We start from the raw sequence: 57,242 nt of genomic DNA on the forward strand, positions 1-57,242 counted from the left end.
TCCAGGACGTGGGTCACCAGACGGATCATGACCTCCTTGACCGACTCCCGTTCCCGGGCGTCGCACAGCGTGACCGGGACCGTCGGGTCGAGGTCCAGGGCGACGCGCACGTCCTCGGGCTCGTGCGAGGCGAACCCGTCGAAGCAGTTCACGGCGACGATGAACGGCACCTCACGTTGTTCGAAGAAGTCGATCGAGGTGAAGCTGTCGTCGAGGCGACGCGTGTCGGCGAGGACGACCGCACCGAGCGCCCCCTCGGTGAGCTCCTCCCACATGAAGGAGAACCGTCCCTGTCCGGGGGTGCCGAACATGTAGATCACGGTGCGTTCGTCGAGGGTGACGCGTCCGAAGTCCAGCGCGACGGTCGTCGTGGACTTGTTCTCCACCCCGCTGAGGTCGTCCACCCCGACGCTTTCGGCGGTGATCTCCTCCTCGGTGTGCAGCGACCGCACCTCGCTGAGCGCGGACACGAGGGTCGTCTTGCCCGCGCCGAACCCACCGGCGACGACGATTTTTATGGAGTCGGGGACGATGCCACTGTCGGCCATGGCGGTTTCCTAGAGGTCGCGAATGCCGTCGATGATGGAACGCAGCAGTTCTGAACGGGACCGCCCGCTGCGCACGGTCTCGGTGTGGACCACCAGGAACCCACGGTCCAGCAGGTCCGCGAGCAGGATCCGCAGGACGCCCAGCGGCATCCCGGTCGCCGAGGCCACCTCGGCGACCGCTACCGGGCGGGCGCACTGACCGAGGATCTGGCGACACTCCGGCTCCAGTTCCACGATGGGGGAGCTGATCGAGGGAACCGCGACCACCTGCGAGGTCATCGCGAAGTCCGTCCGTGAGGGGCGGGTGCGACCGCGGGTCAACGAGTAGGGGCGGATGAGCCGCCCGAACGTGGGCTCCTGGTCCTGTGGTGCCACTGGGTCAGCCTCCCGACTCCGCGGACATGGGGGATGGGCGGCCACCGCGCTGCGGACGAGGCGCGGCGGACAGGTGCGGCCCGACCTGGCGGACGAGCCGGTTCATCTCGTAGGCGGCGAGCCCCATGTCGCAGTCGGCGCCGGTGACCACCGCCAGGCAAGCCCCGCTTCCGGCGGCCGTCACGAACAGGAATCCGGTGTCCATCTCCAGGATGGTCTGGCGGACCTGGGTGGCGTCCAACTCCCGGCTCGCCCCGCGGGCCAGGCTCTGAAACCCCGAGGCGATCGCGGCGAGCCGCTCGCCATGGTCACGGTCCACGGCCCGTGAGGACGACAGCAGCAGCCCGTCCGTGGACAACAGCACGGCGCTACGGGCCCCCGGAACGGTCTCCACCAGTTCGGTCAGGAGCCAGTCGAGGTCACGGGGCAGGGGGGAAACGGAGTCGGTCATTACTTCCTCTGCTCGGTGTCGTCAGGACCCTCGGGCGCGCGGCCGCGCCGCGTGCCCTGCTGGTAGGCGCTCATCATCCGCTGGATGTCCTCCAGCGAACGCTCGGGCTGGGCGGGCTCCGCCGGGGCGGGTGGTGGCGGGGGAGTGGCCGGCGTGGGGCCGCCACGTTTGCGCCGGCGCCGTGGCAGTCCCTTGTAGGTGTCGCCTTCGGGGCCGGGCACGGGGGGACCGGACGGTGCGGCCGTGGCCGGGGGGTCCGGAGGTGTCGGGGCCACCGGCGGGGCCGGCTCGGTCGTGACCGTTACCGTCGGAGCGGCGGCGGGCGCGGACGTCTCCGGGGCCGGGGGGAGTTCGACGGAGTGCGCGGGGCGTGGGGAGGGCTCGCGGACCTCGACCTCGTGTGCGGGCACCTCGGGGCTGGCGACGATGAGGTTGGCCGGCACCACCACGATCGCCTGGGTCCCGTTGTAGGGGGAGGGACGCAGTGTGACCTGGACGCCCAGACGGCTGGCGATGGTGGAGACGACGAACAGCCCCAGCCGGGAGTCCTCACGCAGGCGGGCCACGTCGAACTCCGGCGCGGTGGACAGGACCTCGTTGACCTGCTCGTACTCCTGGTGCGTCATGCCCAGGCCCCGGTCCTCCACCTCGATCGCGTACCCGTTGGCCAGCGCGCCTCCCCGGATGGTGACCGGGGCGGTGGGGGGAGAGAACGCCGCGGCGTTGTCCAACAGCTCCGCCAGCAGGTGGATGAGGTCACCGGCCGGACGGCCCTCCACGGCGACGTCGGGCATGGGCAGCACGTGGATCCGGGTGTAGTCCTGGACCTCGCTGGAGGCGGCGCGGACCAGGCTCTGCAGGGGTACCGCGGCGCGCGGGCGGCGGTCGAGCCGCTCCCCGCTGAGCAGGATCAGGTTGTCGGCGTTGCGCCGCAGTTGGGTGCTGAGGTGGTCGATCCGGAACAGCGACTCCAGTGTTCCCGGGTCGGTCTCGGAGTGTTCCAGTTCGTCGAGCAGACTGAGCTGACGGTGCACCAGCCCCTGGGTGCGGCGGGCGATGTTGCGGAAGACGCTGCGCACGCCGTCGCGCAGTCGGGCCTCCTCCACCGAGGACTCCACCGCCGTGCGCTGGGCGAGGTTGAAGGCCTCGACGACCTGCCCGATCTCGTCACGCCGCGGAACCGGCAGGTCGGGCGCGGAGGCGGCGACGTCGACGTCCTCCCCGGCGCGCAGCCGCCGGGTCAGTCGCGGCAGTCGTTCCCGGGCGTGGGACAGGGTGGACTCACGCAGGGTGGTCAGACGGCGGTTGATGTCGCGGGTGGTCCACACCGAGAACAGGATGCAGCCGACGATCACGACCAATGCCGCGGAGCTGCCCAGCACGACCCGGGTCAGCAGTACGTTGGCCGACTGTCGGCTCTCGGTGGTCATCTCCTCGATCCGGGTCTCCTCCAACCATCGGTACATCGTGTCGGCGACCGCGTAGGAGGATGTCCACGGTTCGCTGCCGCCCAGGGCGACGTCGGGGGAGCTGGCGGTGAGGAGTTCGTCCTCCAGGTCCACCAGCCGGGTCATCGCGTCCATGCCGAGCAGCTCTTCGTAGATCTCGCGTTCGGTGTCCTGCAGCTCGGAGTCCAGGCGCTCCTGCAGGAACCGGCGGGAGCCCACGGCCTCGGCGAAGTCGGCCCGCTCCTGGGATCCGTAGATGCCGGCCGCCGTGGCGTAGGTGTGCAGCGCGTGTTCCTGGGAGAGCACCTCCCGTCCGCGCAGCATCGACTCGAGGATGTCGGCCTCGAAGGTGAGGTCCGGGCTGCTCAGTTCGGTGTGCGCCTCCCACACCCGCAGGCCCGCCTCGATGGCGTCGTCGTAGGGCTGCATCGCGGTCCGACGCTCCACGTCGCGTTCCTGGAGCACGGCGCGGCTGTCCACGACGTCGTCGATCGCCGACTCGAAGTCGGAGACCCGGTCGGCGATGTCGACGGAGAACCGGCCGACGTCGACGCCGGACAGTCGGCCGCGGAAGCGTTCGATCGCCTCGTCGGCCTCGCTCTCCGAGGCGGCGAGCTCGGGCAGGGCGCGTGGCGTCGCCGATCCGTGCTGTTCCCCGATCCGCACCGCGGCGTAGCGGCGTTCCCGTTGCAGCGCCGAGACCATGTCCCGCAGGGGTTCGCCGACCTCCTCGACGAAGTCGGCGCTGGCCCTCATGTCCAGCATGTCGTTGACGAACGTGCTCGCCGCCACGGTCCACATGAGGATGAGCGCGGTCGCGGGAACGATGGTGAGGGCGATGAGGCGGTCGCGGATGGAGCGCCGCCGCGAATCTGGGGGCATGGAGGGGTTCCCCGTGTCGTCGCTCGGGGCGGAAGAACGGCGGGACCGTTTCCGCGTCGGTCGCGAGGCGGCCGGCCGGCCGCGTGGTAGAGCAAATATGGCAAGCGGGCCGGCGTGGGGCAAACCATAGTGTCGGATTCGGGGGTATTTGTCCGGAAATCGACGGTTATGGGGTTAGGTCAGGCGCCGGCGAGTTCACGTTCCAGGACGTGGGACACCAGTTCCACCACGGCCCGGTTCACCGACGTGCGGTCCCGAGCGTCGCAGAGGGTGACCGGGACGTCGGGGTCGACCGCCAGCGCGCCCCGTACGTCCGCCGCGGGAAAGGTCTTGGCGTCGGCGAACACGTTCACGGCCACGATGAACGGCACGCCACGACCCTCGAAGTAGTCGATGGTGCTGAAGCACTCCTCCAGCCGGCGTGTGTCGACCAGGACGATCGCGCCCAGGGCGCCACGTGCCAGGTCGTCCCACATGAAGGAGAACCGGTCCTGGCCCGGCGCGCCGAACAGGTAGATGATGGTGCGCTCGTCCAGCGTCACCCGGCCGAAGTCCAGGGCGACCGTGGTCGTCGTCTTGCCGTCGGCCTGGCTGAGCAGGTCCCCGCCGTGCGGACCGATGAGTTCCTCGGTGTGCAGTGACTGGATCTCGCTCAACGCCGCCACCAGCGTGGTCTTGCCCGCGCCGAATCCGCCGGCGACGACGATCTTGACCGCGTCGGGAACGGTGTCGGAAGGCTGGGGCATGGTGTTGTCCTCGACCGGACGTGCGGACTCGGGGGTGAGAGAGGCGGGGTGACCCATCAAATATGGCAAGAAGTCCAGTCGAGCGCAATCGCCGCGAGGCGACGAATCCGACAATGTAGGTGTTTTCGGCTGACCGTGCGGAAAAAGGAGCTGGTGGGGCGCACGGGCGATATCGGTCAGTCGGTGCGCGTGTCCCCGCCCATGTGCGGGATGGCTAGGCTGTGGAGCCGTTCCCGTCCCCACGCAGACAACGCCGGAGGCGTCCGTGCCGACCCCCCTGATCATCGACACCGACACCGCGCAGGACGACTGCGTCGCACTGCTCGTGGGACTGCTCGACCCCACGGCCGACCTGCGGGCGATCACCATGGTGGCCGGGAACATCGGATTCGACCGGCAGGTCCACAACGCCTTCCTGACCCTCAACGCGGCCGACCGGCTGGGGCGGGTCCCGATCCACCTCGGCTGCCGACGCCCCCTCACCCGCCCCTGGGTCAGTGCCGAGGACGTCCACGGGGACGGCTCGGGCGGACTGTCGGTGCCCACCCTCGCCGGAGAGCCCGAGGCGGAACACGCGGTCGACGCCCTCGTCCGCATCGCCGCCGAGCGACCGGGTGAGGTCACCGTCGTGTGCATCGGTCCGCTGACCAACATCGCCGCGGCCTGCCTGAGGGACCCGGACTTCGTCACCAACGTGCGTCAGCTCTACGTCATGGGCGGATCCAACAACGGGCGGGGCAACATCACCGCGGCCGCGGAGTTCAACTTCTACGTCGACCCCGAGGCCGCCAAGGCGGTGTTCGCCGCCGGCTTCGACATCACCGTCGTGCCCTGGACCCCGCTCACCCTCCAACGGGCGGTGTTCGGGGATCCGACGCTGGAGCGGATCGCCGCCCTGGACACGCCCCTGTCCCGTTTCTTCCTGCGCGTCTGCGCGGCGACCCTGGACTTCGACCGTCGCCGAGGTATCGACGGCACCACCCACCCCGACTCGCTCACCACCGCGCTGCTGCTCCACCCCGAGCTCCTGACCAGCACGGGTCGCTACCACGTTGACGTGGAGACGGCGGGCGAGCTCACGCGCGGATACTCGGCGATGTCGTGGGGAATCCACGGCCTCGAGCCCAACGCGCGCGTCGTGGAGGACATCGACGCCGAGGCCTTCCGGGACTACCTGATCTCGGTGCTGGCGACGCCGACCGCGCCGCCTCACGCGATGTACGTGGACGGCGCGGTCGTGGAGCCCGGACCCGAGTGAACCGGTCCGAGGCCTTGGCGTTCTGAGTCGAGCGGAGTCCCACCTCGGTCGGTGTACGCGCGGCGCGGCGGTGGGCCCGGGTGAACCTGGTCCAGAAGCCGGCGTCGCGGACGCACCGGTGTCCCAGCTTCCCCGTGGTCGTGGTCCTAGACCTTGGCGTTGCGAATGGAACGGAGTCCCACCCACAGGCCCACGACCAGGGTGGCGAGTGCCGCGATGGCGCCGTTGAGGACCGCCGCGTCGCCGAGCTCACCTCCGAACAGGGCACGCTGGGCGTCGACGATGTGGGTGAGCGGGTTGAACTGGGCCGCCACACGCAGCCACTCCGGTCCCATGTCCAGGGGAAGCAACATGCCCGACAGGATGAGCAGCGGGAACATGAGTGTCTGCTGCACCAGCCAGAACACCCACTCGCGGTCCTTGAGTGGCAGTGCCAGGGAGTATGACAGGGCGCCGACGCCCATCCCGAACACACACAGGATCACCAGGCCCAGGAGTCCGCCGGGAACGGAGAAGCGGAACCCGAACGCTGAGGACACCGCGATGATGAGGAGCGCCTGGGCGAGTAGGGGCACGATCTCCTTGACGGCGCGGCCGAGGAGGAGCGCGGAGCGGTTGAGCGGGGTCACCAGCATTCGCTCGTGGGAACCGGTGGTGATCTCGTAGAGCAGGTTCGACCCGGTGGCCGACGTGCCGAACAGGACGATCATGGCCAGCACGCCGGGCACGAACCAGTTCAGGGACGACTCCATGCCGGGCAGGCCACCCAGCAGCGGAGCGAACAGCGCGAGGAAGACCAGTGGTTGGACGAGCGTGAACACCAGCGAGAGCGGGTCCCGTACGACGGGGCGCAACTCGCGCGCCAGGACGATCCGGGTGTGGGTCAGGGTGGTCATCGTGGGACCTTTCGGGTCAGCGGGGCGGTCGGGCGTGGTCGTTGGGTGGGAGTCGCGGCGGGTACGTTCAGGACTGGTCGTCCTCGGTCTCGCCCTCGCGCAGACTGCGTCCGGTGAGGTGGAGGAACACGTCGTCGAGCGTGGGACGGCGAACCTCCGCCGTGGCGACCTTCACACCGTCGGTGTCCAGGGCGCGTAGGAGGTCGGGCAGCAGCGCGCTTCCTCCGGAGACGCGGACGCGCACCGTGGTGCCGTCCTGGTCGGTCTCCCGGGGCGAGCCGACGCGTTCGGTGACCCGGAGGACGCTCCGGGCGTCCTCCGGGGTCTGCGTGGTGATGGTGACGAGGTCGCCGGCGAGGTCGTTCTTGAGTGTGTCGGGGGTGTCGTCGGCGATGACCCTGCCCTGGTCGACGACGATGACCCGTTCGGCGAGGAGGTCGGCCTCCTCGAGGTAGTGGGTGGTGAGCACGACCGTCGTTCCGTGGTCGCGGTGGAGCGAGCGCACGTGGTCGGCGAGGTTGACCCGGTTCTGCGGGTCGAGTCCGGTGGAGGGCTCGTCCAGGAACACCAGGCGCGGACGGTGCATCAGCCCGATGGCGATGTCCAGACGGCGGCGCTGCCCGCCGGAGAGCTCGCTGACGGTGCGCCTGGTGAGGTCGGTCAGGTCGAGGCTCTCCAGGACCTCCTGGGACCGCCTGCGCGACTCGCTCGTACTCAGACCGAAGATGAGGCCCTGGGTGACCAGTTCGTCGTTGACCCGGTGCGCGTGTCCGGCGCCGTTGCCCTGGCCGATGTAGCCGATGTTCTGGCGCACCGCGGCCGCGTCGGTGACGACGTCGTATCCGGCCACCCGTGCGGAGCCCGACGTTGGGGTGAGCAGGGTGGTCAGCATGCGCAGGGTGGTGCTCTTCCCCGCGCCGTTGGGGCCGAGAAGGGCGACGAGTTCGCCCGCCTCGATGTCGAGGTCGATCTCGCGCACCGCGTGGACCGGGTCGGGGCTTCCCTTGACCGTGAAGGTCCGGGACAGCCGCTGGGCATGGATCATGACGCTCCCTGGTGTGTGCTGGCGCCGCGTGGGCGTGCGCCCGTGGTGTTCGGCGCGGTGTGGAGTGGTCACCGCGTCGCGGTGACGTCTGGAGACTAGGAACGAACGCGGACAGTTGGAGTCCTCGATCGCGCGTCGCACGATCGAGGACTCAAATTTGAATGCGTCGTCGCGGATGATTGCCCGATGTCGAGGTATTAAAACTTGAATGCCGGAGTCTAGCGCGCGGACGGGAGTTGCTCAAACTTTAATAGCGTGCGCTCTCAGTCGCCGCCCGACGGTGAGGAGTCGGCGAGGTCGGGCATGCCCCAAGCGGTGGGATCCTCACCGGCCATGGTGTGTGCCCCGGACCGAAGCCGGGCCACCAGGCCGCGCGTCCACTCGATCTCGCTGGCGGTGACGTGGCTCCACATCCCGAACAGCTCACCGACGATGCTGGGAGTGCCGGCCGCGCGGAGGTCCGGTGACAGCCGGACCTCCGCGTCGTCCACCGCGTAGTGCGGCTCGAGTTCCTCACGTGTCTCCCGCAGTCGCGCGACGCGCGTCTCCAACAGCGCGATGGCGTCGTCTCGGGTGAGTGCGGGCAGGAACGCGATCGCGGCGGCGCGCAGGTCGACCTGTGGCTCGGGGGTGCGTACGGTGACGCGCAGCAGCCGGAAGAACTCCTCCTCGCCCTCAGGCGTGACCTCGTACTCGGTCCGGCACTGGCCGGAGTCGCCGACCTCGCCGTCGAAGGCCGCGAGCCAGCCCTTCTTCGTGAGCTGCTTCAACGCGTGGTAGATCGAGCCCCACTTCACGTTCGCCCACTCGTCGGCCCCGATGGAGTAGAGCTCGGTGCCGAGCCGGTAGCCGTGGGTACGCCCGTGCGAACGGGCCAGCCCCAGCACCAACAACCGGGTCGCCGACATCCTCGTTGCGTCTCCTGTCCCGAACCGCCGCGTCCCCCCAGGCTATCGGTGTTCAGGGACCGACCACGAGCACGTCCAGGGTTCGGGGGCCGTGCACGCCCTCCACCCGGTCCAGCTCGATGTCGCTCGTGGCCGAGGGGCCACTGATCCAGGTCAGGGGGCGTCGGGGGTCGAGGGCGGCCACGGCCTGGGGAACGCTGGCCACCACCTGCTCCTCCCCGACCACGCACAGGTGGTAGTCAGGAATGAGCGACGCCGACCGTCGCCCCTGGCCCGGGCCGGCGTCCTGCACGATGGTCCCGGTCTCGGCGACACCCAGCGCGCACCCGGTCACCACGCCGTCCACCGTGTCCAGGCCGGCCACGTCCAACCCGGTGTCGGCCACGATCGTGGTGGCGGCGTCGATCCGCTCCAACCACCGCGGCTCGGCGTCGGCCGGCACCAGGAGCCGTTCCACGCCCCTGCCCCGCACCGCCTCGCCGATCGCGTCGGCGAGATCGCCACGGGTCACACGGCGCACCGTCGCCCGGTAGTCGGCGACGTTCTCCACGAACAGGGGCACCACGTCGCCCAGCGCGTGTGCCCGGCGCACGCGCGGCCGCGTCGCCATCCGCGGCGACTCCTCGGCCGGTACGTCCCGCAACGCCGCGCGCACCCGCGCCAACACACGCTCCCTGGACCCGCTCACCGCGCGCCTCCCTTGCCCCGATCGCGGGACCACCAACGTCGAAACGACTCCTCGGGGACCTCGGGAACGTCACGGGTGTCGCTCCATGCGGCTCCCGGGCCCGGCAGGCGGTCCGGGAGGAACCGCCGCGCGGCGGAGGCCACGCGTTGGGCGCCCGACAGCCGCCGGTCCCCGCCCAGGACCCACTCCGCCGCCGCCATGGCGGCCTTCTCGGCACGATGTCCGGCCCCCTCCACCACCTGTTCCCGAAGGTGGACCAGGACCTCGGGAATGTCGATCGCGACCGGACACACCTCGAAGCACGCACCACACAGCGAGGAGGCGTAGGGAAGCGACGCCTCGAGCTCGCCCGCCATACCGCGCAACTGCGGGGTCAGGATCGCCCCGATCGGCCCGGGGTACACCGACCCGTACGCGTGACCGCCGGCACGTTCGTAGACGGGACAGATGTTCAGACACGCCGAGCACCGGATGCAACGCAGCGCCTGACGCCCCACGGTGTCGGCGAGCGTGTCGGTGCGCCCGTTGTCCAACAACACGACATGGAACTCACGCGGTCCGTCCCCGTCGCTCACCCCGGTCCAGGTCGAGGTGTAGGGGTTCATACGTTCCCCGGTCGACGACCGGGGAAGAAGCTGTAGGAACACCTCCAGGTCCCGCCACGTCGGCAGGACCTTCTCGATGCCCACCACCGAGATCAGGGTCTCGGGGAGGGTCAGGCACATGCGACCGTTGCCCTCCGACTCCAGGACCACGAGTGTCCCGGTGTCGGCGATCGCGAAGTTCGCTCCCGAGATCGCGACCTTGGCCGCCAGGAACTTCTCCCGCAGGTGCACCCGCGCGGCCTCGGCCAACGCGGCCGGGTCGTCGCTGAGACCCTCCGGGGCGGGCACGCCCCAACGTCCCATCGCGCGGACGAAGATCTCACGGATCTCGGCGCGGTTGCGGTGGATCGCGGGGACGAGGATGTGCGAGGGCAGGTCGTCGCCGAGCTGGACGATGAGTTCGGCGAGATCGGTCTCATAGGCGGTGATCCCGGCGTCGGCGAGCGCCTGGTTGAGCTCGATCTCCTGGGTGGCCATGGACTTGACCTTCACGACCTCGCGCTCCCCGGTCGCCTGGACCAGTCGGGTCACGATGGCGTTGGCCTCCGCGGCGTCGCTCGCCCAGTGCACCGTCCCCCCGGCGGCCTGGACGGCGCTCTCGAACTGGGGGAGGTAGGTGTCCAGGTGGCGCAGCGTGTGCGCCTTGATCCGCGCGCCGGCGTCGCGCAGCTCGGCCCAGTCGTCGAGCTCGGCGGTGACCGCGCCCCGCTTCGTGCGGATCGTGTGGGTCGCGGTACGCAGGTTGTGCCGCAGTTGCGGGTCCGCGGTCGACTCGTGCGCGGAGACCGGGAACGCGGGGAACCCGAGGAATGTCGCGCTCATGGGTGGGCGGGCTCCTTCTCGGTCGAGGCCAGGATCTCGGCGATGTGCATGACCCGCATGCCCGACCGCTGCCGGGAGAGGGTTCCCCCGATGTGCATGAGGCAGGAGTTGTCGACCGCGCACAGCACCTCGGCGCCGGTGTTCTGGGCGTTGCGCGCCTTGTCGCCGCCCATCGCGGCCGACACGTCCGGGTTCTTCACCGAGAACGTGCCACCGAAGCCGCAGCACTCCTCGGAGGCATCCAGAGGGCGCAGCCGCAGGCCGCGCACGGCACCCAGCAGCCGGTAGGGACGGTCGCCCAGGCCGAGCAGTCGCAGTCCGTGGCACGTGGGGTGGTAGGTCACGGTGTGCGGGAAGTAGGCGCCCACGTCCACTGTGCCCAGCACGTCGACCAGGAACTCACTCAGGTCGTGGACGCGGGGCGTGAGGTCGGCGGTGGCCCGGCCCAGCATCGAGTCCGCCGGGGCCAGGCGCGGGTAGTTGTCGCGCACCATCGCCGCGCACGACGCGGAGGGCACGACCACCGCGTCGGCGTCGGCGAACGTGGTCGCGGTCGCGATCGCGAGCCGTTGGGCGTCGCGACGGTAGCCGGTGTTGTAGTGCATCTGGCCGCAGCAGGTCTGGGTCTCGGGAAAGACGACCTCGTGGCCGAGCCGCTCCAGGAGTCGCACGACCGCCACACCCGTGCGGGGGAAGAGGGTGTCGTTGAGGCAGGTGACGAACAGTGCGATCCGCATGCGGGGTTCCCGATTGGTCAGGGTGGTTTCCGAGGGGGTGGCAGATCCACCGACCCGTTCGGCGTGTTTGTGCCGACTATCGCATAGGATTTCTCCTCGGTGCAAGAATTGGTCTGACGAATCGGCGTGTTGGGGGAGTGACGACATGGGGGAGGACTCCGGCGGGCCGGTGACCCAGCGCGCCGTCGACCACATCATGGCCAAGATCTCCCACGGGGAGCTGCGGCCCGGGGATCGACTCCCCACCGAACGGGTCCTCGCCGCCGAGCTCGGGCTCTCCAGAAGCTCGATGCGGGAAGCGGTCCGGGTTCTCAGCACGATCGGCGTGCTGGAGACCCGGCAGGGCTCCGGCGTCTACGTCACCCCGCTGGGGCCCGAGGAGTTGCTGGAGACCTTCGGGGTGTTGGCCGAGATCTCTCGCGGCCGCACCTTGGTGGAGGTCGTACAGGTACGGCGCATGGTGGAGCCGCCCGCAACCGCGCTGGCGGCCGCCCGTATCGACGACGACGGCCTCGCCCGTGTCCACCAGCACCTACGCACCCTCGCCGTACCCGGAGACCTCCACGACATCGTCGCCGCCGACCTGGCCTTCCACTCCGAGATCGTCGCCGCCGCGGGCAACGCCACCCTCAGTGCCCTGCACCGGGGGCTGTCGTCCCGCACGTTTCGCACCCGCGTGTGGCAGGGCCACACCGACGCCGGCGTCGCCGCGCGGCTGCACCACGACCACGAACGCATCTACCGCACCCTCACCGACCGTGACCCACTCGCCGCGGAGGCCGCGGCCGCCTCTCACGTCCTGGCCGTGGAGACGTGGCTCACCGACCATCTCGACACCTTCGCCTGAATCCGTGGATGGCGTCCTGGAGTGTGGGGCGTGGGTGGTGTCGTGGCTTATCGACGATCTGGACGACTTCGGCCGAACCCCCCGGCGCTAGGGTGACCTCACGGTAGAGGCGTCGGCCAGGGAGGGTGTCTTCGTGGAGGGCGTCGAGTTACTCGTCATCGTGGTCGCGATCTTCGTGGGCGCGTTCATGAAGGGGATGACCGGGACCGGACTGCCCCAGATCGCGATCCCGATCATGGCGATCTTCCTGGGCGTGGAACGGGCCGTGATCGTGATGGCGATCCCCGGGGTGCTGACCAACGCCTGGATGGTGTGGCGCTACCGGCACCACCTGCGCTTCGGGCGGGACCTCTGGGTGCTCGGTGCCCTGGGGATGGGCGGCGCCGTGCTGGGCACGTTCGGCCTGACCACGTTCGACGCGCGCGCCTTGGCCGGCATCCTCGCCGGGATGATCATCGTGTCGTTGGTCGTGCGATTCGCGCACCCCGGGTTCCGCCTCGAGCCCGCGGTGAGCCGCTACACGTCACCTCCGGTGGGGGCCGCGGCGGGCCTGTTGCAGGGCGCGACCGGTATCTCCGGCCCGTTGATGACCGTCTACCTGCACAGTTTCCGCCAGCGCAAGGAGGTCTTCATGGCCTCCATCGTGACGCTCTTCCTGCTGTTCGCGATCCCCCAGACCACGGTCCTCTTCGCCACCGGCTCCTACACTCCCAACCGGATCGCGGAGAGCCTGCTGGCGCTGGTTCCGATCGCGGTCGCGCTGCCGTTGGGCAACCGTCTCTCCGACCGTCTGTCGGCCCGCGCCTTCGACGGCTGCGTCGTGGCGGTGCTCGTCGCCTCGGCGGCCAAACTGCTCTACGACGCGTTCGTGGGGTGACTCCGCCCCGACACGACCACGGAACCGTAACCCACCTACGTTCGAGGAACGCCCACCACCACACCGCGCCCACAATCCTCGACACCGCTCGGTGGGGATCGATATGGAGGGGGTGACGGCCACGCCGCCACCCCCCAGGGTGTCACACTCGGTCGATCGCCGAACTAGTTGAGCTCGAGCGGCTGGACCGGGAGTTCGACGTCGCTGGGCTGGGACCAGTCGGTGTCGAACGGACCGAAGTCGCTCCCGCTCGAGGTCACGTTGCCGCGGCCCGGCGTGAACGGGCGCATGGGCACGGAGATCGACGTGTTGCGCAGGTCGACACTGACGGTCGCGCCGGTGGCCTGCTCAGCCGGCACGTAGTCCCGGTCGGTCCCCGCGATGACGAGCCCCATCCGGTGGCCCTCCTCGAACAGGTAGTCCTGGGGAAGGGTGTCCCACTCGATGCTGAGCGACTCGCCCACCGGAAGCGGACTCGGGTCACTCAGGGACTCGCGGTGTTGGCCGTTGAGCCAGCCACGCGCCACCACGTTCACGTCCTCGACGTTGGTGCGTGTCTCGGTCGTGAGGTAGCAGGCACTGTCGTCCTCGGTGCTCTCCCCGTGACAGTCACGCTCCTCCCCGGTGGTGATCCCACCGCCGGAGTGCAGGTAGTCCACCCGCTCCGTTTCGCCGTAGTCCACCAACAGCGCGGTGAAGTTGGCCTCGGGCTGGTCGACCTCCACACTCAGGTCCACGGTGGGGGTTCCGGAGAGCCGCATGTCGGTGCGCAGGGGACCGGTCACGTAGGCGAGCCGGTTCGGGTGGTCCTCCAACGGGTCGGAGACCATCTCACCCTCGGTCATCCGCGCGTCGACGAACTCCTGGGTGCCACCGCGGGCGGGAGGCATCCCCAGCGAGCCGTCCTCCGCGGGGCGGAAGGTGCGTTCCGGGCCGCGCATCGGCCAGGTGTCGTCGGTGATCCACTCGTCGGGCCCGAGCTGCACGTCCACCGACGGCTCGTCCATGACACCGTTGTCCACGCCGTACAGCTCGTGGTCGAACCAACGGTGTAGGACGTCGACCCAGTCGTCGCGGCGGAAGTCGAACGGCTCCACGTGGGCGTACTGGCCGAGCCAGAGCTTCCGGTCCACGCCGTTGGCACCCAACTCGTCCCACCACAGGGAGAAGTGGTCGGGCTTGACGTTGAGGTCGTTCACGGTGTGGGCGACGAAGACGCTGGCCTCGACCTGGCTGGCGTCGGCGTAAGAGCCGTCGATGTAGTCCCGCTCGGCCCAGTGCTCGTTGTAGCTGCCGGTCTCGTCGTCGGCCGCCACGTCCATCGCCTCGCGCACGTGGGCGCAGTTCTCCGGCGGGTCGGTGTCGACCGCGCCGGCGAGGTAGGAGGCGTAGTTGTTGAAGTTGACCAGGCCGTTCATGCGGCTGTAGTTGTACCAGGTGCTGATCGCGCCGATCGGCACGATCGTCTCCAGGCCCTCCACCCCGGTGGCGGCCACACCGTTGGCGATGGTGCCGTCGTAGGACTTGCCGATCATCCCGGTGGAGCCGCTGGACCAGTCGGCATCGACGACGGAGCCCTCGCTGTCGACGGCGGTGCCGTCACCGTTGAGCCACTCCACCACCGACTTGCCGCTGAGCACGTCGGAGAGCCCACCCGTGGTCGGGCAGCCGTCGGAGTTCGTGGTCCCGATCATGTCGACGTGAACCACGGCGTACCCGCGCGGGACGAAGTAGTTGTCGTAGTAGAGGGGGAATGTGATCGGGTCACCGTTGTCGTCGTAGGCCTTGTGCTCGGCCTCGTTGCCGCGGCCGGAGTTGTCGAAGTAGGGGCTCGCGACCATGATCGTCGGTACCCGCATGTCGGGACCGGACTCGGCGGGACGGATGATGTCCGCGCGGACCAGGTCGTTCTCACCGTCGCCGTCGGAGTCGACGGGCGCCTCGACCATGACGCGCTCGCGCACGGCGTCACCGTAGTCGAAGACGGGTTGGGTGTAGCCGTCCTCCACGTGGTCGGGGCCGTCGTCGCTGGGAGCGGCGAAGGCGGGGGCCGACGTCAGGGAGAGTAACAGCGACGCGGCGGCGAGGGGTGCGACGCCGCGGACCAGACCGCGAGACAGTCTGGGGTTGGGGGAACGGGGGGTTGTTTCCACCAGACCTCCGAAGATCGGGAAAAGGATGAATAAGTGAAAACCACCACACATTCCAACACAATTCAGTAATCAACCGCATCGGTATGGGATAGATCATGTTCCTCGCGCGGCGCGTGGCCGGGACGCAACAACGATCTACAACGTAAAGGACGGTGCTGGGGGGATGACCCCTCAGGCCAACAGGCCGCGATCGCGCAGTTCGTCCATGACGACCCGTACGCCCGGGGCGCAACGCTCACGCTCGGCGTAGGCCAGCCACGCGAGCTCCGCGATCTCCCCGCGCTCCGTGGGCTCACCCTCGCCCTCGGCGGTGAACGCGGCCAACCGAACCTGGGTCCCCTCGGGATAGCCGTGCGCCTGCGCGTGCACCACGGTGAAGGGCGCGACCGTGTGAGGGGAGAGCCGGACACCCGTCTCCTCCTTGACCTCACGGGTCACCGCGTCGACGTCGGACTCCCCGGCGTCGCGCTTTCCCCCCGGCAGATAGAACTGGTCGCTGCCGCGGGTGCGCGCGGCCAACACACGCCCGTCACGGGTGTGCGCCCAGGCCAGCACGTCGACCACCGGCGGAGCGCCCCGCAACCGGTCCACCAGCGACGCCGGGTCCGCGTCCACCACGAGGAGGTCACGCGACCGCGGCGGCAGGAACCCTTCCTCGGTCATGTGGTCCACGAGGTCACGCAGGGGACGATAGAAACCGTTGACGTTGAGGGCGCCGACCGGCTTGTCGTGCAGCCCCAGGTGGGCCCAGGTCCAGATCTCGAAGAGTTCCTCCATCGTGCCGATGCCGCCCGGCAGGGTGACGAACGCGTCGGAGAGGGCGGCCATCTGGGCCTTGCGTTCGTGGAGGTCGGCGACGACACGTAGGTCCGACAGGCCCCGGTGCGCGATCTCGCGGTCCGCGAGACTCCGCGGGATGACCCCGACGACCTCGCCACCGGCCTCGAGCGCGCCGTCGGCCACCGCGCCCATCGTTCCCACGCTCGCTCCGCCGTAGACGAGCCCGATTCCGCGCTCCGCCAGCAGGGTTCCCAGGTGCCGCGCCGTGGCCAGGTACCGCTCGTCGTGCCCGGGGGCCGATCCACAAAACACACAAATCCGCATTGTGGAATCCTATAGAGGGCGGCCCGGGAAACATCAACCGGTTTTCCGGTCAACCCCGGATGGCCCCATGGGCGACGACGTGTCAGGATTCGACGATGGCATGGAACGCACCCGAGGTCACCCGGTTCTACGAGCCCAGCGAGGGCCCCGAACGCCCGATGTTGGAAGGACTGCTGGAGTGGCACCGCGCCACCCTGTTGCATAAGTGCGCCGGACTCACCGGAGAGCAGTTGGCGCTGCGCGCCGCCCCACCCTCGACGCTGTCCCTGTTGGGCCTGGTGCGACACATGGCCGATGTGGAACGCAGTTGGTTCCGACGTCGCCTCCGGGGTGAGGAGATCCCCCCGATCCACCAACGCCCGGACGTCGCCGACGCCGACTTCGAGGACACCAACCCGGCGCGGGCGGACCGGGACCTGGAGATCCTGCGCAGGGAGTGGGAGGACGTGCGCGCCGCGGCGGCCGAGGTGTCCCTGGACCACACCTTCCGCCATCCCCACCGTGAGGAGTGGATGTCGCTGCGCTGGGTGTACCTGCACATGATCGAGGAGTACGCCCGACACAACGGGCACGCCGACATCCTGCGGGAGCGGATCGACGGGGCGAAGGGGGAGTAGGCGAGGAGCGCGGGCAGGGCCACGCGGGTGTTCCGTGGAAGCGCGTCGACGGTGCGACGACGGTCTGGTGCGTGGTCGCCCCGTGTGCGGCCCGGTGGCCTCGCCCGACTCCGCCTGGCTCCGAGGAGAGTCGCGGGAGGGGACGGGTGCGGCCGACCCACCGCTGTGAAGGACGCCGTGCTCGGCGTCGGACCGCTCACGATGGCCGGGGCGCCTTCGGCGCCGGGGCGGGGGTGTGCTGACCGCACGCCCGCGCGGTGTCGCGGACACCGCCGCGCGGATCCGCTCCGGCGACCGGGAACCACGCGCGAGGCGGTCCTCGACACCACATGCGGCCGCCGGACCGTCCGCCCATTCGCGCCGACGTCCGGCGGGAGCGGATCGACGGACGAAGGGGGAGTGGCGCCGGCCGTCGGGTCAGGTCGACGCTCGGCGCAGCGCCACGAAGCCCAGGAGGATGACCGGGGCGGTCAGGGCTGCGCCGACCACGTTGAGTCCCGTGAAGCCGATGGTGGCGACCAGCGTGCCCGAGGCCGCGCCGCAGCCGGCTCCGACAAGGTTCATGACGAGGTCGGAGGACCCCTGGGCGCTGGGGCGTGCCTCGGGGGCCAGCGACTCCGACAGCAACGCCGAGCCGGCCACCACGGCGAACGACCATCCGAGACCCAACAGGACGAGCCCCGTGGTCAGCAGCGTCTGGTTGTGTCCCGCGGCCCCGGCGCACGCCACGGCGAGCAGGAGCACTGCCTGGCCGACGAGGATCACACGGACACGGCCCAGCCGGTCGGCCAGCCACCCAACCACGGGTGACAACGCGTACATGCCGGCGATGTGCAGGCTGATGGTGAGGCCAACCACCGTCAGCGCCGCCCCATCGTGGGACATGTGCACCGGGGTCATGGTCATGGTGCCCACCATCACGCCGTGACCGAGGGCGATCGTGGTCATGGCGAGGACGGCGTTGGGGGAGGAACGTACCGCCGCGATGCCCGACCGGACGCCGGTGCGCCCTCGCGTGGCGACGCCGAGGGACGAGCCCGTGCGGGACAGCAGCAGGGGGTCTGGGCGCAGTGCCACGGCGATGGCCAGTCCGGCGAGGCCGAAGGCGGCGGTGGAGAGCACGAAGGACCCCGACAGTGGTGTCAGTCCGAGGGTCGCGGCGATGGACGTGCCGGGGCCGGTGAGGTTGGGGCCGGTGACGGCTCCGATCGTGGTGGCCCACACGACCAGCGAGAGGTCGCGGGCGCGGGTGGCGTCGGTGGCCAGGTCCGCGGCGGCGTAGCGCGCCTGGAGGTTGGTGGCGGTTCCCGACCCGAAGAGCACCATGCCGAGCAGGAACACGCCGAAGGAGTCGATCTGGGCGGCGAGGATGACGACGAGGCCGCCCAACGTGGCCACGAGCCAGCCCAGGCCGAGGCTGACACGGCGGCCATGGCGGGAGGCGACGGCGGCGAGAGGGAGGGCGAAGAGGGCGGCGCCGAGGGTGACCATGGTGGTGGCGAGCCCGGCCCAGGTCTCGGAGTTGGTGATGTCCTGGGCCACGAGAGCGCCGACGGCGAGAGCGGACCCCACGGCGATGCCGCCGATCACCTGCGCCGTCGACAGCACCAGCAGGGTGCGTCGTTGGACGGTGGAGCGGGTCGCGGGGGAGAGGTGGGGAGGGGCCGAGTCGTCGACGGTCATGCGGTGCCCTCCCCGATGGGTGTAGACATCCGATCAAGGATAGGTGGGATGAAACCCTCCCCGGGAAGGGGGCGGGGCTCAGGGAAGTGTCGACGGTGGCCCGCGCCGGATGGGTGGCACGGGAGCTCTCCCGCCGGGGGTGTGTCGGGCGCGTCGGTCGGGTCGCTGGTGGCCGTGTGCTCTCCGACGCGCGTGGGAGAGAACCTCGGCGTGCGACGTCGACGGTGTTCGGGGAGGGGGTGGCGGGCGCACACGACGGCGGGCACGAGACCACTGGGGGCCGTGGGAACCGGCGACAGGGCCGGGTGGTCGTGGCCGACACCGACGGGCACCGACCGGCCGTGTCCACTCTCGACGTGTCGGTCGTCGTCGGAGTGGGGGCGTTCCCGTCGGCAAGGTGGGTTGCGTGTGCGGGCCCCAGGCCGGCGCGAGAGCCGTTGACCTTGACCGCGCTGTCGGCGGTGAACGCCACGTCGGACGGTCGGACGCGTGGGTCCACGTCGACTGCCATCCGTTCGCGGCGCCGGTCCCTGGTGGGATCTACACGAATGGAATCAGCGGCGACGGAAGTCGGGGAAGAACCGCCGCACGCCTGCCGCTCCTCCCACTCAGATCGTCGAGTGTGAGGGAACCCAGGAACAGGGCGAACGGGAACCCGTTCAACGACCGCACGTCCGGGCCGCGATACCAGGGTGTACTCCAACGTCGTGGACCACAGTGACGGGAGATGGTGCTCGTGGAGGCCGGACGACGGTCCGTGGTTGGGGTGCGTCCCAGTACCGGGGTCGGTCGGGGAGTCCTGCACGGTGGCGGAGACGCGGGCATGGGGCCCACCGACGGCGCCTGTGGTGTCGGGTACTGGGCGTGACCGGTTCCGGCCCCGGCTGGGGTGTGGGCGTCGAGCGCGAGGTGGCCCCCACGGCGGGCCCCAGGTCGGACCGGATCTCGCCACAGTTGATCTACGATGTAAAGGTGGGGGTTGTTGAAAGACGCCCATAACGGAAAGCAACCTCTACGAGACGAGGACCGTCTCATCCCCAACACTCGACGATCGTGGAAAAGGAAGGTGCACGCCCCGTGGGTTACCAGCCTCCGTCGTACGGACCGCCGCCACCGCCACCCGGAGGGTACGGGTTTCCTCCCGGGGGAGCCTTCCCACCGGGAGGCACCGGCCCACCGGGAGGCACCGGCCCACCCGGGGGATACGGCCAGCCCTCCGAACCTCCGGCCAACGACGGTCTGGTCATCGGCTCGGTCGTGGCCAGCGTGCTGGGCACCTTCGCGGTCTGCCTCTTGGTCACACTCGCGCTGCCGCTGCCGTTGATCGGGCTCGTCCTCAGCGTGATCGCGTTGATCCAACGGGAGTCCAACCCGTCGGTGGCGCGTAACTGCGCCTACGCCGCATACGGATGCGTCGCGGTGGGAGTGGTGATCGGCCTCGTCGTCTTCTTCGCCTTCTTCACGGTCGGTTTCCTCGACGCCGTATGACGGGGTGGGGGACACGCCCCCCACCCACACCCAACCAGCGTGGCTGACCGTCAGGGGAGTCGGAAGGTGAGGTCCGCGGTGACCGCTCCCGTGTCCATCTGCGCCTTCTGCAACTGCCCGGAGAAGTCCCAGTTCATCGACTGCCATCGCGTGAACTGGTCCAGCACCCACAGCCCCGACAGGCGGCCACCATTGCCGGAACGGCCGTTGCCCCCGAACGGCAGGTGCGCCTCCGCGCCGGACGTGGAGTTGTTCACGCTGACCATGCCCGCCCCCACGCCGCCGCGGAACGTGAACGCCGACCGTGGGTTGGTCGTGTAGATCGCGCAGGACAGTCCATAGCCGGGGAGGTTGGCGAGTTCGATCGCCTCCTCCAGGTGTCGGTAGGTCGTCACGCCCACCAACGGTCCGAACGTCTCCTCGGTGAACACCTGGTCCCCGGGCCGAACCCCGTCCAGGATCACGGGGTGGTAGTACAGACCCCGTTCCGCGTCCCCCACGAAACCGGCCCGCGGGTTGTCCGGGCCGATCCGGCCCGTCCCGGTCGAGCCCAGCACCCGATGGTGGTCGGAGATCCACCCCAGATAGCCCTCATAGCGCTCCGCGAAGCGTTCGCTGAGCATCGGCCCGTACAGCACGTCCTCCGTGGGGTCACCCACCGCCGCGGAACGAGTCGCCGCGTCGAAACGGTCCAGGAACGCGTCGTGTACCGACTCGTGCACCAGCACCGTGCCCAACGACGTGCAGCGCTGCCCGGCCGTACCGAACCCGGAGAACAACGCGCCCTGGACCGCCGCGTCCAGGTCGGCGTCCTCGGTGACCACCATCGGGTTCTTGCCGCCCAGTTCCAGGCACGGCGTCTGTAGGTGACGGCCACACAGCTCACCCACGCGCACTCCCACCGCGCTGGAGCCCGTGAACCCCACCTTGTCCACTAGTCCCTGGTCCAGCGCCGCCTCCAACCCGGAGAACGTGTCCTCCCCGGAGGCGTACACCAGGTTCAACGCACCGTCGGGCAGGCCACCGCGGCGGAACAGTTCGAACAGGGCCCACGAACACGACGCGGCGTACTCCGCGGGCTTCCACACCACCGAGTTGCCCGCGAGAAGAGCGGGAATGATGTACCAGGACGGAACCGCGACCGGGAAGTTCCCCGCCGTGATGACCATGGCGGTGCCCACCGGGGTGCGGTAGGTGAAGAGTTCCTTGTTCGGCATCTCCGAGGGGACGGTCTGGCCATACAGGCGCCGACCCTCGCCGCGGAAGTACTCACAGGTGTCGATGATCTCCTGTACCTCGCCGCGGGCCTCCGCCAGCGGCTTGCCGATGTCGCGCGTCACCGCCCGCGCCAGGGCCTCCTTGTTCGCCGCCACCAGTTCGCCGATGTTGGCGATCGTCTGGCCGCGCACGGGCGCGGGGACACGGGCCCAGGTGGACTGGGCGTCCTTGGCCGCCTGGCACGCGGCCACCACGTCCTTGGGCCCCGCCAGACTCACCTCGGCGACCACCTCGTCGGTGTGCGCGGGGTTCAGGCTGCGCACCGGACTCTCGGAGGCGGGCAGGGAACGGCCGGACACCATCGAACTCAATCGGGCAGGGCTGGGGGTCAACGCTGACCTCCTTCATGGCGGGACCAGGAACGGCTACACAGGCTATGCCGCCACCACCTCCCGGCGGTAGAGGCCCGCCGACCGGTTGGAGACGCCGCGGCCCGCGTGGGTGCGGTGGGCGGGGGTCGTGGCGTCGGCCGAGCGCGCGCCGCGTCCGCCGGCCCATGACCGGGGGCCCACGGACACCGACGTCCCACCGACCCAGCGCTGGCTCACGTCGCCGACCAGGGTGGGGGAGAGGGACTACGACCAGCCCACCGAGGGGCGCCGCCGACAAGGCACACCCGACGCGGACGCCGCTATCGCGGGTCGGTGGCCCACCGCAGGGCGAACCACAGTCGCATTCGTTGTTCGGGGTCGGCCAGGTCCACGCCCAGGCGTCGTTGGACGCCCTCGACACGCTCCCGGACGGTGCGGCGGTTCGTGCCCAGGGTCGCCGCCGTGCGGTCCAGGTCGCCGTGGTGGGCCAACCACACGCGCAGCGCGTGGCGCAGGTCGCGCGATGTGGTGTCGCCGCCGGTGATCGGCGCCAACATGGCCGAGGAGAGCCGTCGGGCCTGGGACTGGTTCACCATGGCCTCCCAACTGGTGTCCGCGCCCTGCCAGGTCAGTGGAGATCCCACGGCCCGTGCGCGCTCCAGGAGCCCACGCGCCTCCGTGTCGGCCTCGTGCAGCTCGTCGGCCGCCACCGGACGGCTCAACACCGCCAGCCACCCCCGGCTCCGCAACTCCTCCAACACGCCCCACCCCGGTGCGCCGTCCTCACCGCCGCGGTCGGGGACCACGCCCCGCATTCGCCCGTCCGCCACCTCCACCACAGGGCTGGCGACGATCTCGCGCACCTCGGCCGGTCCCGCGGCGGCCTCGTCGCCGACCGCCGCCCCACACACCACCCGCCAGCGCGCGAACACCGACGGAACGAGTGACGTCACGGCGTCGCGCCGGGCCCGCCCCACCGCCACCGGATCGGCGAGTACCAGCCGCGACAGCGCCGACGTCAACCGCGCCGCGCGCGTGCCCCCCACCCGCGGGCCTCCCACGCTCTCCAACGGAACCACCGCGGCGCCCAGCACGGCGCGACCCGCCGCGTCCAACCCGCCCGACACCCCCGCGCAGAGCACATCGCCCGCCCCGATCCGCCGTACCAGGAGTTCCTCTCCGTCGACGTTGGCGCGGACCCACTCCGGAGCGACGGCACGACGGGCCGCGGCAGCCAGATCCGCGAGTGCCCTGGGCAAGGGGGAGGGGACCGGGCCGGAGGACTCGCACACCTGACCGGACTCGTCCACCAGTACCGCCCAACACCCGAGGCTGTGGGTCAGGACGTTCACCATGGCCGCCCGAGGGTCGGGCTCGTAGGCGGCCCGCGCGAGATTGTGGTGCGTCGTCTCCAGCCAGCGCAGCTCCTCCTGGCGTCGGGCCCGCAGCAGGTCCTGGACCGCCTGACACACCGCCACGAACGGGGTTTCCGCCGGGACGCGCACCAAGGGCAGGAACTGCCGCCGACACTCACGTACCAGCACGTCCGGCAGTGGGGCGTTGCCCGGCTCCGCACCGAAACCCACCGCGCCCACGCCCGCCCCCACCAGGGAGGCCACGTAGGCCTGGACCGGGTCGGGGGAGAGGTCCAGACCCGCGCCCGAGGTCAACAACAACTCCCCACCCCGTAGATGCGGCGCGGGGTCGGCCAACTCCACGACCCCCGCCCACCGCACCCACGCGGGCGGTCCCTGCACCGGCGTCTCCAACCGCAGCCCCAGGTCACGGCGCGCCGTCACCGTGGACAACGCGACCCAGCCGGCGTCACCCGGTGGGGAGGGGGCGGTCAACGTCACGCGACATCCGTTCCTGGGGGAAACCACACGAACCGCGCCAAACACGGGCGCCGGTTCGCTGCCGGGCAGTGTAGCCCCCACGGCGAACCGGCGCCGCGCGGCTACAGCCGGCCCGCGTCGATGATGCGTTCCAGGAACTGGCGCGTCCGCGGCTCGGTGGGATCTCCCAACACCCGCTCCGGGGGGCCCTGCTCCAGAATCCGCCCACCATCCAAGAAACACACCTGATCGGCGACCTGCCGGGCGAACCCCATCTCGTGTGTCGCCAGCAGCATCGTCATCCCCTCGTCGCGGAGACTCCGCACCAGCGACAGCACCTCACCCACCAGCTCGGGGTCCAACGCGGAGGTGACCTCGTCCAGCAGCAGCAACCGCGGCGAGTTCACCAGCGCCCGCACGATCGCGACCCGCTGCTGTTGCCCGCCCGACAACCGGTCCGGGTACTCTCGCGCCTTGGCCGCCAACCCGACCCGCTCCAACAACTCCATGGCGTGGGTCTCGGCCTCACCCCGGCGACGCCGGTGCACCCGACGCGGAGCCAATGTCACGTTGTCCAACACCGTCATGTGCGGGAACAGGTTGTAGGACTGGAACACCATCCCGATGCGCTGCCGCACCCGGTCCGGATTCACCCGCGGATCGGTGATGTCGTCGCCGTCGAGATGGATCGTCCCGTCGGAGATCCGCTCCAGCAACGTCACGCACCGCAGCAGCGTGGACTTGCCCGACCCCGACGCCCCGATCAGCGCCACGACCTCGTGCTCGGCCACGTCCAGGCTCAGGTCCGAAAGCACCGCCGAGCCCCGGAACTCCTTCCGTACCGCCCGGCACGACAACACCGGACCGCCCGCCACACCCAGATCGCTCACTGTGCCCCCTCGGCCGACTGCCGTCGCGCCGCCCGCATCGTCACCCAGTCGGTCACCGCCACCAGCGGCACCGCCATCAACACGAACAACACGCCCGCCACGATGTAGGGCGTGAAGTTGTAGGACTGCGCCGTGGAGATCTGCGCCGCCCGGATCGCGTCGATCGGCCCCGCCAAGGAGATCAGCCCCACGTCCTTCTGCAACGCCACCATGTCGTTGAGCAGGGGAGGGGTGACCCGGCGGATGGCCTGTGGGAGCACCACGTGGCGCATGGTCTGGGCGTAGCTGAGCCCCAGCGACCGCGCCGCCGCGATCTGGCTGGGGTGCACCGACTCGATTCCCGCGCGGAACACCTCAGCGATGTAGGCGCCGTAGGTGACGACGAGCGCGATGCCGCCCAGGACCAAGACACTCGGTGTGCCCTCCAGGCGTAGGCCCGGCACCCCGAACGCCATCAGGTACAGCACGATGATGAGGGGGGCGCCGCGGAACCCGTAGGTGTAGGAGGTGGCCAGGGCGCGCAGCGGGAAGAAAACGGGGCCCCGCAGGGTGCGCATGATGGCGACCATGAGCCCGAGCAGGAGGGCGCCGACAGCGCAGAAGACGAGTACGCGAGCGTTGAGCCACAGACCCGTCGCCACCGCCGGCAGGGACTCCCGCGCGACGTCGAGGTCGAAGAAGGTGTCCTTGACGCGTTCCCACCCCGGGGAGCCCATGATGAGCACCGTCAGTGTCACGCCGACGACGGCGGTGGAGCCCGCTCCGATCAGGACCGAGCGCACCGTCTGTCGTCGCCGGTAGGACTCACGTCGACGCTGGACCTCGCTGGGACCCGATGCACGCCCCGGGGATGAGTCCCCCGCGTCCACCGGGACGCTCACGACAGTTCGGGAGCGTCAGCGACCTCGGCCAGCCACTCCTGCTCGAGGTCGGCGAGGGTGCCGTCCTCACGCAGGGTGTCCACGGCCGCGGTCACGCAGTCGGTCAGCGGCGAGTCCTTGTCCAGCACCGCGCCGAACTCCTCGTTGTCACTGTCCAACGCGGGCAGCTGCCCCACGATCATCCCGTCGTCCAACTCGGCGGAGGTGATGTAGAACGCCGTGGGCAGGTCGACCACGAACGCGTCGATCTGTTCGTTCTCCAACGCGAGCTTGCCGTCGTCGTTGGTGTTGAACACCTGCGGCTCGTCCGCGGGCTCGATGAGTTCCTCCACCGCGTGGTAGCTCGTGGTGCCCACCTGGGCCCCGAGGTCCACCTCGGCGAGGTCCGCGAGGGACTCCGCCTCGGCGGCCTCCGAACCCTCCAACGCGACGACGGCCTGGCGCACCTCGTAGTACGGCGAGGAGAAGTCGACGGCCTCCTCCCGGTCCTCGGTGATGGAGAACTGGTTGACGTTGAAGTCGAACTCCTTGGGGCCCGGCTGGATCGCGTTGTTGAACTCCACGCTGGCCCACCGCACGTCGCCGTCGTCGTAGCCGAGTTCGGCGGCGATCGCGTAGGCCACGGCGGACTCGAACCCCTCGCCGTTCTCCGGGTCGTCGTCCACGAACCACGGCGGGTACGCCGGGGTGCTCGTACCGACGGTCAGCGTGCCCTCCTCCAGCGTCTCCATGCTGTCGGGCGTGCACTCCAGCGCGGACCCGTCCGCGGCGCTGTCGGCGTCGTCCTCGGCCGGAGCACAGGCCGTGACAGCGAGGACGCCGACAAGGGACAAGGGCACCGCCACACGGCGGACAGGCAAGGAGATCACACGACTCACCGACAACTCTCGACTGTTCGGGGGAGGACCGCGCCCGCACGACGGATCGGTCCGGATTCGCCTCATCATAAGTGGATGATCTCCATCCGCACCGTTCGCCCCAGATCACCCACACGCGTTCGGCGACTGCTCCGCCCCGCGTTCCGGGCCCCACCAGCACCGTGATCGCCCGATGTCGCCCACGGAGCGGCCTTTACGCACCGATGACCTAATTCACACGTGTCGGGCGCCGCGGGGGCCCGCTCCGGTACGAGACGCTAGAGCCATGGCATCCCAGCGAATTCCCAGGAACCGCCCGTGACGGACCTGTGGATCGCGGTCCTGCTCTCGATCGTCGCCGGAGTCTGCTACGCCGGGGGAGCGGTGGGGCAACGCCGCGTCGCCGAACGACTGGGCACGCCCCTCACCCCCCGAATCGTACTCACGGTCCTCATCCGCGACCGCCTGTGGTGGTCCGCGCTCCTCATGAACTCCGCCGGCGCGATCCTCCACGTCGTCGCCCTCGCCTACGGCACCCTCGTCGTCGTGCAACCCCTGGGACTGCTCTCCCTGGTGTTCGCTCTCCCGTGGTCCGCACGCCTCGCCGCGCGTCAGGTGAGCCCCCGCGAATGGCGCGGCGCGGCCCTCACCGTCTTCGCCCTCACCGTGCTCCTCGTGGTCGCGATGGACACCGACGGCACCACAGCACTCGACCACCGCGGCACCATCACCGTCGCCGTCGCGACCCTCACCGTCGTCTACTCCGCGGCACTCCTGGGACGCGTGCTCACCGCCGCCGTGCGCGCGCCGCTCCTCGCCGTCGCCGCCGGCACCTCCTATGGAGTCTCCTCCGCGCTCACCAAAGCGCTCGTGGACTCCGTCACCGCCGACGGCCTCACCGGCCTGCTCCACCCGGCGTTGCCCGGCATCGCCGTCCTCGCCCTCACCGGAGTCCTGCTCTCCCAGGCCGCCTACCGTGGCGTCACCGTCGGAGCCCCACTGTCCATCATGACCGTCACCAACCCCATAGCCGCCGTCACCGTCGGACTCACCGTCATGGGGGAGTCCTACATGGCCGGAGTCTGGGGGATCGGCGTCGCCCTCGTCGCCGCCCTCGTGGCGATCCGCGGCATCACCCTGCTCACGGTCACCGTCCCCGACACGACGCGCGTAGGCGGCACCGACGCGACAACCGTCGCGATCCGCCGCACCGCCTGATCACGCGGACGTCACGACGCGGGCGTGATCCCACCCTCCACACAACGAATCACGGCCTCCGCCACCCCGTGGCGCGGAAGCGTCCCCTCGTTCGCGGCGCCCACCCCGGCGTAGATCAGCGACCACACCGCGCTGATGATCCACCCATCGGCCAGGTCCGACGCGAACTCCCCGGACGCCTTGCCCCGCGCGACCAACTGCTCGAAGCGCCGGTCGAAGTCGTCCTCCTCCTCGTCGTCCTGGGAGAAGTCGTAGGTGGAGTCCGTACTCGTCGCCTCCCCGAACAGGAAGCTGATCTTCTCACCCTCACCGATCATGCCGTGGATGAGTCGGCGCAGCGCCTCCCGCGCGGTTCCCTGCTCCATGGCGGCGTCCACCGACGCCTGGTCGATCGCGGTGTAGGCGTCCAGGACCAACGCCTCGACCAACCGCGCGCGGTCGGGAAAGTACCGATGCAGCGTCGTGCGTCCCACCCCGGCCGCGCGCGCGACGTCGGCGAGCGTCGCGGTGCGGTCCCGTGCCCACACCGACGCCGCGGCGTCGAGTATCGCGCGACGAGTCCGCGCGCGTGCTCCCGTGACTTCGGCGTCTGGCCTGGTAGGGCTGCTCACCCGCATGACCATAGCTGCCCACGCCACCAGAATCAAACTTGCGCGAGCCTAAACGGAACGCGTATGTTCCATTTGGGGCAACAAGAGACCCAAAGAAGGTCGTGTGCCCACCACGAACACCCATCCCCAACCAGGAGCGAACCCACCATGACCCCACCCCGGCTCCGCGCCCCCCACCACCGGGTCCAACGCCGCGCCATCGCCTGGTGGGCCGCCCGCGCCCTCACCCTCGTCGTTCTCATCGCCACAGCCCTCGGCGCCGCCCACCTCTGGTGGGAACCCATCCGCCCCTGGACCACACCCCTCCTCAGCGCCACCCTCGCCCTCGGCGCCCTCTACACCGCCGTCATGCCCTTGTGGCGCTACTCCGTCCACCGCTGGGAGGCCACCGACAACGCCGTCTACCACCGCTCCGGCTGGTGGGTCCGCGAATGGCGCGCCGCCCCCATCTCCCGCATCCAAACCGTCGACACCGTCCGCGGCCCCTACGCCCAACTCCTCGGCCTCGCCACCCTCGCCGTCACCACCGCCTCCGCCCACGGCGCCATCAACATCGTCGGACTCGACAAGAGGACCGCCGCCGAGGCCGCCGAACGCCTCACCGAGATCACGCAACAAACCCCCGGAGACCAGACGTGACCACGACGACCATCACCCAGACCGAACCCACCTGGCACCGACTCGACCCCAAGGTCATCATCGTCGACGTCGTCCGCGTCATCCTCTCCCTCACACCCGCCGCCGTCGCCTTCCTCCTCCTCGACATCGAGATCACCCTCTACTCCGTCGGCCCCGTCGTCGCCATTGCCGGCTGGGGACTCCTCAGCTCCACCCACGACGTCATCCGCTGGCTCACCACCCGCTACCGCGTCACCGATGACTACGTCGAACGCCGCACCGGACTCGTCCTACGCCGGTACCGCTCCATCCGCCGTGACCGCATCCGCAGCGTCGACGCCGACGCCCTCCTGCGCCACCGCCTCGCCGGACTCCGCCGTGTCACCATCGGCGCCGGACAACAGAACACCGCCTTCGAGGCCGCCCTCGACCTCGACGCGGTCTCCACCCACGCCGCCACCCAACTCCGCCACGAGCTCCTCGGAGCCGACGCTCCCGTCAGCGACACACCCCACGACGACACCGCCCCGAGCGGCCACACCGACACGCCCCAGAACGTCCTCGCCGACATCCGCTACCGCTGGATCGTCTTCAACCTGTTCAACGTCTGGGCCTACTTCTCCGCGATCGGCATCCTCTTCGCGGTCTACGCCCTGGCCTTCACCTTCGGCGTCAACCTCTGGACCGTCACGCGCGACGCCCTGGACTGGAACGCCCTCGGCTGGGGCTGGGGCACCCTGCTCGTCCTCGCCGCCACCGGAGCCGTCGGCGTCCTCGGCCTCGCCTTCAGCTTCGTGTCCACCTACTGGAACTTCCGCCTCACCCGAACGCGGACGGGGGAGAGGGCGGTCATCCGCACCACCCAGGGACTGTTTCGCACCCGCGAGATCAACCGCGCCGAGCACCGCCTACGCGGCGTGCAGATCTCCGAGCCCGTCCTGTGGCGCTGGATGGGCATAGCCGACACCACCGTCATCACCACGGGACTGTCCATCTTCACCGAGGCCGCGACGATCCTGCCCCGAGGCCCCATGAGCACGGCCCGGCCCGTCGCCCACGCCGTGCTCGACCACGAGATCGACCCGATGGGTGTCGCACTCCCACGCCACCCTCGGGCCGCTCTCACCCGCCGCCTGCTGTGGGCCCTCACCCTCACCGCCGCCACCGCGGCGATCACCGCCTGGCTCGGAGCGACGACCTCCCTGAGCGCCACGGCGTGGATCTGGGTCACCGCCCTGCTCGGGCCGCTCAGTCTCCTCCTCGCGGTCGTCGCCTACCGCGCCCTCGGCCACGCCGTCGTCCACCGGTGGCTCGTGACTCGCAGTGGCATGGTCGCCCGCGCCACCTCGGTGTTGCGTCGCGACGCCATCAGTGGGGTGGCCCTGCGCCAATCCGTTCTCCAGCGGCGGCTCGGGCTGACCACCATGTCGGTGACCTGCGCGGCCGGCCTGGGCGTCTACGAGGCGCCGGACCTCGCCGAGGAGGACTCGGTGGGTGTCGCGCTCGCCGCCGCACCCTCGATCCTCGAGGAGTTCCTCGAACCACAACCAACGAAATCTACGATGTAAAGGTGGGGGAGTCGTAAACCCAGACGTGTCGCTGTCCGTCACCACTCCAGGCGAAGAAAAATGGAGCGGCTACGCCGCCCTCATCTACCAGGGCCGACCGTCCAGGGCGCGGACAGGCCCGGGGGAGAGGCCCGCACGATGACCTAGGCTCTGTGGTGACGCGGGCGCCGAGAGTACAGACCGCGTTCTCTTTGCCTGCGCCGCGTACGGACGGACCGCCACGGGCGCCGGCTCTCGTGCCGCGGACGTTGTCGGTGAATGCGTGGAGGTGAGTCGTGGACCCGCTGGAGAGCGGAGATCCCACGAGGATCGGACGGTATCGGCTGCTGGGTCGGCTGGGTGCCGGCGGTATGGGTCAGGTCTTCTTCGGACGATCCACCGCCGGACGCGCCGTCGCGGTCAAGCGGATCCACCCGCACTTCGCCACCGACCCGTCGTTCCGCGAGCGATTCGACCGCGAGGTGACGTCCGCGCGCCAGGTGAGTGGCGCGTTCACCGCCCCGGTCATCGACGCTGACCCCCAGGCCGATTTCCCGTGGCTCGTGACCTCCTACGTGCCGTCACTACCCCTGGACTCCGCCGTGCAGCGCTTCGGGCCGCTGCCCGAGCACACCCTGCGTGTCCTGGCCGCCGGACTGGCCGAGGCCCTCAACGAGATCCACCGCTGCGGCATCATCCACCGCGACCTCAAACCGGGCAACGTCCTGCTCGCCGAGGACGGTCCCCGCGTCATCGACTTCGGAATCGCGCGCGCGACCGAGGGCGGCAACGCGACGCAGGCCGTCATCGGGACGCCGGGCTTCATGTCCCCGGAACAGATCAACGGCCGTGACCTCACCCCGGCGAGCGACATCTTCACGTTCGGCGCCGTCCTGGCCTACGCCGCCTCGGGCACCGGACCGTTCGGCGAGGGGGCGATGCCCACGGTCGCGTTCCGCATCATGCAGCACGAGGCGGACCTCTCGGCGTTGCCGGCGTCACTACGGAACATGGTGGCGGCGTGTCTGGCCAAGGACGAGGGCCAGCGGCCCCAGCCGGGGCGGCTGCTGGACGCGCTGGGGGACACCGCGGCCGGAGGGCCGTGGCTTCCGCCGGGTATGGCCACCGCGGTGAGCGAGCAGTCGCACCGGGCGACGGCGATGCTGTCGGCGGGCGCGGGGATGACCCAGGGCGGGATGACCCAGGGCGACGCGCAGGCGACGTCGGTCATGGGGGTGGGCCAGGACCCACAACGGACCGGGATCCTGCCGCAGGACGCCGCCGCACCGCCGGCCGGGTCGACGCAGGTGATGCCGGGGACGGGGCAGCAGGGACCCGAGATGCCACCGCCGAGTGCCTCCGCCACCGCGGTGTTCCCCGGGCAGGGGGCACAGGCCGGGCAGGGGACTCAGGCGGGGCGGTTCGAGCCGCCTCGTGCGGACCGGACCGCTGTTTTCGGGGGTGATCAGCCGGCCCCGGGACAGCAGGGTCAGCCTGGGCAGCCCGGGGGGCCGGAGGACTCCTATGGAGCGTTGTATCGGGGCGCGGCTGCGCCTGCCGTGGATCCGCGGCAGGCGCAGCGGGAGCAGGAGGAAGAGCGGCGTCGTGAGGCTGAGCGGCGGGCGCATGAGGAGCGGCTGCGGGTCGAGCGGGATGCGGCGGAGCGCGCCAAACGGCAGGCACGGCGGGCGAAGGCGCCGAGTGTGTGGCGGTTCTTCCTGCAGCTCCCGTTGTTGCTGATTCCGTTCGTGCAGATCCCGCTCGGGATCGGCGCCGCGTATGGGTGGCAGTGGTTCACGGCGTCGGAGTTCTATTGGAGCACGCCCTGGTACTACAGCCCGGACGTGCTGTCGTTGGATGGGTTCCTGTTCGCCCTGTTCCTGGGTTATTTCATTTTCAACAATCTCATTGGGTTGGATTGGCTGCTGCGCTCACTGCGGGCACGCTTCGTTGTCGGCATGGTGATCGCGGCGGTGATCTTCGTCGGAACGAACGTGGGGTTGTCGTACTTCGGGTTCTTCTGAGGTCGGGAGGCTCGACGGCGAGGGGTGTTTGTGCAGGTCAAACGCCTCAAATCCTTCCGTCGATAATTGACATTATGTCAAGCTGAGGGGATTTGGGGGAAGTTTTACCGTCTGCGGGTTTGCGGCGCGCCTTCGGTCTTGCCCGCGTGAGGAGCCTTCTCCTGATTCGCGCTGGAGTCGCTCGGGTCGACGTCTCGTCGCCGCGACGGACCTCCGCAAGTGACTTTGTGTGCTGCAATAGGCGCATTGGGTGACTTGCTGGTGGTCACACTGTGTTGTCGGAGTTCACCGAGTGAGACGTTCCCGCAGGGCGCGGATGTGTTCGGGCGTCGTGCGGCAGCACCCGCCGATGTGGGTCGCGCCGAGCCGCCGCCACTCCCCTGCCGCCGCGGCGAACCGCTCCGGTTCGGCTGTCCCGTGCCAGGTTCGGGTTCGGGGGGCCCAGGTCTCGCCGGAGTTGGGGTAGACGACCACGGGTGTCGTGGGCAGCACACGGGTGATGTGTTTGACCAGGTTCGGGACGTGGTGTGGGTCGGTGCAGTTGACGCCGACCGCGCGCAGGGTGGGCTGGTCGGCGAATCGGGCGAACGCGGTGACGGCGGTCGCGATCGAAGTTCCGTCGTTGATGTGCGTGTCGTCGCGGCAGGAGAAGCTGATCCAGGTAGGACGTTCGGGAGTGGTGTCCATGAGGCGGGCGAGGGCGAGCGCCTCCGGATAGCTGGGGATGGTTTCGCAGGCGAGGAGGTCGGCCGGGGTGTCGGCCAGGATCTGCCACCGGTCGTGGTGCCAGCGGGTCAGTTCGTCGGTGTCGAGGCCGTAGTCGCCGGTGTACTCCGATCCGTCGGCGAGGGCCGCCCCGTAGGGGCCGATGCTGGCGGCGACGAGTCCGCTCCCGTGGTCGTCGCGGGCCTGGCGGGCGAGGTCGACGCTTAGACGCAGCAGGTGCTCGGGCGGGTCGGTCGTGTGGGTCCGAAGGTTGTGGGGGGTGGCCTGGTAGGAGGCGGTGATGGCGACGTGGGCTCCGGCGCGGAAGTAGTCACGGTGCGTGCGGCGGATGAGGTCGGGGTCGGTGGTGAGGAGGCGCGCGGACCAGAGTTCGTCGTTGAGGTCGGCGCCGAGTGTCTCGAGGTGGGTGGCGAGGCCGCCGTCGAGGATGGTGGTGTGCGGTGCGGTGGTGGCCATTCTTCGAGCGTAGGTGGGGTGTGGTGCCGGTTCGGCGATGGGGGGTGACGGGCGTGGGGTCTGCGGTGGGTGGCCGGATGCGGTCATTGATGGTGTTGGGCTTTCGTCGGGGTTGCGGCGGGACAAGTCTTTGGGGTTATGGGGAGTGGCGTGAGCGTGCGACAGAGTGTGGTCGGTTCGGTTGTGGAGGGTGCGTCGGCGGCGCGGGACGCGGATCGGTTGGTGGGGATCGATATCGCGCGGGGTGTGGCGATCCTAGGCATGTTCGTGGTGCATGTGGGCCTGGGGTGGACGTTGGCCTCTGGGGAGAACGCGCTGTACGGGGTGGTGGCGGGGCGCGCGGCGGCGTTGTTCGCCGTGTTGGCCGGAGTGTCGATGGCGTTGCTGTCCGGGGGGTCGCGGCCGAAGCGGGGGGACGCGGAGCGTGGGGTGGCGTTGTGGCGGATCGTGCTGCGCGGGTTGCTGATCCTGCCGGTGGGCGTTGGCTTGGCGCTGTTGGGCACCGGGGTGTCGGTGATCTTGGCCTACTACGCGGTGTTCTTCGTGTTGGCGGTGGTGTTCCTGGCGGAGCGGTGGCGCGTGGTGGCGTTGACCGCGGTGGTGCTGGGTGTGGTGGGGCCGGTGGTGTCGTTCTTCGTGCGGCGCGCGGTGGAGGGTGAGGGGCCCGCGGCGTCGGTTGTGGGGGTGGTGAACGGGTTCGACCCGCTGGAGCGTGTCTCTGGTGAGGGTGTGGTGGACCTGTTGTTGACGGGGGCGTATCCGGCGTTGACGTGGTTGCCGTTCGTGTTGGTGGGGTTGGCGTTGGGGCGGCTGGATCTGTGGTCGACGCGGGTGCGGTGGTGGCTGGTTGGTGTGGGCGTGGGGGTTGCCACGGTCGCGTACGCGGTGTCGTGGTTCGTGTTGCGTCAGGGGGCGGTGCTGGAGCGGCTGGCGGCGAGCGAGAATCCGGAGACGGGGGCGGAGTTCGGTGCCGCGGGGGTCGCTCAGGCCCTGTACGAGGGGTTCTCGGGGACGGTGCCGGTGTCGGAGTGGATGTGGTTGTTGGTGGCGGCTCCGCACAGTGGGACGCCGTTCGAGGTGTTCGGCGCGGGTGGGATCGCGGTGGCGCTGTTGGGTGTGTGTTTGTTGGTGGGGCCCTACCTGCGTGGGGTGGGGTATCCGTTGGCCGCGGTGGGGGCGTGTGCGTTGACGGTGTACGTGGGCCACATCGTGGTGATTTGGGTCACGGACAACGGGTGGTTGTCGGGGACGCCGTTGTGGTGGGCGCAGGCGGAGGTCGCCTGGACGGTGCTGCTGGGGTCGCTGGTGTTCGCGACGGTGTGGCGGTTGTTGGTGGGGCGTGGGCCGTTGGAGGGGCCGTTGTCGGTGGCGTCGTCGTGGGCGGCGCGACGTATTCCGTGACGGTCGCGGTTGGGTCGGGGGCGGGGTGGGCTCGTAGTCTCGTGAGCTGTGATTGTTTCGACGGTGAATGTGAACGGGCTGCGGGCGGCTGCGCGTAAGGGCCTGGTGGAGTGGTTGGCGGCGACCGAGGCCGAGGTGGTGTGTTTCCAGGAGACCCGGGCGGAGTTGGATCAGTTGCCGCCGGAGGTGGGTGCGCCGGAGGGGTGGCACGTGGAGTTGGCGCCGGCGGCGGATCGGGGTCGGGCCGGGGTGGCGGTGTACTCGCGGGGGAAGCCGGACGCGGTGCGGGTGGGGTTCGGTGTGGCGGAGTTCGCCGAGTCGGGCCGCTACCTGGAGGTCGACGTGGGGTCGGTGACGGTGGCGAGTCTGTATCTGCCGTCGGGTGAGGTGGGGACCGCGCGGCAGGAGGAGAAGGAGCGGTTCATGGCGGCGTTCCTTCCCTATCTCGTGGAGCGGCGGGATTGGGCCGCGTCGGGTGGTCGGGATTTCGTGGTGTGTGGGGATTGGAATATCGCGCACCGCGAGGCGGATTTGCGTAATTGGCGTAACAATCGGAAGAACGCTGGGTTTCTTCCGGAGGAACGTGCGTGGATGACGCGGGTTTTCGACGAGGTGGGTTTGGTGGACGTGGTGCGGTCGCTGTATCCGGAGCAGGAGGGGCCGTATTCGTGGTGGTCGTATCGGGGTCGGGCTTTCGACAACGACACCGGGTGGCGGATCGACTATCAGGTGGCGTCGTCGGGGCTGGCGGGGCGGGCTGAGGCGGCGTGGGTGGAGCGTGCGGCGAGTCATGCGGAGCGGTGGTCGGATCACGCGCCGGTGACGGTGCGGTATTCCGGGGTGTGATTGGGCCGCGTGGTGTGTGTCGTGGTGCGGCTTCATGGTCTTGCCGCTGAGTGTGGGGCTCCGGCGCGGCGTATTCGTGGGGAGCTCGGGATAGTTCGTTGGGTGGGGGCGGGTTAGGCCGTGGGACCGATTCCCGGGGCGGGCGGGTGGCGCGACAATAGTGGTGTCGCAATGGTCTGGGCCTGATGGGGGTAACGGTCATGGGGATGCCGGTCGTCTTTGTGCACGGGATGCGGGTTTCGGGGAGTATGTGGCGTCCCCAGGTGGAGGCGTTGCGGGCGCAGGGGCGGCGGGTGGTGGCCGTGGATCTGCCGGGTCATGGGGTGCGGCGGGGCGATCGGTTCACGGTGGAGGGTGCGACGGCGGCGGTCGCGGAGGCGGTGGATGGGGTCGGGGGCCGCGCGGTGGTGGTGGGTTTGTCGTTGGGTGGGTTCGTGGGGATCGCGACGGCGGCTCGGTATCCGGAGCGGGTGGCGGGGTTGGTGGCGGTGTCGTGTACCGCGCAGCCGGTGAACTTGTTGGCGCGGATGTACCGGTTTCCGGTGCAGGTGTTCGACCGGTTGCCGGGGCGGGGGGCGGTGGCGGTGAACGAGCGGCTGTTCAAGTTCATGGCCTCGGGTGAGGGTGCGGACGTGGCGTTGGAGGGCGGGTTCGCGGTTGAGGCGGCCCAGGACGTCATCGAGGAGGTGCGGGTGTTGGATGTCGTGGGGTTGTTGGCGGGGTACTCGGGGCCGGTGTGGTTGATCAACGGGGCGCGGGATCACTTCCGGATTCACGAGAAGCGGTTCTTGGCGGCGTGTGAGGACGGTCGGTTGTTGGTGGTGCCGAGGGCGGGGCACATGGTGAGTCTGGATCGGCCGGAGGAGTTCACGACGTTGGTGGCCGACGCGGTGGATGTGGTGTCGGCGCGTGGTGGTGGGGTGGAGTCGCGTCGGGTGTCTCCCCCCAGTTGACTTAAAGTTTGATTCAACTCCTATGTTTCTGGGGAGGGCGCGGCCACCCGCCCGGGTGACTCCCGGCGCCCCCGGTATCGACAGGGAGTTGGACCATGAGCATGGAGATCGCGGCGTGGAACACGCTGTACAACGGGATGCACGAGGATCAGGACCGGCGCCCCTTCTCCCCCGCCACACTGCGTCGTATCGCCGTGTTCGCCCGGCCACACGCCCGGATGATCAGCGTGTTCCTGGTGGTCAGCGTCCTGCTCGCGATACTCGCGGTGGCGACCCCGGTGCTGGCGGGCCGCGTCGTGGACGCCATCGTGGGCGGCGAGGCGGTCTCGGTCGTCGTGGTCCTCGCGGTGGTGATCGCGGCCATCGCGATCGGCGAGGCCGCGTTCGGTCTGCTGGAACGGTGGCTGTCCTCCCGGATCGGTGAGGACCTCATCCTGGACCTACGCACCACGGTCTATGATCACGTGCAGCGCATGCCCGTCGCATTCTTCACCCGAACCCGCACCGGGGCCCTGGTCAGCCGCCTCAACAACGACGTCATCGGCGCGCAGCGCGCGTTCTCCTCCGTGCTGTCGGGCGTCGTCGCCAACCTCGTCACGCTGCTTCTGACGGTGGCGGTGATGATCACGCTGTCGCCGGTGCTCACGCTTCTCGCCCTGGGGCTGCTCCCGCTGTTCCTGCTGCCCGCACGGCGGATGGGGCGCCGGCTGGCGCGGTTGGAGCGGGAGGCGGCCAACCACAACGCGGTCATGGGTAGCCAGATGACGGAACGATTCTCCGCGCCCGGCGCCACGTTGGTGAAGCTGTTCGGGCGTCCGGAGGTGGAGTCCGCGCGTTTCGCGGAGCGCGCCACTCGGGTGCGTGACATCGGGGTGCGCACGGCGATGGTGGAGACGGTGTTCATCACGGCGTTGACGCTGGTGTCGGCGTTGGCGCTGGCGTTGGTGTACGGGGTTGGGGGCGCGTTCGCCCTGTCCGGCGGGCTCGAGGCGGGGGCGGTGGTGTCGCTGGCGTTGTTGTTGACCCGGTTGTACGCGCCGCTGACGGCGTTGGCCAACGCCCGGGTGGAGATCATGGGGGCGTTGGTGAGTTTCCAGCGGGTGTTCGAGGTGGTGGACCTGCCGCCGCTGATCGAGGAGGCGCCGGACGCGCGGGAGGTTCCCGAGGGCCCGGTGTCGGTGGAGTTCGACGACGTCCACTTCGCCTACCCCGCGCCGGACCAGGTGTCGTTGGCGTCGTTGGAGGAGGTCGCGGTGTTGGACTCGCGGGGTGGTGAGGAGGTGCTGGGCGGGGTGTCGTTCAGCGTGCCCGCGGGGCAGACGGTGGCGTTGGTGGGCGCGTCGGGTGCGGGGAAGTCGACGGTGGCGTCGTTGGTGCCGCGGCTGTATGACGTGAGTTCGGGTGCGGTGCGTCTGGGGGGTGTGGACGTGCGGGGGTTGACGGGGGCGGCGATCCGGGAGTCGGTGGGGATGGTGACCCAGGATGGGCACTTGTTCCATGACTCGGTGCGGGAGAACTTGTTGGTCGCGGATCCGGCGGCGAGCGAGGAGGAGTTGTGGGACGCGTTGGGGCGTGCGCGGTTGGCGGAGTTGGTGGAGGCGTTGCCGCAGGGGTTGGACACGGTGGTCGGTGATCGGGGGTACCGGTTGTCGGGTGGTGAGCGGCAGCGGTTGACGATCGCGCGGTTGTTGTTGGCGGGGCAGCGGGTGGTGATCCTGGATGAGGCGACGGCGCACCTGGATTCGACGTCGGAGGCGCGGGTGCAGGAGGCGTTGGGTGAGGCGCTTCGGGGGCGGACGGCGGTGGTGATCGCGCATCGGTTGTCGACGGTGCGGGCGGCGGACCAGATTCTGGTGTTGGAGGCGGGAGAGATCGTGGAGCGTGGCACGCACGAGGAGTTGCTCGCGGTGGGGGGTCGTTACCGGGAGTTGTATGAGACGCAGTTCGCCGACTCGCCTTCTGCTGAGGGGGCGCGGGTCGGGGGTGCGGAGGTCACGGCCGGGTAGCCGGTTTGTTGGTGGGGTCCCTGGTCCGTGTGGTGGCGGGCCGGGGACCTCAGTCGTTGTCGGGGGCGTGGTCGCCGAGGTCGAGGAGGAGGGTGCGCAGGAGGTCGGCGAGTTGGTGTCGCTGGGTGGGGGTGAGTGCGGACAGCAGGCGCTGTTCGCGGTCGAGGTGGGCGACGAGGGCGGTGTCGATGAGTTGGTGGCCTTCGTCGGTGAGGCCGATGAGGACGCTGCGGCGGTTGTCGGGGTCGGTGTCGCGGTGGACGAGGTTCTTGGCGACGAGTCGGTCGATGCGGTTGGTGATGGCGCCGGAGGTGACCATGGTGGAGGCGACGAGGGCGCCGGCGGTGAGGCGGTGGGGTGGGTCGGCGCGGCGCAGGGTGGCGAGGATGTCGAACTCTCCCCTGTTGAGTCCGTGGGTGGCGAATCCGTCGCGGAGTTGGGTGTCGAGGAGTTGGGCGGCGCGTGAGATGCGTCCGATGACGCCCATGGGGGTGGGGTCGAGGTCGGGGCGTTGGGTGTGCCATTGGGTGAGGACGCGGTCGACCGCGTCGGTTGGTGAGCCCATGTCGGAGTTCCCCTCAACAGTGCTGTCTTAACGTTGAAGTGTTTGACACGAAGATAGCAGTCGACCTATTGTTTCAGCGTCAAACATTTCAATGTTGAGAGGTGTTCTTGTGTCCTCCCCCACCCTCGACCCGCGATCCCCCGCCCCACCCGCCGAACCCCGCCGTGGCCTGTGGGCCATCACCGCCCTCACCGCGCTCGCCCCCGTCGCCTGGGGGTCCACCTACCTGGTCACCACCGAGTGGCTGCCCCCCGACCGCCCCCTGTTCTCCGCCCTGGTACGCGCCCTGCCCGCGGGACTCCTGCTCCTCGCCTTCACCCGGGTCGCGCCCACCGGCCACTGGTGGTGGCGCGCCACCGTGCTGGGAACCCTGAACATGGGCGCGTTCTTCGCGCTGCTGTTCGTCGCCGCCTATCGACTGCCCGGGGGCGTCGCGGCCACCCTCTCCGCGGCCCAACCCCTCATGGTCGCCCTGCTCGCCCTCCCGCTCCTCGCCCAACGCCCCACCCCGTGGCGACTGGGCTGGGGTGTGGCCGGGGTGCTGGGCGTCGCGTTGATGGTGCTGCGCGGCACCGTCACCCTCGACCCGATCGGCGTCACCGCCGGACTCGCCGGGACCGCGGCCATGGCCACCGGCATCGTGCTCACCAAACGATGGGGACGCCCCGTCGGGGTCGCCGCGTTCACCGGATGGCAGCTCACCGCCGGCGGCCTCGTCATCGCCCCGTTCGCCCTCCTCATCGAGGGCGCTCCCCCACCCCTCGACCTCTCCGCCGTCGCCGGCTACACCTGGCTGGCCGGAGTCGGCACACTCCTGGCCTACGTGGCGTGGTTCCACGGCCTGTCCACCCTCCCCGTGCAGGCCGTCTCCTTCCTCCCACTCCTCTCCCCCGTCGTCGCCACCCTGCTCGGCTGGCTCGTCCTCACCGAAACCCTCACCCTCCCCCAGACCTTGGGCTTCCTGCTCGCCCTGGTGGCGATCGGCGCCGCCCAGTTCTCCCCCACCCTCACCCGCCCCACCCCAGGCACCCGAACCCCCGAGTAGCACCAGCCACGAAAGGAACGCCACCCATGCGCGTCACCATCATCGGATCCACCGGACACGTCGGCCACCACCTCACCACCGAGGCCGTGCGCCGGGGACACACCGTCACCTGCCTCATCCGTGACCCCCACCGCGCCACCGACCTGCCCGCCGAGGTCACCCGCGCCCACGGCGACGTCACCGACCCCCAGACACTCACCCGCCACGCCGCCGACAGCGACGCGGTGCTGGCCGCCATCCGCCCCCCACACGGCCAGGAAGGACGCCTCGTGGACATGACCCACCACCTCCTGGACGGGATGCGCGCCACGTCCACCCGTCTGATCAGCGTGGGCGGAGCCGCCACACTCCAGGTCGACGACACCGGACGGCTCGTGGTCGACGACCCCCGCTACCTCCACCCCGCCGCCACCGCCATCGCCCAGGCCTGCGTCGACCAACACGACGTCTACCGCAAGGAATCCGACGTCGACTGGACCTACGTCAGCCCGCCCCCCACCCTCACCCAGGGGCCCCGCACCGGCCGCTACCGTCTGGGCGCCGACACCCTCGTCCTGGACACCGCCGGCGACTCCGAGATCTCGGCCGCCGACCTCGCGGTGGCCATCCTGGACGAGGTCGACCAGCCACGGCACCGACGCCGGCGCTTCACCGCGGCGTACTGACCTCCCCCGGCGAACGCTCCGGCTCGGCGGCGACGGATGGCTGATCCACGGCGCGTTGGGCGACGAACGCGCCGGCGACCACGACCACCGCGCCCACCGCCTGCGCCGGAGTGAGCCGCTCGGCCAACATGACCCAGGCCAACACGATGGCCGTCACCACCTCCATGTAGGCCACCCCGCCGGCGACCTGGGGAGACAGCCGCCGCACCGCCGCCACCCCCGTCAGGTAGGCCACCGCCGTGGACACCAAGGCGATCCAGGCGACACACACCCAGGCCGGCACCGTCACGCCGCCCAGCGTCGCGGTGTCGGCCAGGATCGTCCACGAGATCGACCACGGCTGGGCGAGCGGCGTGAGCAGCAGGGTGCCAATGAGGGCGCCGAAGGAGATCACCGCCAGCGGGTGGACCTCGTCGCCCGCCGCGTCGGAGAGCAGAAAGTAGCCCATCTGGCAGCCGGCGGCGCCCAGGGCGAGCGCGATGCCCAGCGGGTCGAGCGTGAGCCCGGCGTGGACCTCCAGCAGTAGCGACAGCCCCGCGATGGCGAGGATCACGCCGATGGTGGCCGAGCGCGGGACGCGTTGGCGGCGCACGAAGCGGACCCAGGCCAGGACCAGGATGGGTCCGAGGAACTCGATCAGCAGCGCCACCCCCACCGGGATGCGGCTGATCGCGGCGAAGTAGAAGGCCTGTACCCCGGCCATCGGGAACACGCCGTAGGCCAGTAGGAGTGCCGGGTGGCTGCGCAGGGTGGAGCGGTGGGCGATGGCGAAGGGGGCCAGGACCAGCGCCGCCGCGGCGACGCGTAGCCACGTGACGTGCAGGGAGTCCATTCCCGCGTCGAGGAGGGGGCGGGCGAAGGGGCCGGAGCCACCGAAGGCGAGCGCGGAGACGAGCGCGAAGGCCAGTCCGGTCGCGCGGTGGCGGCGCACCTCACGCACGGCGGGACACAGGGGTGAGAAGAGGCACGAACAGGGAGCTTATCAACTGTGTGTGGTCAGGGCGGGCGGGCTGAGGCGGGTGCGGAGGTACAGGGCGGCGCCCACGGTGAGGCCGAGGCCGATCAGGAACAGCATCATCGTGTCCAGGCCGCTGACCGGGGTGACCTCCACCAGGCGTAGGGGGGTGAACCAGCCGGCGCTGAGGATCGTGACCGTCGCGAGCCCGCCCCACAGTGCGAGGCGTTGGCGGGTGGCCAGCCACCACGTTCCCGCTCCCGCCGCGAGGAACACGATCAGGTACACCACGGGTGGGGCGAGGAGGGCCAGGGTGGCGGGGTCGTCGTCGCCGAAGGTGGCCGCCGCGGCGGCCGAGGCGGTGAGCAGTCCGAGCCAGGTCATGGCGAGCAGTGGTGCGAGGCCCGCGCGGTGTTCGGGTTCGGGGCCGACGCGGGGGGCGTCCCAGTAGTTGACGTAGCGCTGCCGGTAGGCCAGGCGCATGCGGAACGCGACGAGTTTCGTGGACAGCAGGACCACGGCGGTCGAGATCAGGAGTTGGAGCCACCAGGGGAACACGCGCAGTGACTCCGGGAGGAGTCCCATGAACGTGGTGAGCCAGTCGGGTGTGGGCCACCAGGCGTGGGCTGAGTCGGGTGGGTCCAGGCCGGCGCCGCGGTAGAGCACGGCGAAGAGGACCGCGCTGGTCCAGCAGGCGGCGGTGAGGACCCGGGAGGGGGTTTCGGGGGTGCGCCAGGGCCACAGGGCGAGCGCGGCGGAGCCGGCGACGATGAGGGGGATGACGCTGGCCAGGACCGCGCCGGCGTTGGGGAAGGATCCCATTCCCGACCAGGTGGCGTTGACGAGGGCGAGGCCGGCGGCGAGGCCGGCGAGGGTGCGGTGCACGACGGAGCGGGCGTAGGCGCCGCCTTTTTGGCGGTCGGTGGTGGCGGCGCGTTCGGCGGTGGCGCGGTCGGCCAGGAGCAGGGTGGTGGCCATGCTGGCGCGGCCGGCGGCGGTGTCGTCGGTGTCGGTGGACAGGACCTGGCGTCGCCACCAGTGGGGGCCCATCAGGGCGCTGGCCCGGGACTGTTCCACCTGGGTGCGCAGGGTGTCGGGGGTGAGGATGGCGAGGGTGGCCAGCGCGTGGGCGGTGTGGGTGAGCGTGGTGGAGGGGCGTGGGTCGGGGGTGTCGGTGGTGATGTTCTCCGAGTTGGCCAGGGCGGTGGCGGCCAGTGAGGGGCCTTCGGCGGCGAGGCGCTGGATCAGGTCGCAGCGTGGCAACGCTTCGCAGGGGGCGTGGTCGCAGTGGTACAGGGCGACGCTGCGCAGTACCGCGGGGGTGGAGAGCAGGGCGTGGAGGTGGTCGGGGTCGGTGGTGGCGAGGTGGGCGAGGCCGTCGCTGTCGACGGGGCGGCCGCGGTGGGTGGGGGTGAGTTCGGGGGTGACGTGCGCGCCGAACGCCGTGACGGCGTGGGCGGCCCGTTCGGGGGTGAGATCGTCCAGGAGCGCGGGATCGAAGCCGATGTCGGGGTGGTGGGTGAGCAGGCGACGGAGTTGGGTGGCGCCACCCTCCTCGGTGAGCCAGCGGGCCGCGTCGCCGCCGTGGTCGAGCATGTGGGCGGCGATCTCGGCCGGGTCGTGGAGTTCGAGGCGGCCGAACGTGACCCCCGTGGCGCCGCGTGTGGGCGTGGCGGAGGCGGCGGGGGTGGGGTCGGCGACGCGAGGGGACGCTCCGTCCAGCCACGCGGTGACGTCCTCGCTTCCCCACCGGTCGTCGGGGTCGACGGTGAGCAGGCCGCGGACCAGCAGCCGCCACCGGTCGTCGTCGATGTCGGCGTCGGGGCGGGCGAGGATCTGGCCGCGCAGGATCTCCGCGTCGGCCTTCACCGCTCCGTCGGAGCGGCGGTAGCGGGGGTGACCGGTGGCGAGTTCGTAGGCGATCTCGCCCAAGCCCCACCACGGCCACGGGGTGGCGTTCTCCGACCAGGTGTGTTCGGGGGGCGCGTAGGCGAGGTTGAAGCGGGAGGCGCCGCCGTGGGCCTGGGAGGCGGTGAAGCGGTGGATGCCGCCGAAGTCGGCGATGACGAACTGGCCGGGGGCCTGGCCGTCGCCCGCGGGGCGGACGAGGATGTTTGCGGGTTTGAAGTCCAGGGGGTTGCGGTCGATGCGCCGCTGCCAGAACGTGATCATGCGGGTGAGTTCGGCGATGACCGCCTCACGGGTGTCGCCGGTGTCGGAGGGGGTGGCGTGGATGTCGGCGAGGAGGTCCTCCAGGGTGCGCGGGACGTACTCCATGGCGACCCAGTCGCGGGTTCCGGAGGTGGAGGCGAGGCGTCCGGAGGCCACGATGGCGGGGACGTGGCGGTGGAAGGTGGGGTTGTCGAGGTGGTCGAGGAGGTCTGCGTCCATGGGTTGGTTGTCCCAGTGGACCTTCAGCGCGAGCTCGGCCGGGCCGGCCCGCACCCGCCACACCGCTCCCTCGGTTCCGGTGCCCAACAGTTCCTGGGGTTCGTAGGTGGAGCGCAGCCGGTCGGGGAACAGTGACGCGGTGTCGTCGGTGGTGTCCAGGCGTTGGCGGCGGGTCTGGGCCGGGGTGCGGCGCGCCGGCGCCGGGGTGGGGGTGGGCTGTTGGCGGCGGGTGGGTGGGGTGTCGCTCACCGGGTCACAGCTCCTCGTCCAGGTCGACGAGTTCGACGTCGACGTCGTCGGCCAGGCGCAGCTCGTCGCCCGGGGCCACGGGGTGGGGGGCGTGGATGCGTCGTCCCGCGACGAAGGTCCCGTTGGTGGAGCCCAGGTCGGTGAGGGTGAGGGTGGAGCCGGACCAGGTCAGGCGGGCGTGGGCGCGGCTGACCTGGTCGAGGTCGGCCATGCCCGGTAGGTCGGCGAAACGGGTGGTGTCGCGGCCGATGTCCAGCCCGGCGGGTGGGATGGGGACGGTGGCGTCCAGGCAGGTGATCCGGAGCGCCCACGCCCCCACCACGGGTTCGGGGGTGGGGGCCGAGTCCGGGGCGTGGGTCGCCTCCCCCACCACCGCTGCCTCCGGCTGTGGTGGTGGCTCGGGGGCGGGAGGTGTGCTCGGCGCCGTGGGCCGCGGCGAGGGGGCGGGGGGCGTGGCGCGGCGCACACGCGATGCCGTGGTCACGCCGGCCGAGGCGACGAGCTCGATCCAGGGGTGGCGCACACAGTAGCCGGGGTAGGCGCTTCCCGGGCAGTCCTCCGGGCTCAACCGGCACTGGTATGCGGCGGCGGTCGCCATGACACTCCTTCCATTCCCACACCGCGGTCGCGCAGTGCGCGGGTGAACTGGGCGAGCTGTCCCCGACGGGGCACCCCGATCAGCCACAGGCCCCCGTCGTCGTCCGCGCCGACCTGCATCGGCGGCCGATCCGGGGCGTGGTCGACATGGGGACGATAGCGGTGTCGGCCCCGCGCGGTGAGGGGAATCAGCCGTTGGTTGGCCGAGCCCCGCCAAATCAGACGTGTGGGACGCCGCTGGTCATAGCGGCCGGTGATCACCGCGTCCACCCGGGCCAGACAACGCGCGACCGCCCGGTCGTTCTCCGCCAGGTCCGCCAACTCCCCCGGCTCGTAGCCGGTGTAGAGCAGGATGTCGGCCTCACCCCGGTCACCGAGGAGGTCAAGGGTGTCGGCGAGCGGCTCGGCCTGGGTCAACGGCTCGCCGCCGGAGATGGTGACGCCCCGGGCGCCCGCGGCCCGCGCGCGGTCCCAGGCGGCCCGCACGGTGCTCGGGTCGGTGGGGGTGCCGGCCTGGGGGTCCCAGGTGGAGCGGGACATGCATCCGGGGCAGGCCAGCGGGCAGCCCTGGGTCCACACCCCCATCCGGGTCCCCGGCCCCAGCGCGGTCACCGGGTAGTGCAGGTGCGCCAACCGCAGCCGGCCGTTCACCGCCGCTCCACCGCGATGTTCCACCCCACCGCGTCGGAGGTGATGGCGGTGACGGCCAGTCGCTGGCCCGGCGCCGGCGGGTCGGTGAACACGTGACGGGCCAGTGGGTTGGTCAACAGGGTTTCCACCGCCGTGCCCACGCCGCGGCCCCCGTGGTCCAACTGCTCCAACGCCGCGCGGCGCAGCGTGTCACGGGCGTCCGCGTCGACCTCCAGCCGGGCGCCGCAGGCCCGCCACACCCGCGCGGCCACGTTGGCGAGCATGCCCTCCAGGATCTCGGCCGCGACCTCGGCGGTGATGAAGTCCAGGGCGACGAAGCTGTCGCCGAACCGGTTCAACAGCTCCGGGCGGCCGATGGTGACGTCGAAGAAGTCCTCGAACGCGCGGCGCAGCGAGGCCCGCACCTCCTGAGGGGGGTCCTCCCGGGAGAGCCGCCCGCGCGGGCCCACGACGCCGAGGTTGGAGGTGAACACGAGCACGCACTCGGTGAAGTGCACCACCGAGCCGCGGCCGTCGGTGAGCCGCCCGTCCTCCAGGATCTGCAGGAACAGGTCGAACAGGTGCGGGTTCGCCTTGTCGATCTCGTCGAACAGCAACACGCTGATCGGGTTGGCGCGCACCGCGTTGGTGAGCTCTCCCCCGGCGTCGAACCCGACGTAGCCCGGCGGCGCGCCGATGAGGCGGTCGCGGGCGTGGTCGGAGGCGAACTCGCTCATGTCGAACCGGATCGGTTGGGCGTCGGTGCCCAGGATGAGTTCGGCGATACCTTTGGCGAGCTCCGTCTTGCCCACCCCGGTGGGGCCGGCCAGGAACAGGACGCCGCGCGGCCGGCTCGGGCTGGACGAGGAGTGCGCGCCGGTCAACCCCGTGGCCGAACGCATGAAGATGTCCATCGTCTTGCGTACCGCGGTGGACTGGCCGCGTACCCGCCGGTTCAGGTGTGCCTCACCGTCGTTGATCCGGGCCAGCACCTCCGGGTCCCGCCACGGGTTGTCGGTGACGCCCACCCGGTACATCCGCGCCGCGTCGTCCACCCGCGACAACGCCACCCCCTGGTCGGCGGCGAGTTGGCCAACCGCCGCGACCTGCAGTGCCTGCATCCCGTGGGTGGCGGCCGCCAGGCGCGCCGCGGCGTCGGCGCGTTCGGTCTCGCTGGGCGTCGCGTTCGTGCGGGCGGTGACGATTCGCACGGCGCGTTCGGCGGCGCGGCGCGCACGTCGGGGCTGGGTGGGGGCACGGTGATGACGCGCAGCCGTGGATTGGACACCGCGAAGCTCGCTGGGAGGTCCTCCACCCGGTCCGCGACCCACAGCACCGTGTTGTAGGGCTGTTCGCGGCCGTGGGCGATGGGGACGCGGGCGCGGACGGCGAGGGCCTCGGCGGCGGTGAAGAACAGTCGGGCCGGTTCGGGTTGGGTGTCGGCGGGTGTGGTGAGTCCGCCGGCGTGTTCGATGAGCAGCGCGGTGGGGGGTTGGGTGAGGTTGTCGGTGAGCGCGGTCAGCGTGTCGGTGAGGCGGGGGAAGTCCACCCCGGGGGTGTTGCCGCGTTTCTTGGCCGTCAGGGCGGCGGGTGGTGTGACGTCGTCGCGCAGCGGGGTGAGGGTGAGGGAGTCGGTGACGATGTCGTGCACCGCCAGCGCGGCGTAGTCACGCTCGGCCAACAGGCCCCGCACCACGCCGGGAAGGCGGTGGATGGCCAGCGGCGCCCCACCCTCGGCGGTCGGGGCGTCGGGGACGTGGGGGGCGGGGAGGTAGTACTCGTCGCGGACGTTGCCCACCAGCAGGATCTGGGGATAGATGGGCAACGCCATCGCTAGTTCGCGCACCCACGCCGGTGGCGCCGGCAGCGGTGTGCCATCACCCACCGCTGTGCCTCTCCAGTCGTCGAAACCCCTCTTGGTCGCGGATTGTTGCACGGGCCCGCATCGCTGTCCATCGACGTGGGGCGGCCACCCGCGGCCGGGTGGTGGAGGCGGCCCGCCGCGCGTGCCCCACGCGCACGGGTGTGACCAGCGTGGCTGGTGTGACGGCGGTGGCGTGCGTGATGTTGATCTGGTGACGAAGCACACCCCGCCCACCCTGTGGGCGGTACCGGGAGGGAGTCCGGGTCAGGGGTGGTGTCTGGTGCGGGCCCGGGGAGGGGGCATGGGCGTGGGGGCGGTGGCCGCCGGTTCCCCCGCCGCGCGGTCGACCGCCGAGACCACCGACAGCGGCCGGTCGCCCGGCTCCAGGCGGAGCTTGGGGCGCAGCCGCAACCGCGCCGCGTCCGCCGCGGCGGCCAGCGCCGCGGCGAACGTCGGTTCCTTGGTGTCGCAGAACCACTGCTGGTCGGCGGTGTCGTCGCCTCCTGGGCCGGAGCGCACCAGCGAGAACGACACCTGGTCGCGTGAGGGGTGCAGGCGCACACGCAGTGAGCATCCCGCGCGGTCACTGAAGTCCGCCACCGCCTCCCCTCGCTCGCGCAGGTCCCCCGGGTCCACGTCACAGCCGATGTCGGCGAGTGCCTGCGCGGCGACCCGCGCCACCGTGCCGCGTGTGGAGGTCGGGGCGGCGGCGCCGGCGCGGGCCTCACTGAGTCGCCCCTCCAGCGCGGAGGGATCCTCCGCGTGGTCGATCGCCGCCAACAGGGCTCGGCGTTCGTCCTCGTCATCGACCACGGCGTGGGCCTGGGCGCGCAGCGAGTCGCGTCGGAGTTCGAGCGCGGCGCGGTGCCGCCGCTCCCGCACCGCGGCGTGGATGGCGTGTTCGGCGGCGTGGCGGATGGACCGCGCCCGCGCGGGGGGTGCCCCCTGCGGTAGGGCGCGTAGTTGCGCCAGCAGCCCGGCCACCTCCGCCTCGGCGGCGTCGTCGAGGTCGGGCGCGTTGTCCTCGGCCAGTGTCCGCACCGCCTCGATCGCCCGCGCCGCCCCGTTGTCCGGCGGCGCGGGCGCCCCGCCTCGGGGCGGCGCGTCGGCGGTGGGGCGTTGGGCGCGTAGCCGTTCCACCGCGCCCCGCCGCTGCGGGGAGGGTGCCGCGGTGGCGAGGCGCCGCATCAGCGCACTACGGCTGGCCTGCCCGGCCTGGTCCTCCCACTGGGTCAGGTTCTTGCGTGCCCACGCCACCCACTCCAACAGCGCCGGCTCCCCCTTGAGGGCGTGCAGGTCGGGTGGGGTCGGCAGGGTCGGGTCCTGGCGGCGCAGCCGCGCCAGACGCGCCGTGAGGTCCGCGGCCTCGTTCAGGACCGTCGCGTAACTGGTGCGGTGGCCGTCGACAGTGACCCAGCGCAGGGCGATCGCGAAACTCATGACCCGTTCCTCGGGGAAGGCCGCGCCCAGCGGGGGGTGCGTCGGGTGCGGCGGCGGGCGGACACGCCCCACTGTGCGGGGTGTGGGGCGTGCTTGGCAAGACCACGCCCCCTGACCGGCGCCACGGGACGGACACACCCTACAGCCGGGGACGAAGAAGATCGTTGGTGTGGCGTCGAACCGGATTCGGCGCTCACCACGGAGGGTGGTGGCGCCGACCCCGCTGGAACGACATGAGAGACCCCAACGGCGGACTCGTTCCCGCTGACTGTTGGGGCGTGGCCGGGGATGTGGTCGACGATGACTGACCCCTGCCTTGTCGCTGAGAGCTTCCAGATCACCGCCCGGACCCGGGTAGGCGTCATCGCCGCGCGTCCATCCGCCGCGAGCGCGACGTCACGCGACTCCGCCACCCGACCGGCGGGGACCGCGGCCCGGATCGCCGAACACCCCGGCACGCGCGCCACCAACCTCACAGCACACCGAGGCCGTGATTCGCGGGCGCGTGGTTCTCCCGCGCTCCCCCCGGTTGACGTCTCGCTTCGCACCCGTCACTCAACAGAACCACGACGCCTCCGTCTTCGGCCGGGCGCACCGCCCACCGGGATCAACCGCGCGAAGCACACCCCCACAAGGTGAAGACGCCCGACCGGCGAGCACAACACCCGCGAACACACCCGAGTCGTGCTTATTGAACCGCTGTGTGTCTTTTGGGAGCGCTGTTGGGGCGTCAGGGCTCGCGACCGCCAGGACGACGCAGGACGCCCATCACGGATCGCCGTGCGGGGCGAGCGTAGGCCCACTCATCGGCCAGGATCCGGTTGAAGCGTTCGACCTCGCCGTTGGTTTGGGGCCGATAGGGGCGGGTGCGTTTGTGCTTGATGCCTTGGTCGGCCAGGAGATCGCTCCAGACGTGGGACTCGTAGCAGGCCCCCCACGATGCCCACCGAGGCGAAATAGGCGTGGGCGCGTTGCCAGAACCCCGTGGCGGTCTCCTAGGTCTCATCGGTCAGGATCTCTGAGTAGGCGAGGCGGAAGTGGTCATCCACCGCGTGGTGCAGCTAGGCGTACCCAGCGTTTGTTTTGTTCTTGCGGCCCTGGACCCGGTGCACGGTCGAGGCGCACATGCCCAGGTGGCCGCGATACGGGCCGGCCCCCAGCGTTTGAGGACACGGAGCTTGACGATGCGGCACTCACGGCGGGTGGGGGTACGCCGTGGGCTTTGGCAGGGACGGCTGGAAGCATCGTGCACCCCGGCCGCCCAGAGCCCGATAGCGGCCCGCCCAGCGACTAGCGGCGCTCACGCTGGTCTGGAAACGTTCGGCAGCACGCCGTAGCGACCAGCCGCCACACCGACGCCGAAGGCCCACTCAAGTTGTTGCACCAGGGCCACCGTCACCAGCCTCACAGGACACAACACCTAGGCCTCGGGTGTGGCGCCGAACAGCTCCAGCAGGTGGGGTTTGTCGAACATGCGGGCGGCGTCGACCGCGGTGGGGGTGCCGATGCGGGGGTCGGCGCCGTGGTCGACGAGGACGGCCACCACGGCGTCCTCACCCTTGAAGACCGCGCCGGCGATCGGGCTCTGGCCACGGTCGTTGAGCCGGTCGGCGTCGGCTCCGCGCTCCATCAGCATGGCCACGGTGGCGGGGTGGCCGTGGTAGGCGGCCAGCATCACCAGGGTGTCGCCCTTATCGTTGCTGAGGTTGACCGGGACCCCGGCCTCGACGTACGCCGCGAGGGTGTCGGTGTCCCCCGCGCGGGCCAGGGCGAAGAGTTTGGTGGCCAGTTCGACGAGGTCGGCCTCGGCGGGTGGGGTGGGTTCGCTGGGATCGGTGTCGCTCACACGTCCACTGTAGGGGGGCGGTGTCGAACCGCCCCTTAAGCAACCCGTTGATCTTTCCCAATAGTCCGAGTGAGACCGATTTGTGATTATTCGGTAGGGTTCTGCCTCAACCGCGAGAGGAGTTCTCTGTGCGACACGTGTTTGGTTTCGTCTTGGGGTTGGTCATGGTCCCCGCCGTGGTGGTGGTTCCCGGATGGGCGCTGCCCCGACTCGTCTACATCGCCGGATTCGGGGGCGACTTCATCAGCGTCACCGGTCTACTCACGGTGATCCCGCTGGTGGTCCTCGCCGTGCTGGTCGGGGTGTGCCTCGCCGTCCGCCGCGTCTCCGCGCTGGCGTGCGTCATCCCCGCCATCGCCCTGTGCGGCCTGACCGGCTCCTACGTGCTCGCCCCGGAGCTGGCGGTCGGGGCCCTACCCACCACCGAGTGGGGCGAGGGCGTCACCCAGTTGCTCATGCTGGGGGCCTACCTGCCGTTGGGCGTCATGCTGATGCTTCCCCTGTTCATGCCCTCGCGTTGGCGACACCCGGTGGACGAGGAGGAAGGCTTCGACGACCTGGCGGAGGAACTGGCCGAGGACCACGACGAGGACATCCCCACCCCCCGTTCCTCACGCCGTGGCGGCCCCCGCCACGCCGCCCGCCGAGCCCCAGAAGAGGACGACGACCTCGCCTACGGTGAGCCGCGCGCCGGCTACGCCTCCCACCGGCGCTGAACCGTGCCCGAACGCCACGACGGCCCCCACGACGCGTCCGGTGTCGCCCCCTGAGGTGGGGGCGGCGCCGTCGGGGAGGACATCCTCGGTGCCGAGCGTGGGGGCGTCGAGGCGACGCCCACGACCTCCAACGCCTCCCCCAGTTCCGCGACATCGGCCCGGACCGGGCCCAACTCCGCGACCGCCCGCCACAACCGCGCCAACAGCTCCGGGCGGCGCCGCAGCCACGCCCGAACCCCGGCGTCGCCCAGACACACCCCCGCGGCGGCGGCGAACCGCCCCAACGTCCACCACGCCATCGTCACCTCCCGCGCCGCCGCGACGCCCAGCGGCGCGGCGAGCAGCTGTTCCACCGCGGCGGTGACCTTCTCCCCCTCCGGTGGCGGGTCCGCGCTGCGGGAGCGCCACGCCTCCTCGAAGCGCGACGCCGCCCGCACGCACTCCTCCAGGCGGCGCAACACCGCGGGCCCCACCGGGTGGGCGTCGCCCCCCAGGGCGAGAACCGCGTGGATGACGGTCGCCAGGTCCGCGGCGGCGCCTTGTCCCACCTCGGGGTCGTCCAGGGCGTCGCCGAGGACGGCGACCGTACGGGTGCGGTGGGCGTCGCCACAGTGTTCGGCCAGGAGGCACACCGTGGTGGTGTGGTCGGCGAAGGCGGTGGCGTCCTCGCGGCGGGCCGCGTCCGCCAGCGCACGGGTGGCCTGCCGCAACGCCTCAGGGTCGGGGTCGTGCATAGCGTCCAGAGTGGCACAAACCGGGGCGGGGGTGCCTCACAGTCCCAGTTGGGTGACGGCGTTGTCGTCCAACGGGTTGGCGCTGCGGATGTAGCCGTGCACCGTGCGGGGTGTGCTCCAACGGCCCTGGCGCATGATCTCGCGGTCGGCGGCGCCCGCCAGCGCCGCCTGGGTCGCGAAACCGGCCCGCAGCGAGTGGCCTCCATAGGCGTCGGCGTCCAACCCCGCACGCTGGGCGTATCGTTTCACCAGGTCACCCACTGCGCGGCCCGTCATCGCCCGCCCGGCGACGTGGCCGTGTCGGTTCACCGCCACGAACAGGGGCTGGGTGGGCGGTAGCTCCGCCAAGGGGCCGCTCCCCGAGGCGTGGGCGGCGGCGAGGTCACCGCAGACGTGACCGGTCCCCTCGCGGTGTTCCCCCACGGCCGCGCGTACGGCCGTGTCGGCGCCGCGGTGGTGGGCGGCGAGAATGGGGATCCACACCGCCAGCGCGCACACGGGGCAGGTGGCCACGGCGCGGCCGCGCGGCAGCACGACCCGGTGCTCGTTTCGGGCCTGGGGATCGGTCTTGGTCGCCCCCAGGTGCAGCACCACCAGCGGGTCCAGGGTGGCCGGGTCCGTCCCGACCTCGACGTCGGCCACCGTCAACCCCACCAACTCACCGCGTCGCAGCGCGCCCGCGAACCCCGCGAGAAGCAGCAACGTATCGCGGGCCCGCGCCACGCCGGTGGGGAACCCCGGTTCGGGCCGCACCGCCAGCATGGCCTCCAGCGTCGACAACACCACCGGTCGTTTGCGGCGCGGACTCCCCCGGCGTTGGCGGCGAACTCCCCGCAGCGTCAACCGCACCACGTCACTGCGGGACGGCGAGGCCACGCCGTGCGCGGCGTGCACCGCGGCGATGGCGGCGCTGCGTCTCTCCACCGTCGCCACCGACAACGCCCACCCGCCGTCGGGGTCCCGTTGATCGGCGACGCCGGCCAGGAACACCGCCACATCCACCGGGTCGGCCGGTAGGCTCTGGCGGCGCTGGGTCACACACCAGGCCGCGAAGGTGATCCAGTCGGTGCGGTAGGCGCGCAGCGTGTTCTCCGACTGCGCCGCGGAGAGGTAGCGGGCCAGCGACGCGGCCTGGGAGTCGTCGAACCGGGACCGCACGGTGTGCAGGGCCTCGGTGTCGACCAGGAACGCGGTGTCGGACTGGGCCAGCCGGGTGCGTACCTCGAGCGGGAGCAGGTCGGTGCCGGGTTCGGTGCTCACGCTCCCATCATGGCCGAGGGCCGCCCCACCACGTGGTCAAGCGCCTCCTGCGTGGCGGTGTCGGCGGGCAGCAGCACCACGATCTCCAGGGGCGCGCTCGTCGCCGGAGTCAAACACTCCCGGTCCAGGCGCAGCGCCCCCGCCTCCGGATGGTGCCACACCTGCGCACCGGCGCCGGCCGGCGGGCCCACGTGCTGCTCACTCGCGGCGAAGTCCGGGCTGGCCGAGCGCAGCACCTCCACGAGCCGGCGCGCCGAGCCCTCGCCCACCGCCGCGGCCGCGTACAGCCGGGCCGCCTCCTCCCGCGCGACCTGCTCCCAGTCCCCCACCATCTGGCGGGCCCGCGGATCGCGGAACACGAACCATGCCAGGTTCGCCGGTTCACTCTCCAGCAGGCCGGTGTGTGCGACCAGCGCGGCGAAGCCGCGCGTGTGGGCGAGGATGTCGCCGGCGGCGTCGCGGAGGAAGGCCGGCGTCGGCTCCAACCGGGTCAACAGCGCGGCGACACTCGGCCGCACCGTCACCGCCGTGTCCGCCCCGCCGGCCTGCCCCTCGCACACATCGCCGGCCGCGGCCTTGGACAGGCGGTACAGGTGGGTGTGTTCCTGGGGGGTGAGCCGCAGCGCGTGGGCGAGACTACGCAAAACCTCCGTCGACGGGCGACGATCCCGACCCTGCTCCAGACGGGTCAGGTACTCCACACTCAACCCGGCCAGACCGGCGAGCTCCATCCGCCGCAGCCCCGGCGTGCGGCGACGCGCCCCCACGCTCAACCCCACATCCCGCGGACTCAAGCCCTCGCGCCGCGCCCGAATGAACGCCCCAAGCTCCGTGCCGCTCACGCAACCACTCCACGTTCTCGCCGTCCGCCCAACCTCGCCCCGCCAAGGCTAGCCTCACGCCGGTCTGGATGGCCTCCGCGCGAGCGAGCAAGGTTGGGCCCCATGAACACCACACCACCAAAGATCGCGATCATCATCGGCACCACCCGCCCCGACGCCACCGACACCGTGCGCGGCGTACCCCGGAAGGGAAAGGCCGTCGGCGACTGGGTCGAGGCGACCGCCAAGACCCGTGAGGACGCCACCTACACCCTCATCGACCTCGCCGACGTGCGTTTGCCGCTCTTCGACGAGCCGCTACCGCCCCTGATGGGCACCCACGTCCACCCCCACACCCGCGACTGGGCGGCCACCACCGACGCATTCGACGGCTTCGTTTTCGTCACCGCGGAGTACAACCGTTCCGTCCCCGCCGCGCTCAAGAACGCGCTGGACTACCTGTACGCCGAGTGGGGCGACAAGGCGGCCGCGATCGTCAGCTACGGTGCCCTCGGCGGAACCAACGCCGCCGACCACCTGCGCGCCGTCCTGTCCGAACTCGGCGTCGCCCACGTTCCCGAACAGGTCACCCTCGGGCTCTACACCGACTTCGAGGGACTGATCGACCTCGCCCCCCAGTCCCACCAACCCGACCGGCTCCACGCGATGCTCGACCACCTCACCGCCTGGACCCTCGCGCTACGCCCCCTACGCGCCGCCTGACCCCACGACCGGCCCGGGAGAGTCCACGAACAACGCCGCGGCGGAGTCAGCGGTGGCCGCCCGCAGCAGCCAGCCGCGCAGGACGTCCAGATCGTGACAGGACCAGATCCGTTCCTCCTGCGCGGCCGAAACAGCGACACCCCGGCTACACAGCACCACAAGAACACTCTCCGCCGCCATCTCCTGACGGCCCTGTTCAAAGCCTTCCTCGAAGGCCTTCTGGCGCGCTTCCTGGAAGCAGGTGCGCTGGTCAGAGAACGTCGGCCCGGTCATGAGGTCCCTCCACGGACGGGGCAGGGCGTGGGGTCAGTCGTTGAGAACCTGAGCCGTCGACGTCGCCGTGGCCGCCCGCAGCAGCCAGTCGCGTAGGACGGTCAGATCGCCGCACGAGCGGATCCGTTCCTCTTGCACGGCCGAGACAGTGACACCCCGGCCACGCAGCAGCGAAAGAACACTCTCCGCCGCCATCTCCTCGCGGCCTTCCTCGCGGCCCTGTTCAATCCCCTGTTCGATCCCTTTTTCGCGTTCTTCCTGTAGCAGGGTGCGCTGGTAGGGGTAGGTCTGCGCGGACATGAGGTCCCTCCACGTCTTCCGGGCGTCGGTGTCGCCGAGCCCGATCTCGGCGAAGAATCCAGCGGTATCGATGTCGACCGTACTCAGGGCTTCCGCGAGCATTCTCAGTATGCCACCGATGTCCTTGTCGTGCCCGTGCGTCAACGCGGCCAACACCGTGAACGGCACGTCCTGGGCCGCCTCTTCCGCGCTCGTCGGCACGGGGACGTTGTCCGGCCCCACGACGATCGGCCACACCATCAAGGTGGGGCGCTGCTCCATCCCGACCAGAATCGGGGTGCGTGCCCACTCCGCGGTCGAGGCCTTCTGGCAGATCACTACCAGGATCACCGGACACGCGTACTTGTCGTGCAGGTAGGACACGTAGTACGGCCACCGTCGACGCTTGTCCTTGTCCGGTTCCAACTGTGCCTCGAACGCGACCACGTAGTCACCGTCGGGGGCGTGCACCATGACCGGGCTGTCCACCGATCGCTCCAGCGGCTCCAGCTCCGTGCAGTCGGAGTTGAGCACCTCGATCGAGGTCGGCTCGGCCACCTCCACGCCGAACAGCCGCGACAGCGTGTGCGCGAACAACTCGGGGTTGTGCCGGAAGATCCGGTGTAGGGACTCGCGCGGAGATTTCACCATGCGGGTGACGGTAGCGAGACACACCGTGATCAAGTCGCCGACTCAGAGAATGCACAGACATGAACGACGCTCCAGCGCAAGCGGGACAGACGGGCGGCGCTCCCCGTCCTTGTTCGGTCGCGACGCGACAGGCGAGGATGGGGACGTTGGCGGGAGCCCGCATCGACCCGGGGAGGGACCGGATGACGCACCACTCCGAACTCTTGGCACGGCACCGCGCCGTGCTGCCGTCCTGGCTGGCGTTGAACTACGACCAGCCCATCGCGCTGGTCGACGGCGAGGGGCGTCACGTGCGTGACGCGGAGGGCAACCAGTACCTCGACATGTTCGGGGGCATCCTCACCACGCTCAGCGGCCACGCCGTGCCCGAGATCGTCGCGGCGATCCGCGAACAGGCGGGACGGATCGTGCACAGCTCCACCCTGTACCTCATCGAGCCCCAGATCGCGTTGGCCGAGGAGATCAGCCGCCTCGTACCCATCCCCGACGCCAAGGTGTTCTTCACGACCTCCGGCACCGAGGCCAACGAACTCGCGCTGCTGTTGGCGAGCACCGTGCGTCGCTCCAACCAGGTCCTGGCGATGCGCAACAGCTACCACGGGCGTTCGTTCTCCACCATGGGCGTCACCGGCAACCGGGGCTGGTCGGCCTCCAGCCTGAGCCCGTTGAACGTGAACTACCTCTACGGCGGTTACCGCTACGCCAGCCCCTTCGCCGACCTCGACGACGCCGCGTTCGTCGAGGCGGCCGTCGCCGACCTGCGCAACACGATCGCCACCACGACCGCAGGCGACGTCGCCTGCCTCATCGCCGAACCCATCCAGGGTGTCGGCGGATTCACCTCTCCCCCCGACGGGCTGTACGGTGCGTTCAAGCGGGTGTGTGACGAGCACGGCATCCTG

Annotated in this window: 54 protein-coding genes and 1 pseudogene (2 of these 55 only partly in view); 19 read left to right on the forward strand and 36 right to left on the reverse strand. The window is 70.6% G+C overall.

Going from position 1 to position 57,242, the window contains the following annotated elements; translation table 11 throughout:
• The 5 genes from J4H86_RS01450 to J4H86_RS01470 all read right to left on the reverse strand — a co-directional run.
• A protein-coding gene (locus tag J4H86_RS01450) for a GTP-binding protein (RefSeq protein ID WP_236541381.1) crosses the window boundary here: on the reverse strand, positions 1-548 show its 5' portion. 22 nt of this gene lie to the left of the window's left edge; only the first 548 of its 570 coding nucleotides appear in the window; its start codon is at positions 546-548; its stop codon lies beyond the left edge, outside the window.
• A 9-nt stretch (positions 549-557) separates the two neighbouring features.
• Positions 558-923, reverse strand: a complete 366-nt coding sequence (locus tag J4H86_RS01455) for a DUF742 domain-containing protein (RefSeq protein ID WP_236541382.1) — start codon at positions 921-923, stop codon at positions 558-560.
• Positions 924-927: 4 nt separating this feature from the next.
• Complete coding sequence (locus tag J4H86_RS01460; RefSeq protein ID WP_236541383.1) at positions 928-1,374, reverse strand: roadblock/LC7 domain-containing protein; 447 nt, start codon at positions 1,372-1,374, stop codon at positions 928-930.
• Positions 1,374-3,704 carry a sensor histidine kinase gene (locus J4H86_RS01465; protein WP_236541384.1) on the reverse strand — a complete coding sequence of 777 codons (2,331 nt, stop codon included), beginning with the start codon at positions 3,702-3,704 and terminating at the stop codon, positions 1,374-1,376. The genes J4H86_RS01460 and J4H86_RS01465 overlap by 1 nt, the downstream gene beginning before the upstream one ends.
• Before the next feature lie 179 nt (positions 3,705-3,883).
• Complete coding sequence (locus tag J4H86_RS01470; protein ID WP_236541385.1) at positions 3,884-4,450, reverse strand: GTP-binding protein; 567 nt, start codon at positions 4,448-4,450, stop codon at positions 3,884-3,886.
• Positions 4,451-4,715: 265 nt separating this feature from the next.
• On the opposite strand from J4H86_RS01470, the gene J4H86_RS01475 reads away from it, so the two are divergent.
• Entirely contained in the window at positions 4,716-5,708 is a 993-nt protein-coding gene (locus J4H86_RS01475) for a nucleoside hydrolase (RefSeq protein WP_236541386.1), read from the forward strand.
• 146 nt (positions 5,709-5,854) lie between these two features.
• Here J4H86_RS01475 and J4H86_RS01480 read toward each other — a convergent pair whose 3' ends face one another.
• The 6 genes from J4H86_RS01480 to J4H86_RS01505 all read right to left on the reverse strand — a co-directional run bounded on the left by J4H86_RS01480 (position 5,855) and on the right by J4H86_RS01505 (position 11,409).
• Positions 5,855-6,604, reverse strand: coding sequence for an ABC transporter permease (locus tag J4H86_RS01480; RefSeq protein WP_236541387.1), 750 nt, complete (start codon positions 6,602-6,604; stop codon positions 5,855-5,857).
• Positions 6,605-6,671: 67 nt separating this feature from the next.
• On the reverse strand, positions 6,672-7,649 hold the full coding sequence (locus J4H86_RS01485; protein ID WP_236541388.1) for an ATP-binding cassette domain-containing protein: 978 nt from the start codon (positions 7,647-7,649) through the stop codon (positions 6,672-6,674).
• A gap of 263 nt (positions 7,650-7,912) precedes the next feature.
• Entirely contained in the window at positions 7,913-8,557 is a 645-nt protein-coding gene (locus J4H86_RS01490; protein ID WP_236541389.1) for a PadR family transcriptional regulator, read from the reverse strand.
• 52 nt (positions 8,558-8,609) lie between these two features.
• The gene (locus J4H86_RS01495; protein ID WP_236541390.1) at positions 8,610-9,245 is read right to left on the reverse strand and encodes a LutC/YkgG family protein; all 636 of its coding nucleotides are present in this window, start codon (positions 9,243-9,245) and stop codon (positions 8,610-8,612) included.
• Complete coding sequence (locus tag J4H86_RS01500) at positions 9,242-10,672, reverse strand: lactate utilization protein B (protein WP_236541391.1); 1,431 nt, start codon at positions 10,670-10,672, stop codon at positions 9,242-9,244. The genes J4H86_RS01495 and J4H86_RS01500 overlap by 4 nt, the downstream gene beginning before the upstream one ends.
• The gene (locus J4H86_RS01505; protein ID WP_236541392.1) at positions 10,669-11,409 is read right to left on the reverse strand and encodes a (Fe-S)-binding protein; all 741 of its coding nucleotides are present in this window, start codon (positions 11,407-11,409) and stop codon (positions 10,669-10,671) included. The genes J4H86_RS01500 and J4H86_RS01505 overlap by 4 nt, the downstream gene beginning before the upstream one ends.
• Positions 11,410-11,554: 145 nt before the next feature.
• Here J4H86_RS01505 and J4H86_RS01510 point away from each other — a divergent pair, with 145 nt between their 5' ends.
• Positions 11,555-12,256 carry a FadR/GntR family transcriptional regulator gene (locus J4H86_RS01510; RefSeq protein ID WP_236541393.1) on the forward strand — a complete coding sequence of 234 codons (702 nt, stop codon included), beginning with the start codon at positions 11,555-11,557 and terminating at the stop codon, positions 12,254-12,256.
• A 133-nt stretch (positions 12,257-12,389) separates the two neighbouring features.
• Complete coding sequence (locus J4H86_RS01515; protein WP_236541394.1) at positions 12,390-13,133, forward strand: sulfite exporter TauE/SafE family protein; 744 nt, start codon at positions 12,390-12,392, stop codon at positions 13,131-13,133.
• A gap of 164 nt (positions 13,134-13,297) precedes the next feature.
• Here J4H86_RS01515 and J4H86_RS01520 read toward each other — a convergent pair whose 3' ends face one another.
• Both J4H86_RS01520 and J4H86_RS27340 read right to left on the reverse strand, forming a co-directional pair.
• Entirely contained in the window at positions 13,298-15,286 is a 1,989-nt protein-coding gene (locus J4H86_RS01520) for a CocE/NonD family hydrolase (protein WP_236541395.1), read from the reverse strand.
• A 171-nt stretch (positions 15,287-15,457) separates the two neighbouring features.
• On the reverse strand, positions 15,458-16,390 hold the full coding sequence (locus tag J4H86_RS27340; protein WP_330932471.1) for a TIGR00730 family Rossman fold protein: 933 nt from the start codon (positions 16,388-16,390) through the stop codon (positions 15,458-15,460).
• A 95-nt stretch (positions 16,391-16,485) separates the two neighbouring features.
• On the opposite strand from J4H86_RS27340, the gene J4H86_RS01535 reads away from it, so the two are divergent.
• On the forward strand, positions 16,486-17,007 hold the full coding sequence (locus J4H86_RS01535; protein WP_236541396.1) for a DinB family protein: 522 nt from the start codon (positions 16,486-16,488) through the stop codon (positions 17,005-17,007).
• 417 nt (positions 17,008-17,424) lie between these two features.
• Here the strand turns inward: J4H86_RS01535 and J4H86_RS01540 are convergent, their stop codons facing one another.
• The gene (locus tag J4H86_RS01540) at positions 17,425-18,690 is read right to left on the reverse strand and encodes an MFS transporter (RefSeq protein ID WP_236541397.1); all 1,266 of its coding nucleotides are present in this window, start codon (positions 18,688-18,690) and stop codon (positions 17,425-17,427) included.
• 727 nt (positions 18,691-19,417) lie between these two features.
• Between J4H86_RS01540 and J4H86_RS01545 the strand changes: the two genes are divergently transcribed.
• Both J4H86_RS01545 and J4H86_RS01550 read left to right on the forward strand, forming a co-directional pair.
• The gene (locus J4H86_RS01545; protein ID WP_236541398.1) at positions 19,418-19,558 is read left to right on the forward strand and encodes a hypothetical protein; all 141 of its coding nucleotides are present in this window, start codon (positions 19,418-19,420) and stop codon (positions 19,556-19,558) included.
• Between the two features lie 209 nt (positions 19,559-19,767).
• On the forward strand, positions 19,768-20,178 hold the full coding sequence (locus J4H86_RS01550) for a hypothetical protein (RefSeq protein WP_236541399.1): 411 nt from the start codon (positions 19,768-19,770) through the stop codon (positions 20,176-20,178).
• A 50-nt stretch (positions 20,179-20,228) separates the two neighbouring features.
• Here the strand turns inward: J4H86_RS01550 and J4H86_RS01555 are convergent, their stop codons facing one another.
• The 5 genes from J4H86_RS01555 to J4H86_RS01575 all read right to left on the reverse strand — a co-directional run bounded on the left by J4H86_RS01555 (position 20,229) and on the right by J4H86_RS01575 (position 26,212).
• The gene (locus J4H86_RS01555) at positions 20,229-21,788 is read right to left on the reverse strand and encodes an aldehyde dehydrogenase family protein (protein WP_236541400.1); all 1,560 of its coding nucleotides are present in this window, start codon (positions 21,786-21,788) and stop codon (positions 20,229-20,231) included.
• 299 nt (positions 21,789-22,087) lie between these two features.
• Positions 22,088-23,623, reverse strand: coding sequence for a PucR family transcriptional regulator (locus J4H86_RS01560; protein WP_236541401.1), 1,536 nt, complete (start codon positions 23,621-23,623; stop codon positions 22,088-22,090).
• A gap of 101 nt (positions 23,624-23,724) precedes the next feature.
• Complete coding sequence (locus J4H86_RS01565; protein WP_330932472.1) at positions 23,725-24,492, reverse strand: amino acid ABC transporter ATP-binding protein; 768 nt, start codon at positions 24,490-24,492, stop codon at positions 23,725-23,727.
• The gene (locus J4H86_RS01570) at positions 24,489-25,373 is read right to left on the reverse strand and encodes an amino acid ABC transporter permease (protein WP_236541402.1); all 885 of its coding nucleotides are present in this window, start codon (positions 25,371-25,373) and stop codon (positions 24,489-24,491) included. The genes J4H86_RS01565 and J4H86_RS01570 overlap by 4 nt, the downstream gene beginning before the upstream one ends.
• Entirely contained in the window at positions 25,370-26,212 is an 843-nt protein-coding gene (locus J4H86_RS01575; protein WP_236541403.1) for an ABC transporter substrate-binding protein, read from the reverse strand. The genes J4H86_RS01570 and J4H86_RS01575 overlap by 4 nt, the downstream gene beginning before the upstream one ends.
• Before the next feature lie 336 nt (positions 26,213-26,548).
• Between J4H86_RS01575 and J4H86_RS01580 the strand changes: the two genes are divergently transcribed.
• Positions 26,549-27,448, forward strand: coding sequence for a DMT family transporter (locus J4H86_RS01580; RefSeq protein ID WP_236541404.1), 900 nt, complete (start codon positions 26,549-26,551; stop codon positions 27,446-27,448).
• 11 nt (positions 27,449-27,459) lie between these two features.
• Here J4H86_RS01580 and J4H86_RS01585 read toward each other — a convergent pair whose 3' ends face one another.
• A complete protein-coding gene (locus J4H86_RS01585) occupies positions 27,460-28,059 on the reverse strand; it encodes a TetR/AcrR family transcriptional regulator (RefSeq protein ID WP_236541405.1) in 600 nt (199 codons plus the stop codon).
• Between the two features lie 147 nt (positions 28,060-28,206).
• On the opposite strand from J4H86_RS01585, the gene J4H86_RS01590 reads away from it, so the two are divergent.
• From J4H86_RS01590 to J4H86_RS01600, 3 genes are all read left to right on the forward strand, one after another.
• Complete coding sequence (locus J4H86_RS01590; RefSeq protein ID WP_236541406.1) at positions 28,207-28,698, forward strand: PH domain-containing protein; 492 nt, start codon at positions 28,207-28,209, stop codon at positions 28,696-28,698.
• Complete coding sequence (locus J4H86_RS01595; RefSeq protein ID WP_236541407.1) at positions 28,695-30,245, forward strand: PH domain-containing protein; 1,551 nt, start codon at positions 28,695-28,697, stop codon at positions 30,243-30,245. The genes J4H86_RS01590 and J4H86_RS01595 overlap by 4 nt, the downstream gene beginning before the upstream one ends.
• Positions 30,246-30,520: 275 nt before the next feature.
• Entirely contained in the window at positions 30,521-32,248 is a 1,728-nt protein-coding gene (locus tag J4H86_RS01600; protein WP_236541408.1) for a serine/threonine protein kinase, read from the forward strand.
• 285 nt (positions 32,249-32,533) lie between these two features.
• Here the strand turns inward: J4H86_RS01600 and mmuM are convergent, their stop codons facing one another.
• Positions 32,534-33,430, reverse strand: coding sequence for a homocysteine S-methyltransferase (gene mmuM / locus J4H86_RS01605; protein ID WP_236541409.1), 897 nt, complete (start codon positions 33,428-33,430; stop codon positions 32,534-32,536).
• 150 nt (positions 33,431-33,580) lie between these two features.
• Between mmuM and J4H86_RS01610 the strand changes: the two genes are divergently transcribed.
• The 4 genes from J4H86_RS01610 (at position 33,581) to J4H86_RS01625 (ending at position 38,636) form a co-directional block, all read left to right on the forward strand.
• Complete coding sequence (locus J4H86_RS01610; protein ID WP_236541410.1) at positions 33,581-34,831, forward strand: DUF1624 domain-containing protein; 1,251 nt, start codon at positions 33,581-33,583, stop codon at positions 34,829-34,831.
• Positions 34,832-34,882: 51 nt separating this feature from the next.
• Positions 34,883-35,677, forward strand: coding sequence for an exodeoxyribonuclease III (locus J4H86_RS01615; RefSeq protein ID WP_394356495.1), 795 nt, complete (start codon positions 34,883-34,885; stop codon positions 35,675-35,677).
• Between the two features lie 200 nt (positions 35,678-35,877).
• Positions 35,878-36,630, forward strand: coding sequence for an alpha/beta fold hydrolase (locus J4H86_RS01620; protein WP_236543866.1), 753 nt, complete (start codon positions 35,878-35,880; stop codon positions 36,628-36,630).
• A gap of 95 nt (positions 36,631-36,725) precedes the next feature.
• Positions 36,726-38,636 carry an ABC transporter ATP-binding protein gene (locus J4H86_RS01625; protein ID WP_236541412.1) on the forward strand — a complete coding sequence of 637 codons (1,911 nt, stop codon included), beginning with the start codon at positions 36,726-36,728 and terminating at the stop codon, positions 38,634-38,636.
• Between the two features lie 49 nt (positions 38,637-38,685).
• Here J4H86_RS01625 and J4H86_RS01630 read toward each other — a convergent pair whose 3' ends face one another.
• Positions 38,686-39,201, reverse strand: a complete 516-nt coding sequence (locus J4H86_RS01630; protein WP_236541413.1) for a MarR family winged helix-turn-helix transcriptional regulator — start codon at positions 39,199-39,201, stop codon at positions 38,686-38,688.
• Between the two features lie 109 nt (positions 39,202-39,310).
• On the opposite strand from J4H86_RS01630, the gene J4H86_RS01635 reads away from it, so the two are divergent.
• On the forward strand, positions 39,311-40,246 hold the full coding sequence (locus tag J4H86_RS01635; RefSeq protein WP_236541414.1) for an EamA family transporter: 936 nt from the start codon (positions 39,311-39,313) through the stop codon (positions 40,244-40,246).
• Positions 40,247-40,272: 26 nt separating this feature from the next.
• Positions 40,273-40,911: an NAD(P)-dependent oxidoreductase gene (locus J4H86_RS01640; protein WP_236541415.1), complete on the forward strand. Its 639-nt coding sequence runs from the start codon at positions 40,273-40,275 to the stop codon at positions 40,909-40,911.
• Here the strand turns inward: J4H86_RS01640 and J4H86_RS01645 are convergent.
• The 9 genes and pseudogenes from J4H86_RS01645 to J4H86_RS01685 form a co-directional block, all read right to left on the reverse strand.
• On the reverse strand, positions 40,895-41,851 hold the full coding sequence (locus J4H86_RS01645; RefSeq protein WP_236541416.1) for an EamA family transporter: 957 nt from the start codon (positions 41,849-41,851) through the stop codon (positions 40,895-40,897). The two genes, J4H86_RS01640 and J4H86_RS01645, sit on opposite strands and share 17 nt — an antisense overlap.
• Before the next feature lie 42 nt (positions 41,852-41,893).
• Positions 41,894-44,506 (reverse strand): protein kinase domain-containing protein, encoded by a 2,613-nt coding sequence (locus J4H86_RS01650; protein ID WP_236541417.1) that lies wholly within the window; start codon positions 44,504-44,506, stop codon positions 41,894-41,896.
• A 4-nt stretch (positions 44,507-44,510) separates the two neighbouring features.
• Positions 44,511-45,104, reverse strand: a complete 594-nt coding sequence (locus tag J4H86_RS01655) for an FHA domain-containing protein (RefSeq protein ID WP_236541418.1) — start codon at positions 45,102-45,104, stop codon at positions 44,511-44,513.
• Complete coding sequence (locus J4H86_RS01660; protein WP_236541419.1) at positions 45,071-45,754, reverse strand: 4Fe-4S single cluster domain-containing protein; 684 nt, start codon at positions 45,752-45,754, stop codon at positions 45,071-45,073. Before J4H86_RS01660 ends, J4H86_RS01655 begins: the two co-directional genes overlap by 34 nt.
• The gene (locus tag J4H86_RS01665; protein ID WP_330932531.1) at positions 45,751-46,770 is read right to left on the reverse strand and encodes an AAA family ATPase; all 1,020 of its coding nucleotides are present in this window, start codon (positions 46,768-46,770) and stop codon (positions 45,751-45,753) included. The genes J4H86_RS01660 and J4H86_RS01665 overlap by 4 nt, the downstream gene beginning before the upstream one ends.
• Positions 46,689-47,579, reverse strand: a complete 891-nt coding sequence (locus J4H86_RS01670; RefSeq protein WP_236541420.1) for a hypothetical protein — start codon at positions 47,577-47,579, stop codon at positions 46,689-46,691. The genes J4H86_RS01665 and J4H86_RS01670 overlap by 82 nt, the downstream gene beginning before the upstream one ends.
• 282 nt (positions 47,580-47,861) lie before the next feature.
• The gene (locus J4H86_RS01675; protein ID WP_236541421.1) at positions 47,862-49,037 is read right to left on the reverse strand and encodes a hypothetical protein; all 1,176 of its coding nucleotides are present in this window, start codon (positions 49,035-49,037) and stop codon (positions 47,862-47,864) included.
• 787 nt (positions 49,038-49,824) lie between these two features.
• A pseudogene (locus tag J4H86_RS01680) lies at positions 49,825-50,383 on the reverse strand (helix-turn-helix domain-containing protein); the annotation flags it as partial.
• 74 nt (positions 50,384-50,457) lie between these two features.
• A complete protein-coding gene (locus J4H86_RS01685; protein WP_236541422.1) occupies positions 50,458-50,883 on the reverse strand; it encodes an ankyrin repeat domain-containing protein in 426 nt (141 codons plus the stop codon).
• 128 nt (positions 50,884-51,011) lie between these two features.
• Between J4H86_RS01685 and J4H86_RS01690 the strand changes: the two genes are divergently transcribed.
• Entirely contained in the window at positions 51,012-51,599 is a 588-nt protein-coding gene (locus J4H86_RS01690; protein WP_236541423.1) for a hypothetical protein, read from the forward strand.
• On the opposite strand, the gene J4H86_RS01695 is transcribed toward J4H86_RS01690, so the two are convergent.
• Genes J4H86_RS01695 through J4H86_RS01705 form a run of 3 tightly spaced genes read right to left on the reverse strand, consistent with a single transcriptional unit; the run spans position 51,578 to position 54,435 of the window.
• Complete coding sequence (locus J4H86_RS01695; RefSeq protein WP_236541424.1) at positions 51,578-52,333, reverse strand: hypothetical protein; 756 nt, start codon at positions 52,331-52,333, stop codon at positions 51,578-51,580. The genes J4H86_RS01690 and J4H86_RS01695 overlap by 22 nt on opposite strands.
• A 36-nt stretch (positions 52,334-52,369) precedes the next feature.
• Entirely contained in the window at positions 52,370-53,593 is a 1,224-nt protein-coding gene (locus J4H86_RS01700) for a site-specific integrase (protein ID WP_236541425.1), read from the reverse strand.
• Positions 53,590-54,435 carry a helix-turn-helix domain-containing protein gene (locus J4H86_RS01705; RefSeq protein WP_236541426.1) on the reverse strand — a complete coding sequence of 282 codons (846 nt, stop codon included), beginning with the start codon at positions 54,433-54,435 and terminating at the stop codon, positions 53,590-53,592. Before J4H86_RS01705 ends, J4H86_RS01700 begins: the two co-directional genes overlap by 4 nt.
• A gap of 102 nt (positions 54,436-54,537) precedes the next feature.
• Here J4H86_RS01705 and J4H86_RS01710 point away from each other — a divergent pair, with 102 nt between their 5' ends.
• On the forward strand, positions 54,538-55,137 hold the full coding sequence (locus J4H86_RS01710) for an NADPH-dependent FMN reductase (protein WP_236541427.1): 600 nt from the start codon (positions 54,538-54,540) through the stop codon (positions 55,135-55,137).
• Here the strand turns inward: J4H86_RS01710 and J4H86_RS01715 are convergent.
• Both J4H86_RS01715 and J4H86_RS01720 read right to left on the reverse strand, forming a co-directional pair.
• A complete protein-coding gene (locus tag J4H86_RS01715; RefSeq protein ID WP_236541428.1) occupies positions 55,123-55,410 on the reverse strand; it encodes a hypothetical protein in 288 nt (95 codons plus the stop codon). The two genes, J4H86_RS01710 and J4H86_RS01715, sit on opposite strands and share 15 nt — an antisense overlap.
• A gap of 33 nt (positions 55,411-55,443) precedes the next feature.
• Positions 55,444-56,340 (reverse strand): hypothetical protein, encoded by an 897-nt coding sequence (locus tag J4H86_RS01720; protein ID WP_236541429.1) that lies wholly within the window; start codon positions 56,338-56,340, stop codon positions 55,444-55,446.
• A gap of 182 nt (positions 56,341-56,522) precedes the next feature.
• Between J4H86_RS01720 and J4H86_RS01725 the strand changes: the two genes are divergently transcribed.
• A protein-coding gene (locus J4H86_RS01725; RefSeq protein ID WP_236541430.1) for an aspartate aminotransferase family protein crosses the window boundary here: on the forward strand, positions 56,523-57,242 show its 5' portion. Its footprint extends 579 nt past the window's final position; 720 of the gene's 1,299 nt are visible here — the first part of the coding sequence; the start codon lies at positions 56,523-56,525; its stop codon lies off the right edge, out of view.

This window comes from Spiractinospora alimapuensis (assembly GCF_018437505.1).
Taxonomy (GTDB): domain Bacteria; phylum Actinomycetota; class Actinomycetes; order Streptosporangiales; family Streptosporangiaceae; genus Spiractinospora; species Spiractinospora alimapuensis.

Coding starts and splice junctions, on each gene's coding strand:
- J4H86_RS01505 (WP_236541392.1), bottom strand. CDS start 11,409: ATGCGGATCGCACTGTTCGTCACCTGCCTCAACGACACCCTCTTCCCC.
- J4H86_RS01640 (WP_236541415.1), top strand. CDS start 40,273: ATGCGCGTCACCATCATCGGATCCACCGGACACGTCGGCCACCACCTC.
- J4H86_RS01655 (WP_236541418.1), bottom strand. CDS start 45,104: ATGGCGACCGCCGCCGCATACCAGTGCCGGTTGAGCCCGGAGGACTGC.
- J4H86_RS27340 (WP_330932471.1), bottom strand. CDS start 16,390: ATGCGGATTTGTGTGTTTTGTGGATCGGCCCCCGGGCACGACGAGCGG.
- J4H86_RS01535 (WP_236541396.1), top strand. CDS start 16,486: ATGGCATGGAACGCACCCGAGGTCACCCGGTTCTACGAGCCCAGCGAG.
- J4H86_RS01630 (WP_236541413.1), bottom strand. CDS start 39,201: ATGGGCTCACCAACCGACGCGGTCGACCGCGTCCTCACCCAATGGCAC.
- J4H86_RS01590 (WP_236541406.1), top strand. CDS start 28,207: ATGACCCCACCCCGGCTCCGCGCCCCCCACCACCGGGTCCAACGCCGC.
- J4H86_RS01500 (WP_236541391.1), bottom strand. CDS start 10,672: ATGAGCGCGACATTCCTCGGGTTCCCCGCGTTCCCGGTCTCCGCGCAC.
- J4H86_RS01695 (WP_236541424.1), bottom strand. CDS start 52,333: ATGCACGACCCCGACCCTGAGGCGTTGCGGCAGGCCACCCGTGCGCTG.
- J4H86_RS01485 (WP_236541388.1), bottom strand. CDS start 7,649: ATGATCCATGCCCAGCGGCTGTCCCGGACCTTCACGGTCAAGGGAAGC.
- J4H86_RS01720 (WP_236541429.1), bottom strand. CDS start 56,340: ATGGTGAAATCTCCGCGCGAGTCCCTACACCGGATCTTCCGGCACAAC.
- J4H86_RS01470 (WP_236541385.1), bottom strand. CDS start 4,450: ATGCCCCAGCCTTCCGACACCGTTCCCGACGCGGTCAAGATCGTCGTC.
- J4H86_RS01625 (WP_236541412.1), top strand. CDS start 36,726: ATGAGCATGGAGATCGCGGCGTGGAACACGCTGTACAACGGGATGCAC.
- J4H86_RS01510 (WP_236541393.1), top strand. CDS start 11,555: ATGGGGGAGGACTCCGGCGGGCCGGTGACCCAGCGCGCCGTCGACCAC.
- J4H86_RS01460 (WP_236541383.1), bottom strand. CDS start 1,374: ATGACCGACTCCGTTTCCCCCCTGCCCCGTGACCTCGACTGGCTCCTG.
- J4H86_RS01480 (WP_236541387.1), bottom strand. CDS start 6,604: ATGACCACCCTGACCCACACCCGGATCGTCCTGGCGCGCGAGTTGCGC.
- J4H86_RS01490 (WP_236541389.1), bottom strand. CDS start 8,557: ATGTCGGCGACCCGGTTGTTGGTGCTGGGGCTGGCCCGTTCGCACGGG.
- J4H86_RS01715 (WP_236541428.1), bottom strand. CDS start 55,410: ATGACCGGGCCGACGTTCTCTGACCAGCGCACCTGCTTCCAGGAAGCG.
- J4H86_RS01545 (WP_236541398.1), top strand. CDS start 19,418: ATGGTGCTCGTGGAGGCCGGACGACGGTCCGTGGTTGGGGTGCGTCCC.
- J4H86_RS01710 (WP_236541427.1), top strand. CDS start 54,538: ATGAACACCACACCACCAAAGATCGCGATCATCATCGGCACCACCCGC.
- J4H86_RS01465 (WP_236541384.1), bottom strand. CDS start 3,704: ATGCCCCCAGATTCGCGGCGGCGCTCCATCCGCGACCGCCTCATCGCC.
- J4H86_RS01675 (WP_236541421.1), bottom strand. CDS start 49,037: ATGAGTTTCGCGATCGCCCTGCGCTGGGTCACTGTCGACGGCCACCGC.
- J4H86_RS01540 (WP_236541397.1), bottom strand. CDS start 18,690: ATGACCGTCGACGACTCGGCCCCTCCCCACCTCTCCCCCGCGACCCGC.
- J4H86_RS01665 (WP_330932531.1), bottom strand. CDS start 46,770: ATGTACCGGGTGGGCGTCACCGACAACCCGTGGCGGGACCCGGAGGTG.
- J4H86_RS01620 (WP_236543866.1), top strand. CDS start 35,878: ATGGGGATGCCGGTCGTCTTTGTGCACGGGATGCGGGTTTCGGGGAGT.
- mmuM (WP_236541409.1), bottom strand. CDS start 33,430: ATGGCCACCACCGCACCGCACACCACCATCCTCGACGGCGGCCTCGCC.